The sequence below is a fragment of the Hydrogenophaga sp. UC242_53 genome (genome assembly GCF_042696965.1).
Taxonomy (GTDB): domain Bacteria; phylum Pseudomonadota; class Gammaproteobacteria; order Burkholderiales; family Burkholderiaceae_C; genus Hydrogenophaga.
Genome location: NZ_CP170552.1, coordinates 2,125,357 through 2,181,571, shown reverse-complemented (window position 1 = coordinate 2,181,571; position 56,215 = coordinate 2,125,357). Strand labels below are relative to the sequence as shown.

The 56,215-nt window shown below is 67.4% G+C and carries 48 protein-coding genes and 7 pseudogenes (2 of these 55 running past the window's edge); 34 read left to right on the top strand and 21 right to left on the bottom strand.

What is annotated here, in order from left to right:
• The 7 genes in view from ACFJI0_RS10935 to ACFJI0_RS10905 are tightly spaced (at most 25 nt apart) and all read left to right on the top strand, a layout consistent with a single transcriptional unit that may run on beyond the window.
• Positions 1-1,415, top strand: the 3' portion of a protein-coding gene (locus tag ACFJI0_RS10935; RefSeq protein ID WP_382324908.1) for an isovaleryl-CoA dehydrogenase. 235 nt of this gene lie to the left of the window's left edge; 1,415 of the gene's 1,650 nt are visible here — the last part of the coding sequence; its start codon lies off the left edge, out of view; the stop codon is at positions 1,413-1,415.
• 24 nt (positions 1,416-1,439) lie between these two features.
• Entirely contained in the window at positions 1,440-2,375 is a 936-nt protein-coding gene (locus tag ACFJI0_RS10930; RefSeq protein ID WP_382324906.1) for a glutathione S-transferase family protein, read from the top strand.
• The gene (locus ACFJI0_RS10925; protein WP_382324904.1) at positions 2,372-2,839 is read left to right on the top strand and encodes a GNAT family N-acetyltransferase; all 468 of its coding nucleotides are present in this window, start codon (positions 2,372-2,374) and stop codon (positions 2,837-2,839) included. The genes ACFJI0_RS10930 and ACFJI0_RS10925 overlap by 4 nt, the downstream gene beginning before the upstream one ends.
• Before the next feature lie 25 nt (positions 2,840-2,864).
• Positions 2,865-3,770: an SDR family oxidoreductase gene (locus ACFJI0_RS10920; RefSeq protein WP_382324902.1), complete on the top strand. Its 906-nt coding sequence runs from the start codon at positions 2,865-2,867 to the stop codon at positions 3,768-3,770.
• Positions 3,771-3,777: 7 nt separating this feature from the next.
• Positions 3,778-4,335: a methylated-DNA--[protein]-cysteine S-methyltransferase gene (locus ACFJI0_RS10915; RefSeq protein WP_382157822.1), complete on the top strand. Its 558-nt coding sequence runs from the start codon at positions 3,778-3,780 to the stop codon at positions 4,333-4,335.
• Positions 4,332-5,252 carry a helix-turn-helix domain-containing protein gene (locus ACFJI0_RS10910; protein WP_382324900.1) on the top strand — a complete coding sequence of 307 codons (921 nt, stop codon included), beginning with the start codon at positions 4,332-4,334 and terminating at the stop codon, positions 5,250-5,252. The genes ACFJI0_RS10915 and ACFJI0_RS10910 overlap by 4 nt, the downstream gene beginning before the upstream one ends.
• Entirely contained in the window at positions 5,231-5,590 is a 360-nt protein-coding gene (locus ACFJI0_RS10905) for a VOC family protein (protein ID WP_382324898.1), read from the top strand. Before ACFJI0_RS10910 ends, ACFJI0_RS10905 begins: the two co-directional genes overlap by 22 nt.
• Before the next feature lie 4 nt (positions 5,591-5,594).
• Here the strand turns inward: ACFJI0_RS10905 and ACFJI0_RS10900 are convergent.
• Positions 5,595-7,390: pseudogene (locus tag ACFJI0_RS10900) on the bottom strand (monovalent cation:proton antiporter-2 (CPA2) family protein).
• 125 nt (positions 7,391-7,515) lie between these two features.
• On the opposite strand from ACFJI0_RS10900, the pseudogene ACFJI0_RS10895 reads away from it, so the two are divergent.
• Positions 7,516-8,732 (top strand): annotated as a pseudogene (locus ACFJI0_RS10895) (multidrug effflux MFS transporter).
• A complete protein-coding gene (locus ACFJI0_RS10890) occupies positions 8,729-10,114 on the top strand; it encodes an MFS transporter (protein WP_382324896.1) in 1,386 nt (461 codons plus the stop codon). Before ACFJI0_RS10895 ends, ACFJI0_RS10890 begins: the two are co-directional and overlap by 4 nt.
• Here the strand turns inward: ACFJI0_RS10890 and ACFJI0_RS10885 are convergent.
• Positions 10,088-11,149, bottom strand: a complete 1,062-nt coding sequence (locus ACFJI0_RS10885) for a DUF72 domain-containing protein (protein ID WP_382324894.1) — start codon at positions 11,147-11,149, stop codon at positions 10,088-10,090. The two genes, ACFJI0_RS10890 and ACFJI0_RS10885, sit on opposite strands and share 27 nt — an antisense overlap.
• A gap of 97 nt (positions 11,150-11,246) precedes the next feature.
• On the opposite strand from ACFJI0_RS10885, the pseudogene ACFJI0_RS10880 reads away from it, so the two are divergent.
• The 5 genes and pseudogenes from ACFJI0_RS10880 to ACFJI0_RS10860 all read left to right on the top strand — a co-directional run bounded on the left by ACFJI0_RS10880 (position 11,247) and on the right by ACFJI0_RS10860 (position 17,614).
• Positions 11,247-13,620: pseudogene (locus ACFJI0_RS10880) on the top strand (Tex family protein).
• A gap of 126 nt (positions 13,621-13,746) precedes the next feature.
• Entirely contained in the window at positions 13,747-14,571 is an 825-nt protein-coding gene (locus tag ACFJI0_RS10875) for an HDOD domain-containing protein (RefSeq protein WP_382324892.1), read from the top strand.
• 86 nt (positions 14,572-14,657) lie between these two features.
• Positions 14,658-15,491: an HDOD domain-containing protein gene (locus ACFJI0_RS10870; RefSeq protein ID WP_382324890.1), complete on the top strand. Its 834-nt coding sequence runs from the start codon at positions 14,658-14,660 to the stop codon at positions 15,489-15,491.
• Positions 15,492-15,531: 40 nt separating this feature from the next.
• On the top strand, positions 15,532-16,626 hold the full coding sequence (locus tag ACFJI0_RS10865) for a patatin-like phospholipase family protein (protein ID WP_382324888.1): 1,095 nt from the start codon (positions 15,532-15,534) through the stop codon (positions 16,624-16,626).
• 19 nt (positions 16,627-16,645) lie between these two features.
• A complete protein-coding gene (locus ACFJI0_RS10860; RefSeq protein WP_382157845.1) occupies positions 16,646-17,614 on the top strand; it encodes a rhodanese-related sulfurtransferase in 969 nt (322 codons plus the stop codon).
• A gap of 2 nt (positions 17,615-17,616) precedes the next feature.
• Here ACFJI0_RS10860 and ACFJI0_RS10855 read toward each other — a convergent pair whose 3' ends face one another.
• From ACFJI0_RS10855 to ACFJI0_RS10825, 7 genes and pseudogenes are all read right to left on the bottom strand, one after another.
• Positions 17,617-18,870, bottom strand: coding sequence for a phenylacetate--CoA ligase family protein (locus ACFJI0_RS10855; RefSeq protein ID WP_382324886.1), 1,254 nt, complete (start codon positions 18,868-18,870; stop codon positions 17,617-17,619).
• A gap of 11 nt (positions 18,871-18,881) precedes the next feature.
• A complete protein-coding gene (locus ACFJI0_RS10850; RefSeq protein WP_382324884.1) occupies positions 18,882-19,733 on the bottom strand; it encodes an ABC transporter ATP-binding protein in 852 nt (283 codons plus the stop codon).
• A 22-nt stretch (positions 19,734-19,755) separates the two neighbouring features.
• A complete protein-coding gene (locus ACFJI0_RS10845; protein ID WP_382325610.1) occupies positions 19,756-21,033 on the bottom strand; it encodes an ABC transporter substrate-binding protein in 1,278 nt (425 codons plus the stop codon).
• 112 nt (positions 21,034-21,145) lie between these two features.
• Positions 21,146-22,211 (bottom strand): annotated as a pseudogene (locus ACFJI0_RS10840) (branched-chain amino acid ABC transporter permease).
• 35 nt (positions 22,212-22,246) lie between these two features.
• The gene (locus ACFJI0_RS10835; RefSeq protein ID WP_382157852.1) at positions 22,247-23,176 is read right to left on the bottom strand and encodes a branched-chain amino acid ABC transporter permease; all 930 of its coding nucleotides are present in this window, start codon (positions 23,174-23,176) and stop codon (positions 22,247-22,249) included.
• A 14-nt stretch (positions 23,177-23,190) separates the two neighbouring features.
• Positions 23,191-23,988: an ABC transporter ATP-binding protein gene (locus ACFJI0_RS10830; protein ID WP_382322018.1), complete on the bottom strand. Its 798-nt coding sequence runs from the start codon at positions 23,986-23,988 to the stop codon at positions 23,191-23,193.
• Positions 23,989-24,023: 35 nt separating this feature from the next.
• Positions 24,024-25,971 (bottom strand): annotated as a pseudogene (locus ACFJI0_RS10825) (AMP-dependent synthetase/ligase).
• 191 nt (positions 25,972-26,162) lie between these two features.
• On the opposite strand from ACFJI0_RS10825, the gene ACFJI0_RS10820 reads away from it, so the two are divergent.
• Positions 26,163-26,804 (top strand): Crp/Fnr family transcriptional regulator, encoded by a 642-nt coding sequence (locus ACFJI0_RS10820; RefSeq protein ID WP_382324882.1) that lies wholly within the window; start codon positions 26,163-26,165, stop codon positions 26,802-26,804.
• A 177-nt stretch (positions 26,805-26,981) separates the two neighbouring features.
• Entirely contained in the window at positions 26,982-27,689 is a 708-nt protein-coding gene (locus tag ACFJI0_RS10815) for a Crp/Fnr family transcriptional regulator (protein ID WP_382324880.1), read from the top strand.
• Here ACFJI0_RS10815 and ACFJI0_RS10810 read toward each other — a convergent pair.
• Positions 27,659-28,795 (bottom strand): iron-containing alcohol dehydrogenase, encoded by a 1,137-nt coding sequence (locus ACFJI0_RS10810; RefSeq protein WP_382324878.1) that lies wholly within the window; start codon positions 28,793-28,795, stop codon positions 27,659-27,661. The genes ACFJI0_RS10815 and ACFJI0_RS10810 overlap by 31 nt on opposite strands.
• A 103-nt stretch (positions 28,796-28,898) precedes the next feature.
• Here ACFJI0_RS10810 and ACFJI0_RS10805 point away from each other — a divergent pair, with 103 nt between their 5' ends.
• Both ACFJI0_RS10805 and ACFJI0_RS10800 read left to right on the top strand, forming a co-directional pair.
• Positions 28,899-29,882 (top strand): alpha/beta hydrolase, encoded by a 984-nt coding sequence (locus ACFJI0_RS10805; protein WP_382324876.1) that lies wholly within the window; start codon positions 28,899-28,901, stop codon positions 29,880-29,882.
• A gap of 1 nt (position 29,883) precedes the next feature.
• A pseudogene (locus ACFJI0_RS10800) lies at positions 29,884-30,748 on the top strand (YbgC/FadM family acyl-CoA thioesterase).
• Between the two features lie 13 nt (positions 30,749-30,761).
• Here the strand turns inward: ACFJI0_RS10800 and ACFJI0_RS10795 are convergent.
• Together ACFJI0_RS10795 and ACFJI0_RS10790 are read right to left on the bottom strand one after the other, a co-directional pair.
• The gene (locus ACFJI0_RS10795) at positions 30,762-31,619 is read right to left on the bottom strand and encodes an NRDE family protein (protein WP_382324874.1); all 858 of its coding nucleotides are present in this window, start codon (positions 31,617-31,619) and stop codon (positions 30,762-30,764) included.
• A 19-nt stretch (positions 31,620-31,638) separates the two neighbouring features.
• Positions 31,639-32,535: pseudogene (locus ACFJI0_RS10790) on the bottom strand (YgfZ/GcvT domain-containing protein); the annotation flags it as partial.
• 138 nt (positions 32,536-32,673) lie between these two features.
• On the opposite strand from ACFJI0_RS10790, the gene mltG reads away from it, so the two are divergent.
• The 12 genes from mltG to ACFJI0_RS10730 all read left to right on the top strand — a co-directional run bounded on the left by mltG (position 32,674) and on the right by ACFJI0_RS10730 (position 42,871).
• Positions 32,674-33,666, top strand: coding sequence for an endolytic transglycosylase MltG (gene mltG / locus ACFJI0_RS10785; protein WP_291119500.1), 993 nt, complete (start codon positions 32,674-32,676; stop codon positions 33,664-33,666).
• 31 nt (positions 33,667-33,697) lie between these two features.
• Positions 33,698-34,357, top strand: a complete 660-nt coding sequence (gene tmk, locus ACFJI0_RS10780) for a dTMP kinase (RefSeq protein WP_382324872.1) — start codon at positions 33,698-33,700, stop codon at positions 34,355-34,357.
• Complete coding sequence (locus tag ACFJI0_RS10775) at positions 34,354-35,379, top strand: DNA polymerase III subunit delta' (RefSeq protein ID WP_382324870.1); 1,026 nt, start codon at positions 34,354-34,356, stop codon at positions 35,377-35,379. The genes tmk and ACFJI0_RS10775 overlap by 4 nt, the downstream gene beginning before the upstream one ends.
• 55 nt (positions 35,380-35,434) lie before the next feature.
• Positions 35,435-35,806 (top strand): PilZ domain-containing protein, encoded by a 372-nt coding sequence (locus tag ACFJI0_RS10770; RefSeq protein ID WP_291119507.1) that lies wholly within the window; start codon positions 35,435-35,437, stop codon positions 35,804-35,806.
• Positions 35,807-35,882: 76 nt separating this feature from the next.
• Positions 35,883-36,704 carry a TatD family hydrolase gene (locus ACFJI0_RS10765; RefSeq protein ID WP_382324868.1) on the top strand — a complete coding sequence of 274 codons (822 nt, stop codon included), beginning with the start codon at positions 35,883-35,885 and terminating at the stop codon, positions 36,702-36,704.
• A 62-nt stretch (positions 36,705-36,766) separates the two neighbouring features.
• Positions 36,767-37,402 (top strand): ankyrin repeat domain-containing protein, encoded by a 636-nt coding sequence (locus tag ACFJI0_RS10760; protein WP_382324866.1) that lies wholly within the window; start codon positions 36,767-36,769, stop codon positions 37,400-37,402.
• Between the two features lie 121 nt (positions 37,403-37,523).
• On the top strand, positions 37,524-38,012 hold the full coding sequence (locus ACFJI0_RS10755) for a tripartite tricarboxylate transporter TctB family protein (protein WP_382157876.1): 489 nt from the start codon (positions 37,524-37,526) through the stop codon (positions 38,010-38,012).
• Positions 38,013-38,028: 16 nt separating this feature from the next.
• The gene (locus ACFJI0_RS10750; protein ID WP_297394260.1) at positions 38,029-39,540 is read left to right on the top strand and encodes a tripartite tricarboxylate transporter permease; all 1,512 of its coding nucleotides are present in this window, start codon (positions 38,029-38,031) and stop codon (positions 39,538-39,540) included.
• Positions 39,541-39,756: 216 nt separating this feature from the next.
• Positions 39,757-40,512 (top strand): molybdate ABC transporter substrate-binding protein, encoded by a 756-nt coding sequence (modA, locus tag ACFJI0_RS10745; protein WP_382324863.1) that lies wholly within the window; start codon positions 39,757-39,759, stop codon positions 40,510-40,512.
• A gap of 21 nt (positions 40,513-40,533) precedes the next feature.
• Positions 40,534-41,208, top strand: a complete 675-nt coding sequence (gene modB, locus ACFJI0_RS10740; protein WP_382324861.1) for a molybdate ABC transporter permease subunit — start codon at positions 40,534-40,536, stop codon at positions 41,206-41,208.
• Positions 41,209-41,287: 79 nt separating this feature from the next.
• The gene (locus tag ACFJI0_RS10735; RefSeq protein ID WP_382325608.1) at positions 41,288-41,983 is read left to right on the top strand and encodes an ABC transporter ATP-binding protein; all 696 of its coding nucleotides are present in this window, start codon (positions 41,288-41,290) and stop codon (positions 41,981-41,983) included.
• 63 nt (positions 41,984-42,046) lie between these two features.
• Complete coding sequence (locus ACFJI0_RS10730) at positions 42,047-42,871, top strand: TOBE domain-containing protein (RefSeq protein WP_382324859.1); 825 nt, start codon at positions 42,047-42,049, stop codon at positions 42,869-42,871.
• Between the two features lie 197 nt (positions 42,872-43,068).
• Here ACFJI0_RS10730 and ACFJI0_RS10725 read toward each other — a convergent pair whose 3' ends face one another.
• From ACFJI0_RS10725 to ACFJI0_RS10690, 8 genes are all read right to left on the bottom strand, one after another.
• Complete coding sequence (locus tag ACFJI0_RS10725; protein ID WP_382324856.1) at positions 43,069-43,374, bottom strand: hypothetical protein; 306 nt, start codon at positions 43,372-43,374, stop codon at positions 43,069-43,071.
• A 584-nt stretch (positions 43,375-43,958) separates the two neighbouring features.
• Positions 43,959-44,483, bottom strand: a complete 525-nt coding sequence (locus tag ACFJI0_RS10720; RefSeq protein WP_382324858.1) for a VC1465 family Xer recombination activation factor — start codon at positions 44,481-44,483, stop codon at positions 43,959-43,961.
• A 163-nt stretch (positions 44,484-44,646) separates the two neighbouring features.
• Entirely contained in the window at positions 44,647-44,952 is a 306-nt protein-coding gene (locus ACFJI0_RS10715; protein ID WP_382324856.1) for a hypothetical protein, read from the bottom strand.
• A 584-nt stretch (positions 44,953-45,536) separates the two neighbouring features.
• Entirely contained in the window at positions 45,537-46,061 is a 525-nt protein-coding gene (locus ACFJI0_RS10710) for a VC1465 family Xer recombination activation factor (protein ID WP_382324858.1), read from the bottom strand.
• Positions 46,062-46,224: 163 nt separating this feature from the next.
• Positions 46,225-46,530: a hypothetical protein gene (locus tag ACFJI0_RS10705; RefSeq protein WP_382324856.1), complete on the bottom strand. Its 306-nt coding sequence runs from the start codon at positions 46,528-46,530 to the stop codon at positions 46,225-46,227.
• Positions 46,531-47,114: 584 nt separating this feature from the next.
• The gene (locus ACFJI0_RS10700; protein WP_382324854.1) at positions 47,115-47,639 is read right to left on the bottom strand and encodes a VC1465 family Xer recombination activation factor; all 525 of its coding nucleotides are present in this window, start codon (positions 47,637-47,639) and stop codon (positions 47,115-47,117) included.
• A 155-nt stretch (positions 47,640-47,794) separates the two neighbouring features.
• Entirely contained in the window at positions 47,795-48,640 is an 846-nt protein-coding gene (locus ACFJI0_RS10695) for an alpha/beta fold hydrolase (protein WP_382324852.1), read from the bottom strand.
• A complete protein-coding gene (locus ACFJI0_RS10690; RefSeq protein ID WP_382324850.1) occupies positions 48,633-50,120 on the bottom strand; it encodes a phosphopantetheine-binding protein in 1,488 nt (495 codons plus the stop codon). Before ACFJI0_RS10690 ends, ACFJI0_RS10695 begins: the two co-directional genes overlap by 8 nt.
• Positions 50,121-50,423: 303 nt before the next feature.
• On the opposite strand from ACFJI0_RS10690, the gene ACFJI0_RS10685 reads away from it, so the two are divergent.
• Both ACFJI0_RS10685 and ACFJI0_RS10680 read left to right on the top strand, forming a co-directional pair.
• Positions 50,424-51,146 (top strand): alpha/beta fold hydrolase, encoded by a 723-nt coding sequence (locus tag ACFJI0_RS10685; RefSeq protein ID WP_382324848.1) that lies wholly within the window; start codon positions 50,424-50,426, stop codon positions 51,144-51,146.
• A gap of 19 nt (positions 51,147-51,165) precedes the next feature.
• Positions 51,166-52,209: a leucyl aminopeptidase gene (locus ACFJI0_RS10680; RefSeq protein ID WP_382324846.1), complete on the top strand. Its 1,044-nt coding sequence runs from the start codon at positions 51,166-51,168 to the stop codon at positions 52,207-52,209.
• Positions 52,210-52,230: 21 nt separating this feature from the next.
• On the opposite strand, the gene ACFJI0_RS10675 is transcribed toward ACFJI0_RS10680, so the two are convergent.
• Positions 52,231-52,989, bottom strand: coding sequence for an IclR family transcriptional regulator (locus ACFJI0_RS10675; protein WP_382157941.1), 759 nt, complete (start codon positions 52,987-52,989; stop codon positions 52,231-52,233).
• A gap of 141 nt (positions 52,990-53,130) precedes the next feature.
• Between ACFJI0_RS10675 and ACFJI0_RS10670 the strand changes: the two genes are divergently transcribed.
• Both ACFJI0_RS10670 and ACFJI0_RS10665 read left to right on the top strand, forming a co-directional pair.
• The gene (locus ACFJI0_RS10670; protein WP_382324844.1) at positions 53,131-54,102 is read left to right on the top strand and encodes a Bug family tripartite tricarboxylate transporter substrate binding protein; all 972 of its coding nucleotides are present in this window, start codon (positions 53,131-53,133) and stop codon (positions 54,100-54,102) included.
• A gap of 11 nt (positions 54,103-54,113) precedes the next feature.
• Positions 54,114-56,215, top strand: the 5' portion of a protein-coding gene (locus tag ACFJI0_RS10665) for a xanthine dehydrogenase family protein molybdopterin-binding subunit (protein ID WP_382324842.1). It continues 277 nt past the right edge of the window; the window shows 2,102 of its 2,379 coding nt (coding positions 1-2,102); it begins with the start codon at positions 54,114-54,116; the stop codon falls past the right edge of the window.

Below are 56,215 nucleotides of genomic sequence, written 5' to 3'. Positions count from 1 at the left end.
ACCAGGTGGAGTTCCACCCGAGCTACCACGCGCTGATGACGGCCGCGGTGGGCGCGGGCCTGCACGGCACCGCGTTCTCGGCCGAGCAGCAGGCCACCGGCCACGCCCACCAGCTGCGCGCCGCCGGTTTCATGCTCTTCACCGAGCTGGAACCCTCCATCCTGTGCCCCATCTCCATGAGCTACGCGGTGGCGCCCGCGCTCAAGGACAACCCGGCCATCTACCGGGACTGGGCGCCCGGCCTCACCAGCCGCGCCTACGACCCGGCGCTCACGGTCTGGCGCGACAAGCCCGGCCTGACCATGGGCATGGGCATGACGGAGAAGCAGGGTGGCTCCGACGTGCGCGCAAACACCACGCGCGCCGAGCCCGCCGGCAGCGACGCCTGGGGCCAGCGCTACAGCGTCACCGGCCACAAGTGGTTCTTCTCGGCACCGATGTGCGACGCCTTCCTGATCCTGGCGCAGACGGCCAGCGGGCTCTCGTGCCTGTTCCTGCCGCGCGTGCTGCCCGACGGCACGCTCAACCAGCTGTTCATCCAGCGCCTGAAGGACAAGCTGGGCAACAAGGCCAACGCGAGCTCCGAGGTGGAGTTCGTGGGCGCCAGCGCCTGGCTGGTGGGCGAGGAGGGGCGCGGCGTGCCGCAGATCCTGGCCATGGGCACCATGACGCGGCTGGACTGCGCGCTGGGCACCAGCGGCCTGATGCGCCAGGCGCTGTCCATCGCGCTGAACCACACCACGCAGCGCAAGGCCTTCGGCAAGGCGCTGATCGACCAGCCGCTGATGAAGAACGTGCTGGCCGACCTGGCGCTGGAGTCCGAGGCGTCCACCGCGCTGGCCCTGCGCCTGGCGCGCAGCTTCGACCGCGCGGCCGACCCGCACGAGCAGGTGATGACGCGCCTGCTCACCCCGGTGGCCAAGTTCTGGATCTGCAAGCGCGGCAGCCACTTCGCGCAGGAAGCCATGGAATGCCTGGGCGGCAACGGCTACGTGGAGGAGGGCGGCGAGGGCGTCATGGCGCGCATCTACCGCGAAATGCCGCTCAACTCGATCTGGGAGGGCGCGGGCAACATCATGGCGCTGGACCTGCTGCGCGCCTTGCGCAAGGCCGATGCCGCCGCCGCGCTGGCCCAGGAACTCGCGCCCGCGCGCGGCATGCACGCCGCGCTGGATCACCTGGCCGATCGCCTGCCGGCTCGCGTGGAAGAGATGCGCACCGAGATGGAAGCCCGCCGCCTGGCGCAGGACGTGGCCCTGGCCGTGCAGGCCGCGCTGCTGGCGCAGACCGCGCCTTCGGCCGTGTTCGGCGCCTTCTGCGAGTCGCGCCTGGCCGGGCAGTGGGGTTACAGCTTCGGGTCGCTGGGTGCGGGCACCGATTTCGATGCCATCATTGCCCGAGCCATGCCGCGCTGAACATTCCCACAAGGCCCCCCCGATATGTCCGACCTCATCCTTCACCACTACGCCACGTCGCCGTTTTCCGAGAAAGCGCGCCTGATGCTGGGCCACAAGGGCCTTGCCTGGCAGAGCGTGAACATCCCGCGCATCATGCCCAAGCCCGACGTGGTCGCGCTCACCGGCGGCTACCGCCGCACGCCCATCCTGCAGGTCGGCGCCGACATCTACTGCGACACCGCGCTGATCTGCGACGTGCTGGAGCACCGCCAGCCCCAGCCCGCGCTCTACCACGAGCACCACAAGGGCGTGGCGCGCGTGCTGGCTCAATGGGCCGACACCACGCTGTTCTGGGCCGCCATGGCCTACAGCCTCAGCCCGAAGGGCGCGGCCGCGCTGTTCGCCGGCCAGCCGCCCGAAGCGGCCCAGGCCTTCGCGGCCGACCGCGGCGCGATGCGCGGCGGCATGACCAGCCTGCGCCCGGGCGACGCCACCGCCGCCTACCGCAGCTACCTGCGCCGCCTCTCCACCATGGTCGAGGAACAGCCCTTCCTGCTGGGCGGCGCGCCCTGCGTGGCCGACTTCGCCGCCTACCACCCGCTGTGGTTCAGCCGCGTGGTCAACCCCGCGATGGCCGGCATCCTGGACGCCACGCCCCACGTGATCGAGTGGCTGGACCGCATGGCCGCCATCGGCCACGGCACGTCGCACAAGATGACGTCCACCGAGGCGATCGCCATCGCGGCCGCCGCCGAGCCCGCGCCGCTGACCGACGACGTGTTCCAGGACGAACACGGCATCGCCCTGGGCAGCCGCGTGACCGTGACCGCCGAGTCCTTCGGCCCCGAGCCCACCGAAGGCATCCTGCGCGCGGCCACGCGCACCCGCTACACGCTGGAACGCAACGACGAGCGCGCCGGGCGCCTGCACGTGCACTTCCCGCGCATCGGTTATGTGTTGAGGGAAGTGCGCGCTTGAGCTCCCCGACCCCGAACCTGACCTGGCGCTGCCTGCCTTTTGATGCCCTGCATGCCCGCAACCTGTATGCCCTGCTGCAACTGCGCACCGAGGTGTTCGTGATGGAACAGAACTGCGTGTTCCAGGACATGGACGGCGCCGACGCCCGATGTTTCCACCTGCTCGGTGAACGCACCGACGGCACGCTGGCGGCCTACGCCCGCCTGGTGCCGGCCGGCCTGAAATTCACCGAGGCCAGCATCGGCCGCGTGGTCACGCTGCCGGCCGCGCGCGGCGGTGGCCAGGGCCATGTGCTCATGCGCGAAGCGGTGCGGGCCTTGCACGGCCTGTGGGGCGTGCAGCCCATCCGCATCGGCGCGCAGGCCAGATTGGAGGCCTTCTACCGCCAGCACGGCTTCGAACCGGCCAGCGAGATCTACATCGAAGACGGCATCGACCACATCGAGATGGTTCGGGCCGCCTGAGTTCTTTCACACACAGGAGACATCCATGATTCAGGATTTCAAGGGCAAAACGGCGGTGCTCACCGGCGCCGGCTCGGGCTTCGGCCTCGAATGCGCGCGCATCGGCGCGAAGCTGGGCATGAATCTGGTGCTGGTGGACGTGCAGCAGGACGCGCTGGACAAGGCCACGGCCGAGATCGAGGCCACCGGCGTGCAGGTGCTCTCGCGCAAGGTCGACGTCTCCAGCCAGGAACAGATGGAAGCCCTGGCCAAGGCGGTCGAACAGCGCTTCGGCGCTCCGCACTTCGTCTTCAACAACGCGGGCGTGGGCTCGGCCGGCCTGGTGTGGGAAAACTCGGTGCGCGACTGGGAATGGGTGCTGGGCGTGAACCTCTGGGGCGTGATCCACGGCGTGCGCCTGTTCACCCCCATGATGCTGGCCGCCGCCAGGAAAGACCCGAACTGGCGCGGCCACATCGTCAACACCGCCAGCATGGCCGGCCTGCTCACGCCGCCCAACATGGGCATCTACAACGTGAGCAAACACGCCTTGGTGAGCCTGACCGAGACGCTCTACCAGGATCTGAAGCTGGTGAGCGATCAGCTCAGCACCAGCGTGCTGTGCCCGTACTTCGTGCCCACCGGCATCAACCAGAGCCACCGCAACCGCCCGGCCGAGATGGCCGACGAAAAAGCCACGCAAAGCCAGCTGATCGGTCAGGCCATGACCGACAAGGCCGTGGGCTCGGGCAAGGTCTCGGCCGCCGAGGTGGCCCAGCTGGTGTTCGACGCCATCAGCGCCGACCGCTTCTACATCTTCAGCCACCCGCGCGCGCTGGGCAATGTGCGCGCGCGCATGGAAGGCATCGTCAACCAGACCAACCCGGCCGACCCGTTCCTCGAACGGCCCGAGATCGGTGCGGGTTTGCGCGCGGCGCTGCGCGCGGTGTGAGACCGCGATGGACGGCGGCCACACGCTGTTCGACACCGCCATCGGTGCCATCGGCATCGCCTGGGGGCCGCACGGCGTGGTGGCGGTGCAGTTGCCCGAAGCGGACGCCACGCGCACCCGGGCGCGGCTGCTGAAGGGCCTGCCGCCGCTGCCGGAAGACGCGCACCCGCCCGCGCCGGTGCAGGCCGCCATCGACGGCGTCCAGGCCTTGCTGGCGGGCGCCTCGCGCAGCGATCTGCGCGAGATCGCGCTCGACATGAGCGGACTCACCCCGTTCCAGCGCGAGGTCTATGCCCTGGCCCGCGCGATACCGCCCGGCGAAACGCGCACCTATGGCGAACTGGCCGAGGCCTTGGGCGACGCCGGCCTGGCCCGGGCGGTGGGGCAGGCCATGGGCCACAACCCGTTCGCGCCCATCGTGCCTTGCCACCGCGTGCTCGCGGCGGGCGGGCGCTCGGGTGGTTTCTCGGGCGGCAGCGGCGTGCCGACCAAGCTGCGCATGCTGCAGATCGAGCGCGCCCGCATCGGCAACGAGCCCGGCCTGTTCGACGGAGAGCCGCCGTGATCACCGCCACCGAGCTGCAGGCCGGCCCGGTGCGCGTGGTGGACTACCGCTGCGGCACAGGCCCGGCCGAGCGGCCGTTCACGGAGGTGCACCAGGGCCATTCGGTGTCCTATGTGCGCAAGGGCACCTTCGGCTACCGGGTGGGCGGCGATGCCTACGAGCTGGTGGCCGGCTCGGTGCTGGTGGGCCACCCGGGCGACGAATTCATGTGCACGCACGACCACGCGGTCTGCGGCGACGAGTGCCTGGCCTTTCACCTCTCGCCCGGCTTCGTCGAACTGGTCGGTGGCGACCGCCGCACCTGGCGCACCGGCGGCCTGCCGCCCTTGCCCGGGCTCATGGTGCTGGGCGAGCTCGCGCAGGCCGTGGCCAGCGGCCAGGGCGACGCCGGCCTGGACGAGGTGGGCCTGTGGTTCGCGTCGCGCTTCGTGGACGTGGTGAGCGGCCGCGAGCTCAGGCCCGCGCCGGTGGCCGAACGCGACCGGCGCCGCGCGGTCGAGGCCGCGACGTGGATCGCGGCCCATTCGAACGAGGCCGTCGACCTGGACCGGGCGGCGGGCGAAGCGGCCCTGAGTCCGTTCCATTTCCTGCGGGTGTTCTCGCGGGTGCTGGGCGTCACGCCGCACCAGTACCTGGTGCGCTCGCGCCTGCGGCACGCGGCCCGGCTGCTCGCCGAGGACGATCGCCCGGTGACCGAGGTGGCGCTGGAGGTGGGCTTCGCCGACCTCAGCAACTTCGTGCGCAGCTTCCACCGCGCGGCCGGCCTGTCCCCGCGCGGCTTCCGGCGCGCCGCCCGCAACGGTCTTCCCCAAGACCGCAAGATTCTCCAAGACCGCCTGGCGACCCTGCTCGAAGATGAACGCCTCATCCACCCATCGAGCAGGAAACCTTCGCCATGTACGACCACCTCGGACTGAAAGTCAACGACCTCGCCAAGAGCACCCGCTTCTACGAAGCCGCGCTCGCGCCGCTCGGCCACGTGCTGGGCTCCCACGACGACAGTTATGCCGGCCTGGGGCCGAAAGACGCCCCCGCGCTGTGGCTCTACGCGGCGCCGGGCCACCAGGGCCCGGGCACGCACGTCGCGTTTCGCGCCTCCGACCACCGGGCGGTGGACGCCTTCTACAAAGCGGGCCTGAAGGCCGGCGCGCGCGACAACGGCGGCCCCGGCGCGCGGCCCGACTACAGCCCGACCTACTACGCGGCCTTCCTGATCGATCCCGACGGCAACAACGTCGAAGCCGTCTGCCCGTGAGGGTTCAGGCCGGGGCCTGCGCGTCCTGGCCCTCGGCCTGCTGTTTCTTCACCTGGTTGCCCAGCACCAGCTGGCGGCCGGCGAACAGGCCGCCGGCGGCTTCGAGGTCCATGCGCTCGGCGTCGCGCCGGCGCAGGTGCTCCATCACCTCGTCGGCTTCCTCCTCGGCGGCCCCGAGCGTGAGCACCGCCTGGCGGCCCATGGCCATGGCCGACTCGAAGGTCTCGCGCACGAGGTAGCCCACGTCGGCCTTGCGCAGCTCGAGCACGTGTTCGCGGTCGAACGCGCGCACCAGCAGCTCGGCGTGCGGGAACTCGGTCTTGGCCAGCTCGGCGATGCGAGTGGCGGCTTCCTTGTTGTCCAGGCAGACCAGGATGGCCTGCGCCGCGTGGGCGCCGGCCGCATGCAGCACGTCGGCGCGGCAACCGTCGCCGTAATAGACCTTGAAACCGTAGGCTTCGGCGTCGCGGATCATCTGCACGTTGTTGTCGATGATGGTGATGCTCGCGCCCCGGGCGATCACGCCCTGGCTGGCGATCTGGCCGAAACGGCCGAAGCCGATCACCAGCACGCTCGCGGCCCGGTCGGCCACGGTCTCGATGCCGTCCATGGACACGCCGGTGTCCTTGGCCGCGAAGCGCCGGTGCACCAGCACCACCAGCGGGGTGAGCGCCATGGACAGGACCACGATGGCGGTCATGTTGGCGTTGACCACCGGGTCGATCACCTTGGCGCCCAGCGCGGCGGCGAACAGCACGAAGGCGAACTCGCCGCCCTGCGCCATGAGCACGGCGCGGTCCAGCGCGTCGGCGTGCGAGCTGCGGGCGAAGCGCGCCACGCCGTAGATGCACAGGGCCTTGACCAGCATCATCGCCACCACGCCGGCCACGATGATGGGCCAGTTGCTCGCCACGGCCGCCAGGTCCAGCGACATGCCCACGCTCAGGAAGAACAGGCCCAGCAGCAGGCCGCGGAAGGGCTCGATGTCGGCCTCCAGCTGGTGGCGGAAGGTGGATTCGGACAGCAGCACGCCGGCCAGGAAGGCGCCCATCGGCCATGGACAGGCCACCGACCTGCATCAGCAGGGCCGCGCCCAGCACCACCAGTAGGGCGGCGGCGGTCATCACCTCGCGCGCCTTGGCGTTGGCCAGGATGCGGAAGAGGGGGTTGAGCAGCCACACGCCTGCGGCCACGAGCGCCACCAGCGAGCCCAGGCCCAGGCCGATCGCGCCCCAGCGCGACGAGTTGGCGGCCACCGGCCCGCCGATGTCGGGCGGCGCCAGGAAGGCCACCACCGCCAGCAGCGGCACGATCAGCAGGTCCTCGAACAGCAGGATGGCGACGATCTTCTGGCCGCGCGGCTGGGCCATGTCGCCGCGCTCGCCCAGCAGCTGCATCACCACGGCGGTGGAGGTCAGCACGAAGCCCATGGCGCTCACGAAGGACACGCCCAGCGGGAAACCGAAGGCCAGGCCGACGCCGGTGAGCAGAAAGCCGCACACCACCACCTGCAGGCTGCCCAGGCCGAAAGATGGCCTTGCGCAGGCTCCAGAGGTGCGAGGGCTGCATCTCCAGGCCGATCACGAAGAGGTACATCACCACCCCGAGCTCGGCCGTGTGCAGGATGGTGGCCGGGTCGCTGATCAGGCCCATGCCGAACGGCCCGATCGCCAGGCCCGCGGCCAGGTAACCCAGCACCGAGCCCAGGCCGATGCGCTTGAACAGGGGCACGGCGACCACCGCTGCGCCCAGCAGGGTCACGACTTTGAGCAGGTCGCCTGCGCTGCCTTCAACGGCCATGGTGGGGTTCTCCGGGGGAAAGTAGGGGGGTGGGATGCGAAATTGTGACGCACCTGGACCGCCCTTACACCAGAACGGTCCAACCGTGCCCCGGCAAAGCCTTCGCGCCCTGGCGACAATAGGGGATGTTCTTCACCCGTTATCTCAAGATGGCCCTGATTCTGGGCCTGCTCTCCGCCATCGGCCCCTTCGCCATCGACATGTACCTGCCCGCGCTGCCCGACATCGGGAGCAGCCTGGGCGCCGAGGTCGGTGCCGTGCAGTTCAGCCTGACCGCGTTTTTCCTGTCCCTGGGCGTGGGACAGCTGCTCTACGGCCCGGTGTCCGACATGGTGGGCCGCAAGCCGCCGCTGTACTTCGGCCTGGGCCTGTTCACCCTGGCCAGCATCGGCTGCGCGCTGCGCCACCGACATCCAGACCCTGGTGGCGCTGCGCTTCCTGCAGGGCCTGGGCGCGGCCGCCGGCATGGCGATCCCGCGCGCCGTGGTGCGCGACCTGCACACCGGCGCCGATGCCGCGCGCCTGATGTCGCTGCTGATGCTGGTGTTCAGCGTCTCGCCCATCCTGGCCCCGCTGGCGGGCAGCGGCGTGATCGCGCTGACCGGCTGGCGCGGCGTGTTCTGGGCCGTGGCCCTGGCTTCCGTGGCCGGGCTGGCCCTGGTCTACGGCACGCTGCAGGAGACCCGCACCGAAGCCGAGCGCGTGGAAAGCAGCCTGGGCAGCGCCCTGCGCGCCTACGCCTTGCTGCTGCGCGACTGGCACTACCTGGGCCTGGTGGGCATCGGCGCCACGGCCATGGCCGGGTTTTTCGTCTACCTGGCCGGCTCGCCCTTCGTGCTGATCAACCACTACGGCCTTACGCCCACGCAGTACAGCCTGGCGTTCTCGCTGAACGCCATCGCCTTCATCGGCGCCTCGCAGTTCACCGGCGTGCTCGGCCAGCGCTTCGGCCTGGTGCGGCTGGTGAAGGTGGCGGCCACCGCCTCGGGCCTGACCATGGCGCTGATGCTGGCCTACTACCTCGCGGGCGGCGACCAGCTCGTGGTGCTGATCATTCTGTATTTCATCGCCAGCGCCTTCATGGGCCTGGTCATTCCCACCACCTCGGTGCTCGCGCTGGAGAAACACGGCGCCATCGCTGGCACCGCCTCGGCGCTGCTGGGCACCCTGCAGATGCTGGGCGGCGCGGCCGCCATGGGCATCGTGAGCCTGTTCGCCACCGGCAAGCCCCTGCCCATGGTGGTGGGCATGGCCAACGGGCGCGCTGATCGGCGTGGCGTTGACCTGGATCACGCTCTCGGGCGACCCCACGAGGCACCTGGCCGCCGAGGCGCGCGGGTGACGGCGCAGGACGGTCTGCCGTCTCCCCAGCGCGGCAAGGCCGTGCTGGTGATCGTGCTCGGCATCGCCATGTCGGTGATGGACGGCAGCATCGTCAACCTCGCGTTGCCCGGCATCGCGCGCCAGCTCCAGGCCGAGGCCTCGCAGGCGATCTGGGTGGTCAATGCCTACCAGATCGCTTCGCTGGTGATGCTGCTGCCCCTGGCCGCGCTGGGCGACCGGCTGGGCTACCGCCGCGTCTACCTGGTGGGCATGCTGCTGTTCGTGCTGTCCTCGGTGGCCGCCATGCTGGCGGATTCGCTGGCCATGCTCACCGCCGCGCGGGCGCTGCAGGGGCTGGGCGCGGCCGGCATCATGAGCGTGAACACCGCGCTCGTGCGCCTGGTCTACCCGAGTTCGCGCCTGGGGCGCGGCATCGCGCTCAATTCGATGGTGGTCGCGACCTCCACCATGGCCGGCCCGGCGGTGGCGGCGGCCATCCTGTCGGTGGCGTCGTGGCCCTGGCTGTTCGCGCTGAACCTGCCGCTGGGCCTGCTCACGCTGTGGATGGGGCGGCGCGCGCTGCCCTACAACCCCACGCGCGCCGAGGCCGCGCCCCAGTTCTCGCTGATCGACGTGGCGCTCAACGTGCTCATGTTCACGCTGGTCTTCGTCGGCGCCGATTACCTGGGTGTGCGCAGTGGCGCGGCGCACAGCGCCCCGGTGCTGGGCTGGGCCTTGCTGGCCGCCGGGGTGGCGGTGGGGGTGGTCTACCTGCGCCGCCAGCGGCGGCTGACGGCGCCCCTGTTCCCGCTGGATTTGCTGCGCATTCCCGTGTTCGCGCTGTCCATGGGCTCGTCGCTCGGGGCCTTCTGCGCGCAGATGCTGGCCTTCCTCAGCCTGCCGTTCCTGCTGCTGGAAGTGCAGGGCCGCTCGCACATGGACGCCGGCCTGATCATGACGGCCTGGCCGCTGGCCACCGTGGTCGTGGCGCCGATCGCCGGCCGCCTGATCGGCCGCTACCCTGCGGGCTGGCTGGGCGGCATCGGCATGGTGGTGTTCGCCACCGGCCTGCTGCTGGTGGGCCTGCGGCCCGAGCACGCCACCAGCTTCGAGATGGGCTGGCGCCTGGCCTTGTGCGGCGCGGGTTTCGCGCTGTTCCAGTCGCCCAACAACCACACCATCGTGACCACCGCGCCGGTGCACCGCAGCGGCGCGGCCAGCGGCATGCTGGGCACGGCGCGGCTCACGGGACAGACGCTGGGCGCGGTGATCCTGGCGGCGATCTTCGCGGTCTGGAACCAGCACGACGGCCGGGCCGAGACGATCGCGCTGTGTCTGGCGGCGGGTTGCGCGCTGTTGGCAGGGCTGAGCAGCTCACTTCGGGTGAGGGCCACCCGCTAAGCCCTCGGCCAGGGCCCGCACCGACAGCGGCGCGCAGCCCTCGGCCTTGTTGCTGATGGTGACAAAGACGTTCTGGCCGGCGCCCGCGATGCCCGCCATGGTGCGCACCAGCAGCTCGCGCGTGTCCTGGTCCACGTCGTGGATGCGGTCGTAGGGGCTGTACTCGCGCTGGGCGTCTTCGTAACCGTAGGCGCCGTGCAGCGGGTTGAGGTTCCAGCGGCAGACCATGGGGCCGGGCCAGAGCGCCCGCAGCAGGGGCAACTGGTCGCGCAGGCGCGGCATCTTGGCGTGCAGGCACAGGCACCAGGTGGCACCGGCCTCGCGCAGCACGGCGGCCAGCTCGTGCACGAAGGGTTCGTCCAGCCACTGCGGGTCGCGCACCTCCACGGCCAGCACGCCGTCGGGCGCGGTGGGCGCCAGCGGCGGCTGGGCCAGCAGGAGCTTGCGCAGGCGTTGCAGCACCAGCGGCAGGTTGTGCAGCAGGTGCCGGGGCAGCGGGCTGAGCTGGAACACCAGCGCGCCGACCTTGTGGCCCAGGCCCGCGAGCGCGGGCGCCACGAAGTCCTGCGTCGCCAGCGCCGGGTCGAGGAACGCCGGGTTGGGCTGCACGCCCCGGCCGTCCTCGCCGCGCACCAGCGCGTCGGTGACGTGGCTGGGCGCTTTCACCACGAAGCGGAAGTCGTCCGGCACCTGGGCGGCGTAGCGCGCGTACTGGTCCTGCGTGAGCGGGCGGTAGAAGCTGCGGTCCACGCTGACCGAGCGCATCAGCGGGTGCTGGCGATAGGCGCGCAGGCCTTCTTTCGACAACAGGGCGTCGGGGTATTCGGTGTCCCACACCAGGCCGGCCCAACCGGGGTAGGTCCAGGACGAGCTGCCCAGCCGCACGCGAGCGGGCAGGGCGGCGGCCAGCGCCTGCAGCACCGGATCGGGCGGCGCGGGATTCACCCGGGCCAGGCTTTTGCGCGCGGCCGGGGCGGGTGAGGGCGCCGGGGGCGCGGGGGGAGGAGGCGGGTCGCCGAAGAGGTCGTCTTGCATGGTGGAAACGGGTCAGGCGCCTACCACAAACAGCGCCCATGGTAGCCCCAACGGCTGTGGCAAACTCGCGCGCTTCTCGTTTTCACATCGACGGTGCATGCAGCAGATCATCCGGCAGATCGCCACAGAAATCAGGGTTGAAGAACGACAAGTGCTCGCAGCGGTCGAGCTGCTGGATGGGGGAGCCACGGTGCCCTTCGTCGCGCGCTACCGCAAGGAAGCCACGGGCGGCCTGGACGACATCCAGCTGCGCGAGCTGTCCTACCGCCTGGACTACCTGCGCGAACTCGAAGACCGCCGTGCCTCGGTGCTCAAGAGCATCGACGAACAGGGCAAGCTCACCGACGCGCTGCGCGCCGCCATCGCCGCCGCGCCGACCAAACAGGAACTCGAAGACCTCTACCTGCCGTTCAAGCAGAAGCGCCGCACCAAGGGCCAGATCGCGCGGGAATTCGGCATCGAACCGCTGGCCGACAAGCTGTTCGCCGACCCCACGCTGGACCCGGCGGCCGAAGCCGCCGCGTTCACCCGCCCGCCAGAAGTGCTGGACGACGGCAAGCCCGGCGCCGATTTCTCCACCGTGCCGGCCGTGCTCGACGGTGTGCGCGACATCCTGAGCGAGCGCTGGGCCGAAGACGCCACCTTGCTGCAGAACCTGCGCGAATGGCTCTGGACCGAAGGCCTGCTCAAGAGCACGCTGGTGAACGGCAAGGACGAGAACGCGCCCGAGGTGGCGAAGTTCCGCGACTATTTCGACTACGACGAGCCGATCGCCCGCGTGCCGTCGCACCGGGCGCTGGCCGTGTTCCGCGGCCGCGCGCTGGAGATCCTGGACGCCAAGCTGGTGCTGCCCGAGCCCGAGGTGGTGCCCGCCACCACCGGCAAGGCCGCGCCCGTGGTCTCGCTGGCCGAAGGCCGCATCGCCCTGCACCTGGGCTGGAGCCACAAGGGCCGCGCCGCCGACGACCTGCTGCGCAAGTGCGTGGCCTGGACCTGGCGCGTCAAGCTCTCGCTCTCCAGCGAGCGCGACCTGTTCGCCCGCCTGCGCGAGAGCGCCGAGGCGGTGGCGATCAAGGTCTTCGCCGACAACCTGCGCGACCTGCTGCTGGCCGCGCCGGCCGGCCCCAAGGTGGTGATGGGCCTGGACCCGGGCATCCGCACCGGCGTGAAGGTGGCGGTGGTCGATGCCACCGGCAAACTCGTCGACACCGCCACGGTGTACCCGCACGAACCCCGGCGCGACTGGGACGGCGCTCTGCACACCCTGGCGCTGCTGGGCCGCAAGCACGGCGTGAACCTGGTCGCCATCGGCAACGGCACCGCCAGCCGCGAGACCGACAAGCTCGCCGCCGACCTCATCAAGCTGCTGGAGAAGGCCAACCTGACCGGTGTGCAGAAGGTCGTGGTCAGCGAGGCGGGCGCTTCGGTCTATTCCGCGAGCGAATTCGCCTCGCAGGAAATGCCCGACGTGGACGTGAGCCTGCGCGGCGCGGCCAGCATCGCGCGCCGCCTGCAGGACCCGCTGGCCGAGCTGGTGAAGATCGACCCCAAGAGCATCGGCGTGGGCCAGTACCAGCACGACGTGAACCAGAGCGAGCTCGCGCGCACCCTCGACGCCGTGGTGGAAGACTGCGTGAACGGCGTGGGCGTGGACCTGAACACCGCCAGCGTGCCGCTGCTCTCGCGCGTCTCCGGCCTTTCGGGCAGCGTGCGCCAAGGCCGTGGTGCGCTGGCGCGAGACGCATGGCGCGTTCAAGAGCCGCCAGCAGCTGATGGACGTGGCCGGCCTGGGCGCCAAGACCTTCGAGCAGAGCGCGGGCTTCCTGCGCATCCGCGGCGGCGAGAACCCGCTGGACATGACCGGCGTGCACCCCGAAACCTACGCCGTGGTCGAGCAGATCATGGAGAAGACCGGCAAGCCCGTGGGCGAGCTGATGGGCCGCGCCGACATGCTCAAGACCCTGCGGCCCGAACTGTTCGCCAACGAGCGCTTCGGTGTCATCACGGTCAAGGACATCCTGGGCGAGCTGGAAAAGCCCGGCCGCGACCCGCGCCCGGACTTCCAGGTGGCGCGTTTCAACGAAGGCGTGGACGACATCAGCGACCTGCGCGAGGGCATGGTCCTCGAAGGCACGGTGAGCAACGTGGCCCAGTTCGGCGCTTTCGTGGACCTCGGCGTGCACCAGGACGGCCTGGTGCATGTGAGCCAGCTGTCGCACAAGTTCGTGAACGACGCGCGCGAGATCGTCAAGACCGGCGACATCGTCAAGGTCAAGGTGATGGAAGTGGACGTGGCGCGCAAGCGCATCGGCCTGTCCATGAAGCTCGACGCCGCGCCGGCCCGGCGCGATGGGCCGCGCGACAACCGCTTCGAAGCCTCGCGCGGACACGGCCGCTCCAGCGGCCCGGCCTCGCCACCGGCGCCATCGGCCATGGCCTCGGCCTTCGCCAAGCTGAAAAAAGGCGCCTGAGCCTGCGCCGGGGCCCGGCCGGGCAGGGGCGACAGACTTGAGGCCCACCGGCCTCAAGTCTTCGGTTGAATCGCCGATAAGGAGGGAAATCGGAAATCCTTCTGCACGCACGGCCTTCACCACCCCATGGAACTCGAAGCCCTCCTGAACTACCCGCGCGCCTTGCCCGCGATGTCGCGCACCGTCTCGGACCTGCTGGCCGAGATGAACAAGGAAGACCCCAGCCCCAAACGCGTCGCCAGCCTGGTGGCGCACGATCCCGCGCTCACCACCCGCGTGCTGCGCCTGTCGAACTCGGCCTTTTTCCGCGTCAGCCGCCAGATCGGCAGCGCCGAAGAGGCGGTGGCCCTGCTGGGCATGACCCATGTGCGCTCGCTGGTGATGGCCGCGGCGCTGGGCTCAAGCTTCAAGAACGTGCCGGGCGTGGACATGGTCCAGTTCTGGCGCTACAGCCTGCGGGTGGCCGATATCTCGCGCTCGCTCTCCAGCCTGCTGCGCCAGAACGAGGGCAATGCCTTCACCGCCGGCCTGGTGCACGCCATCGGCGACCTGATCATGCACATCGCCATGCCCGACGTGATCGGGCCCATCGACATGGGCACGCCGCCGCTGGACCTGCGCCGCGCCGAGGTGGAGCGCTCGGTGCTGGGCTACACCTACGCCGAGGTCGGCGCCGGCATGGCCGAAAAGTGGCAGTTCCCCACCACCATCGTCTCCGCCCTCAAGCACCAGACCGCGCCGTTCGACGGCGAGGTGTACGACACGCTCGGCGGCGTGCTGCACCTGGCCTCCTGGCGCGCCCGTGCCGAGGAAATCCAGCTCGACGAAGCCGGCCTCGTGCGCCGCCTTCCCCGACATGATCGGCCTCACGCTGGGCCTGGACCTGGACAGCGTGCTGGGCAAGGATCCCACGGAATGGTCATTCAGCCAGGCCCTCAGCGCATTCATTGACTGAAAAGTTCTAAAGTGCGTCGCCTTTGCGACGATGACAAAGGGACAACTTTCTTGCAGTCACGTCTCAGCAAAGGCAGGTCATCATGCAACTCGAAAAGCTCCTCAAGCAACCGAATGCACTTCCGTCTGCGCCCAAGGTCGTGCGCAAGCTGATCGAGACCTTCGACAAGGAAGATGTCGACGCCATGCTGGCGGCCTCGTTGATCGAAGACGATCCGGTGCTGACCGCCAAGCTGCTCAAGACCGCCAATTCCGCCTTCTTCGGGTTGCACCGCTCGGTGTGCAATGCGCGCGACGCGATCAATGTGCTGGGCCTCATCAAGGTGCGCGCGCTGGTGATTGCCGCCTCGCTGGGCGAAGGCTTCCACACCGTGGGTGGGGTCAACCTCAATCAGTTCTGGCGCTACAGCCTCAACACGGCCAACCTCTCGCGCTACATCGCGCTGCCGATCAAGATGGACGAGAACACCGCGTTCACGGCCGGCCTGATCCATGGCATCGGCGAACTCGTCATGCACGTGGGCATGCCCGAGGCCATGATCGACCTCGACCGCAGCGTACCCATGCTCGATCTCAAGCGCGCCAAGGCCGAGCGCGGCCTGTTCGGCTACAGCTACGCCGAAGTGGGCGCGGCGCTGGCGCGCGACTGGCATTTCCCCAAGCGCATGATCAACGCGATCCTCCACCAGACCGCGCCGTTCGACAACGATGTGTACGAGCCCATTGCCGGCGTGATCCACATCGGCTCCTGGCGCGCTCGCGCCGAAGAGCAGCAGATGCGCTCGGAGCTGCTGATCAACACCTACCCGGATCCCGTGGGGCTGGTGCTCGGCATCGATCCCGACACCGTGGTGGCCGAAGAGATTCCGTCGATTTCGCGCCATTCGGAAGTCACCGAGGCGTCCGAACCGAACTGATCTTTTTGAACCTCCGGGGCTGCGCGACAATCGCAGCCCTATGTCCGCGCTCCGTCTCTACGCCGGCCCCACGGCCCGGCGGCATATCGAACAACATGGCCTGCGTCCCCACGACGTCGGCATCATCCCCGCGGCGGCGGGCGGCCCCAAGGGCCTGATCCTCGGCCCCCTCGATCGTTTCCTGTTCGGCGAGTGGCTGCCGCGCAGCGATCAGGCCGTGCACCTGGTCGGTGCGTCCATCGGCGCCTGGCGCATCGCCACGGCCTGCCTGGACAACCCCGTGGAAGCCTTCGAACGGCTGGAGCGGGACTACATCGCCCAGCACTACGACCTGCCCGCCGGGCAAAAGCGCCCCACGGCCAGCCAGATCAGCCAGCGCTTCGGTGAAAACCTTCAGCTGTTCTACGGCGGACGGGTGGAGGAAGCCCTTCACAACCCCCGCTACCGCCTGCACATCGTCACCTCGCGGGGGCGCCTGCTGCTGCGGCACGAAGGCCACCTGCGCACGCCGCTGGGTTACCTCGGCGCCTTCACCGCCAATGCGCTGCACCGCAAGGCGTTGGGCGCCTGGCTGGAGCGGGTGGTGTTCTCGTCCGTGCCGTCCGGCTCGGGCGGGGTGAGCCCGCTGCCTTTCGCCACGCTCGACTACCGCACGCGGCAGGTACCGATGTTCGCCGACAACTTCATGGACGCGTTGCAGGCGAGCTGCTCGATTCCCTTCATGCTGCGCCCGGTGCGCAACATCGCGGGCGCGCCACCGGGCACCTACTGGGACGGCGGTCTCACCGACTACCACCTGCACCTGCAGTACCAGCCGCCGACGGCATCGCCCATCGTGCTGTACCCCCACTTCCAGAAAGCCGTGGTGCCCGGCTGGCTCGACAAGGCCTGGAAGGGCCGGCACCGCAGCAGCCCGGCGCTGGACACCATGCTGGTGATCGCGCCCGATCCGGAGTGGGTCAAGCAGTTGCCCAACAGCAAGCTGCCCGACCGGGACGACTTCAGCCGCTACGGGCAGGACCTGCCGGCGCGCATGAAGGCCTGGAACGGCGCCACCAGCGCCGCGCGCCAGCTGGCCGACGAGTTCGCCCGGTGGCTGGAGAAGCCCGACCTCTCGCGCGTCGAGCCGCTGTAGGGCGCGGGATAATCCCCCCATGCCCGCCTTTCTCACCGCCGCCCTGTACCAGTTCGTCGATCTGCCGGACCACGCCGACCTGCGCGAACCCCTTCTGGCCTGCTGCGAGGCCCACGGCGTCAAGGGCACGTTGCTGCTGGCGCGCGAAGGCATCAACGGCACCATCGCGGGGCCGGAAGAGGGGGTGCTGGCGGTGCTTGCCCACCTGCGCGCCGACCCGCGCCTGGCTCAGTTGCCGCACAAGACCTCCTGGAGCGATCATCCGCCGTTCCACCGCATGAAGGTGCGGTTGAAGAAAGAGATCGTCACCCTGCGGGTGCCCGGGCTGGACCCGAACCAGACCGTGGGCCAGTACGTGAAACCGCAGGACTGGAACGCCTTGCTGGCCGATCCGGACGTGGTGCTGATCGACACGCGCAATGATTACGAAGTGGCCATCGGCACCTTCCAGGGCGCGATCAACCCGAACATCAAGACCTTCACCGAACTGCCGGCCTGGCTGGATGCCCAGCCGGCCTTGCAGGGTGAGGGCAGGAAACCCAAAGTGGCGATGTTCTGCACCGGCGGGATCCGCTGCGAGAAGTCGACCGCCCTCATGAAGATGCGAGGCTTCGACGAGGTCTATCACCTGGAAGGCGGCATCCTCAAGTACCTGGAAGAGGTGCCGCCCGAGCAAAGCACCTGGCAGGGCGACTGCTTCGTGTTCGACGAGCGCGTGAGCGTGGGCCACGGCCTGGCGCCCGGCCCGCACGAGCTCTGCCGTTCGTGCCGCTGGCCACTGAGCCCCGAGGAAAAGGCCTCACCCCACTACGTCAAGGGCGTGAGCTGTGCCCATTGCCACGACCAGCGCAGCCCGGAAGAGAAAGCCCGCCTCGCGGAGCGCCAGCGCCAGGTGGAGCTGGCCGAAGCGCGCGGCGAGGTGCACGTGGGGGCGCGCATGGACGGGCAAGGCGGCGGTGCGGAGGGCCAGCCCGAGCCGCATGCCTGACCCTAGCGGTGGCGCCTCAGGTCTTCGATGGTCTTGCCGTCCTCGGGAAGCGCTCCGGGCACCAGCAGCGCCACCTCGGCCCGCAGCTTGGTGACTTCGCGGATCGCCTCCTGGATGCGCTGCTCGAGTTCTTCGGAAGGTCTCGACACCTCGACCTGGAAGAGCATGTGGTCCGTGCCCATTTCGCCGCTGACGACCAGCTTGGCACGCCGTATCTCTGAAAAGCGCTCGGAGATCGATGCCACCTGGGTCGGGTGCACGAACATGCCGCGCACCTTGGTGGTCTGATCCGCGCGGCCCAGCCAGCCCTCGATGCGCAGATTGGTCCTGCCGGTGGGGCATTGGCCGGGCAGGAAGGCCGACAGGTCGCCCGTGGCAAAGCGGATCAACGGGTAGGTGGGGTTGAAGGTGGTGACGACCACCTCGCCGATTTCACCCACGGCCACCGGCTCGCCGGTGCCGGGCCGCACGATTTCCAGAACCAGGTTTTCGTCCAGCACCATGCCCTCCAGCGCCTGGGTCTCGTAGGCGATCAGGCCCAGATCGGCCGTGGCGTAGGCCTGGAAGGCCGAAATGCCCTGTTCCTGGAACCAGCCCCGCAGGCTCTGCGAGCAGGCCTCGCCACTGAAAAGGGCGCGCTTGAGCGAAGACAGGGGCACGCCCATGTCGGCGGCCCGCTCCAGAACGATCTTCAGGAAGCTCGGGGTGCCCACGTACGCCTGCGGCCCCAGATCGGCCATGGTCTGCACCTGCAGCTCTGTCTGCCCGGTGCCGGCGGGCAGCACGGTGCAGCCCAGGCTGATGGCGCTGGACTCCATGATGGCGCCAGCGGGCGTGAGGTGGTAGCTGAAGGCGTTGTGGATCAGGTCGCCGCGCCGGAAACCGGCGGCGTGCATGGCGCGCGCGACGCGCCAACTGCCCCGGCCTTCGCCCTCGGGTTCGTAGATCGGTCCCGGGCTGGCGAAGACCCGGGACATGCCGGGCCCGTAGCCGATGCTGCAGAAGCCACCAAAAGGGCCCCCATGCAGCGCGCGCCCTTGGCGTTGCAGCGCGATCAGTTCGTGCTTTCGGGTGACGGGCAATTGCGCCAGCGCTTCGCGCGTGTTGATGGCCGCGGGGTCGACATCCTTGAGGATGTCGGCATAGGCGGTGGTGTGCCGTCTGGCGTGCTCGACCTGCCGCGCCAAGGCCTTCATCAGATAGGCCTCCCGCTCGGCCTGCGAGCGGGTCTCCAAGTGATCGAAATGCTCGCTCATGGTGGTATCTCCTACGCCAGCCAGCGCTTGCGCCGCTTGTAGCTCTTGATGTCCTTGAAGGACTTGCGCTCGCCCCCGCCCATGCCGAGGTAGAACTCCTTGACGTCCTCGTTGTTGCGCAGCTCGCTGGCCACGCCGTCCATCACGATGCGCCCGCTCTCCATGATGTAGCCGTAGTCGGCGTACTTCAGCGCCATGTTGGTGTTCTGCTCGGCCAGCAGGAAGGTGACCTTCTCCTTCTGGTTGAGGTCCTTGACGATCTCGAAGACCTCTTCGACGATCTGCGGGGCCAGGCCCATGGAGGGTTCGTCGAGCAGCATCACGCTGGGGTTGGTCATGAGGGCGCGGCCGATTGCGCACATCTGCTGCTCGCCGCCCGAGGTGTAGGCGGCCTGGCTGGTGCGCCGGGTCTTCAGGCGCGGGAAGTAGGTGTAGACCTTCTCCAGGTTGGCCGCGACCTCGGCCTTGCTCTTGCGGGTGTAGGAGCCGGTCATGAGGTTCTCCTCGATGGTGAGGTGGGCGAAGCAGTGGCGCCCCTCCATGACCTGGACCACGCCGCGCTGCACGAGGTCGGCGGGCGAGAGGTTCTCGATGCGCTCGCCGCGCAGCTCGATGCTGCCCTTGGTGACCTCGCCGCGCTCGCCCTTGAGCAGGTTGGAGATGGCGCGCAGCGTGGTGGTCTTGCCCGCGCCGTTGCCGCCCAGGATGGCTGCGATCTGGCCCTGGGGCACCTGCAGCGAGACGCCCTTGAGCACCAGGATGACGTGGTTGTAGATGACCTCGATGCCGTTGACGTTGAGCACCACCGCATCGACGGATGCGGTGGCCTGAGGCCCGGCGCGGGTGGAGTCGGAAGGGCGCATGTCTTGGTCGCTGAAGCGGTGTTCAGTTGCAACTGCGGGGCGTGATGTTCTTGTCCTTGGCGTACTTGGCGGCGTGCTCCTTCACCAAGGGGTCCAGATTGGCCTTGCGAGCTTCGTACCAGTCGGATTTCACGGCCCACTTGGCGCCATCCCATTGGGCGATGCGTCCCCAGGCGGCGCCCATGTGGTTGCTGCAAGAGGTCTTGACGGGCCGCATGATCTCGCCGAAGCCGAGCGTCTTGAGCCTGGCCTCGGTGAGATCCAGGTTTTCAAAGCCCCAGCGCACCTGCTCGGGTGTCATGGTCTTGCCCTTGCCGAACTTCTCCTGGGCGGCGCGGATGGCCTCGACCTGAAGCATCGCGATCATCATGCCGCGCGTGTGCGCCATGACGCCCACCTCACCATCGTCCTTCGCGGTGCCCATGCCCTTGTCGTAGACGAGTTTCTTGAGCTCATCGTGGACCTTGTCCCGTGCCGCGCTGTTGTGGATGGTGACGGCGTTGTAGCCCTTGGCGCCTTCGCCGATGTCCTTGACATCGTGGTCGGAGCCGGCCCACCAGACGCCATACAACTTGTCGCGTGGGAACCCGCTGGCCTGGGCCTCGCGGATGCCGGCCGGCGTCATGACCCCCGCGCTCCAGAACAGAACGTAATCGGGACGCTGCTGGCGGATCTGCAGCCAGGCGGACTTCTGTTCGACGCCGGGCGGCGTGACGGGGAAGAGGGAGAGGTCGAAGCCGTCCTGGGCGGCCAGCTTCTGCAGCAGCGGGATCGGCTCCTTGCCATAGGGCGAGTCGTGGTAGACCAGGGCGATCTTCTTGCCTTTGAGGTTGCCTTTTTCCTTGCGGGCGATGTCCTGCAGGATGATGTCGGTGGCCGTCCAGTAGGTGCCCAGCAGAGGGAAGTTCCACTCGAACACCGTGCCGTCCACCGATTGCGAGAGCCCGTAGCCCATGGTCTGGATGGCGACTTTGTCGGTGAGGGCCTTGTCCGTGACGGCGAAGGTGATGCCGGTGGACTGAGGGTCGAAGCCGGAAGCGCCGGAGCCCTTGGCCTTCAGGCGGTCGTAGCATTCCACGCCTTTGGCCGCGTCGTAGGCGGTTTCGCACTCCTCGAACACGAGTTTCACGCCGTTGACACCCCCATCGCGGGCGTTGATCAGCTTGAGGTAGTCCTGCTTGCCGTCGGCCCATGGGATGCCGAGCGGCGCGAACTGGCCGGTGCGGTAGACGAGCAATGGGATGAATTGTTCGGACGCCTGTGCGCTTGCCGCGAGCGGCAAGAAGGACGTCAGACTCATGGCCGCCAGGGCGGCGACGCGGGCGAACGAAGAAGGGGTGTGGGTCTTCATGGCTGGTCTCCTGAAAGGTTCAAGGGGTTGGGGAACGGAAGAAGGCGAGGGCGTTGCGCGGTCAATGAGGAAAGGGCCACAGCCGCAGCTTCTGGCGCGCGGTCGACCACAGGCGGGCCAGCCCATGGGGTTCGGCGATGAGGAAAACGACAATCAGCGCGCCAAAAATCATGTGTTCCAGGAAGGCGGCGGTGCCGGTGGAAATCGGCAATCCCAGCCAATGGGGCACATGGTTGAGGACCAGCGGCAGCAGGACGATGAAGGCCGCGCCCATGGGGGCGCCGACGATGGAGCCCAGGCCGCCGATGATCACCATGAAGAGCAGCTGGAACGACTTGTCGATGCCGAAAGCCGCGGGTTCCCAGGCCCCCAGATGGACGAATCCCCAGAGCGCGCCGGCCACACCGACGATGAAGCTGCTGACCGCGAACGCGCTGAGCTTGGCGCTCACCGGCCGGATGCCGATGACGGCGGCGGCCACGTCCATGTCGCGGATCGCCATCCACTCGCGGCCCTTGGCGCTGCGCACCAGGTTCTTGGCCATCAGGCCGAGCACCACCAGCAACGTGAGGCAGAGCAGGTACTTGCGGGCGGGCGTGTCCAGCGCCATGCCGAGAAAATCGAGGGACCGGATGCTCACCAGTCCCGATGTCGAGTGGTTGGTGACCCAGGCCGCGCGGTTGACGAACCAGTCCACGAAGAACTGGGCCGCCAGCGTGGCCACGGCCAGGTACAGGCCACGGATGCGAAGGCTGGGGATGCCGAACACGATGCCCAGGGCCATGGCGCACAGCCCACCGCCGATCAGCGCGAGCAACAGGGGCAGGCCTTCGATGCGGACCTGGAGGTTGTACGCCGCATAGGCCCCCACCGCCATGAAGGCCCCCGTGCCCAGCGAGATCTGGCCGCAGTAACCGACCAGGATGTTCACGCCCAAGGCCGCGAGCGAGAGGATCAGGAAGGGTATGAGCACGGCGCGGAAGGCGTAGTCGCTGGCCAGCAGGGGGATCGCCAGCAAAAGCGAGCACGGCGAGCAGACCGATGGCGAGCCGGTCCTGTGCCACCGTGAAGATCTGCTGATCGGCGCGGTAGGAGGTCTTGAACTGACCGTTCTCCCGGTAAAACATGGTGCGTGTCCTTGTGCGTGTGTCGGGGGAAGGGGTCAGACGCGATCGATGATCTTGTCGCCGAAGAGGCCCTGGGGGCGGACCAGCAGGAAGAGCAGCGCCAGCACGTAGGCGAACCAGTTCTCGATCCCGCCACCCACCATGGGGCCGATGTAGATCTCCGAGAGCTTCTCGCCCACACCGATGATCAAACCGCCCACGATGGCGCCGGGCACGGAGGTGAGGCCGCCCAGGATCACCACCGGCAAGGCCTTGAGCGCCACCAGCGAGATGGAGTACTGCACACCGAGCTTGGAGCCCCAGATGATCCCGGCCACCAGCGCCACGAGGCCGCCCACCGACCAGACGATGACCCAGATGCGGTTGAGCGGGATGCCGATGGACTGCGCGGCCTGATGGTCGTCGGCCACGGCGCGCAGGGCCCGGCCGGTGCCCGTCTTCTGGAAGAACAGGGTGAGCAAGGCCACCAGCATGGCGGCAATGGCGGCGGCATACAGGTCTTCCAGGCTCAGCAACAGCCCGCCCTGGAAGGTGCTCTCGAGCACGATGATCGGATCCTTGGGCATGCCGACATCGATCTTGTAGGTGCTGCTGCCGAACACCAGCTGGGCCAGGCCATCCAGGAAGTAGCTGATGCCGAGCGTGGCCATCAGCAAGGTGATGCCGTCCTGGTTGACGAGATGGCGCAAGACGCCCATCTCGATGAGTTGCGCCACGACCACCATCAGCAGCACGACGGTGGCCAAGGCCAACAGATTGCCCAGCCACTTGCTCTCGATGCCCAGCCACAGGGGGATCCACTCGGAGAAGCGGGCCATGGCCAGGGCGGCGAAGAGCACCATGGCGCCCTGGGCGAAGTTGAAGACGCCCGAGGCCTTGAAGATCAGCACGAAGCCCAGCGCGACCAGGGAATACAGCATGCCCACCATCAGGCCGCCGAAGAGAGTCTCAAGAAAAAATGCCATGGTGTCGTTCTCGTTCAGTGACTCGTGCCGAGGTAGGCGCTGATGACCTCCTCGTTGCGGCGGACCTCTTCGGGGGTGCCGTCGCCGATCTTCTTGCCGTAGTCCAGCACCACCACGCGGTCGGAGATGTCCATCACCACGCCCATGTCGTGCTCGATCAGCACGATGGTGGTGCCGAACTCGTCGTTCACGTCCAGGATGAAGCGGCTCATGTCCTGCTTCTCCTCCAGGTTCATGCCCGCCATCGGCTCGTCCAGCAGCAGCACCTGCGGCTCCATGGCCAGCGCTCGGCCCAGGTCCACGCGCTTCTGCAGCCCGTAGGGCAGCTGCCCCACCGGCGTCTTGCGGTAGGCCTGGATCTCCAGGAAGTCGATGATGTGTTCGACGAACTCGCGGTGCGCTTCTTCTTCCTTCTGAGCGCCGCCGATGCCGAAGGGGTTGCGGAAGGCCTGCGCGAGCAGCCCGCTCCTGATGCGCAGGTTGCGCCCGGTCATGAGGTTGTCGATCACGCTCATGCCCTTGAAGAGCGCCAGGTTCTGGAAGGTGCGCGCGATGCCCATCTCGGCCACCTGGCGGCTGTTCATGTGCCTGAAGGTGCGGCCGCGAAAGCTGATCGAGCCCTCCTGGGGCTGGTACACCCCGTTGATGCAGTTGAGCATGGAGCTCTTGCCCGCGCCGTTGGGCCCGATGATGGCGCGCACCTCGTGCTCGCGCACGTCAAAGCTGATGTCGGTCAGCGCCTTGACGCCGCCAAAGCGCAGGCTGATGTTCTGGACGTTGAGGACGACGTCGCCGATCTTCTTCTGTGTCATGGTCGGGTGTGGGGTGTTCGGGCTCGGGCGGCGGCTCAGGCTGCGGCCTTGACGGGGGTGAAGGTCTTGGCGTCGCTCAGCTTGAGCGTGGCGCTGACCGAGCCGGTGCGCCCGTCCTCGAACTTCACCTGCGTCTGGATGTACTGCTCGGCCTTGCCGCCGTACAGTGCCTCGACCAGCACGCCGTACTTCTCGGCGATGAAGCCGCGGCGCACCTTGTTGGTGCGGGTGAGCTCGCCGTCGTCGGCGTCCAGCTCCTTGTGCAGCACCAGGAAGCGGCTGATCTGGCTGCCCGCGAGCAGCTCGTCGCGGCTGAGGTCGGCGTTGACCTTCTCCACGCACTCGCGGATGAGTTCGTACACCTCGGGCTTCTGCGCCAGGTCGGTGTAGCCGGCGTAGGGCAGGTTGCGCCGCTCGGCCCAGTTGCCCACCGCCTCGAAGTCGATGTTGACCATCACGCAGACCCGCTCGCGCTGATCGCCGTAGGCCACGGCCTCCTTGATGTGGGAGAAGAACTTGAGCTTGTTCTCCACGTACTTGGGCGCGAACATGGCGCCGTCGTGCGCGCCGCCCTTCAGCCGCCCCACGTCCTTGACGCGGTCGATGATCTTCAGGTGCCCCGAGGCGTCGATGAAGCCCGCGTCGCTGGTGTGGTACCAGCCGTCGGACGTCAGGACCTCGGCCGTGGCCTGCGGGTTCTTGTAGTAGCCCTTGAGCAGGCCGGGGGACTTGACCAGGATCTCGCCGGTCTCGGAGAGCCTGATCTCCACCCCTTCGCAGGGCACGCCCACGGTGTCGGCGCGGGCCTCGTGGTCGGGCTGCAGGCAGACGAACACGGCCGTCTCGGTGGAGCCGTAGAGCTGCTTCATGTTGATGCCGATGGAGCGGTAGAAGCTGAAGAGGTCGGGCCCGATGGCTTCGCCCGCGGTGTAGGCCACGCGCACGCGGCTCATGCCCAGGTTGTTGCGCAGCGGGCCGTAGACCAGCCAGTCGCCCAGGCGGTACTTGATCGAGTCGATCAGGCCGATCGGTTTGCCGTCCATGCGGTCCGGGCCCACGCGGCGGGCCAGCGCCATGAAGCGGTGGAACATGCCGCGCTTGATCGCGCCGGCGTCTTCCATGCGGATCATCACGCTGGTGAGCAGGCCTTCGAAGATGCGTGGCGGCGCGAAGTAATAGGTCGGGCCGACTTCCTTGAGGTCGATCGTGACCGTGGAGGCCGACTCCGGGCAGTTCACCACGTAGCCACAGGCCAGCCACTGCGCGTAGCTGAAGATGTTCTGGCCGATCCAGGCGGGAGGCAGGTAGGCAAGAACTTCCTCGTGGTCGGTCAGGCTGTCGAAGAGGGCGCCCGCCCGCGCCCGGTTGAGCAGCGTGTGGTGCGTGTGCACCACGCCCTTGGGGTTGCCGGTGGTGCCGCTGGTGAAGAACATGGCGGCCACGTCGTGGGCATGGGTCTTGCCGATTTCGGTGCGGAAGAACTGGGTGTGGCTGTGGGCAAAGGCCCGGCCGATCTTGATGAGCGAGACCAGCGGCACGAGGCCAGGGTGCTCGTAGTTGCGCAGGCCGCGCGGGTCGTCGTAGTAGATGTGGCTGAGCTGCGGGCAGCGCTCGCGGATCTCCAGCATCTTGTCGACCTGCTCCTGGTCTTCCACCACGCAGAAGCGCACCTCGGCGTTGTTGATCGGGAAGACGCATTCGGTTGCGCACCGCGTCCTGGTACAGCGGCACCGGGATGGCACCCAGCGACTGCGCGGCCAGCATGGTGGCGTAGAGGAAAGGGCGGTTGCCACTGACCAGCGCCAGGTGTTCACCCCGCCGCAGGCCCGCGCAATACAGGCCGCAGGCGATGTGCTCCACGAGTCGGGCCAGTTCGGCCCAGGTCGTGGTCTGCCAGATGCCGTATTCCTTCTCGCGCATGGCCGGCGCATCGCCGCGCTCAAGCGCATGGTGCAGCAGCATCAGCGGAAAGGTGTTTCCCATCGATCGGTTCCTTCAAGGGGTCGTTTTGAGCTGGGCCGATGCTAGGGAGGGTCTCTCGCCCAGTTTGTCCGTGACACACCATTCCTAGGGAAGTCACCTAATGCCTCGCGCGAATTACCATTGCCCGGATGTGTGCAGAAGCAGAAAACGAACGGCCGGCCACGGGGCGCGAGCTCGACCGCATTCCCTGGGTGGCCGTGCTCTCGGGCGAGGACCGTGCGTGGGTGGTGCCCCGTTTGCGGGTGCGCGAATGGGAGGCCGGTCGCTTCGTGGTGCGGGCGGGCGATCCATCCACCCACTGGAGGGGCGTGCTTGAAGGCATGCTGCGGGTGGAGCACCCGCATGGCGACGAGGATCACCTCATGTTCAGCGGCATCCCAGCGGGCGGCTGGTTCGGCGAAGGCACTTTGCTCAAAGGCCACGCGTTCATGTTCAGCGTGCAGGCCCTGCGCAAAAGCGTGGTGGCCAGCCTGGCCGCGGCCGACTTCCACCTGCTGGCGCGGCGTTCGATTGCCTTCAACCGCCATGCCATGGGGCAACTCAATGAGCGCCTGGCGCAATTCATCGCGGCCCGGGAAATCGAACGCATGGTCGACGACGAGCAGCGCCTGGCCTGCAGCCTGCTCTGGCTCCGCAACCCGGTGCTGTTTCCCTCCGCAGGCAACGTGCTGTCGATCACGCAGCAGGACCTCTCCAACCTGATCGGCATCTCACGCCAGCGTGTCAACCGGGCGCTTGCGCGGCTGGAAAGCCGAGGGGTGCTCCGGGCGGAGTACCGCACGCTGCGCGTCCTGGACGCGCAAAAGCTCGTTGACCTGACCGTGGAGCACTGAGCCCGAGCCGTCGCGCCGACATCCACCTAGGGAAGACCCGAGAATTGTGATGGGACGGACAAAAAACCACCCGAGGCTGACCTACCGTGGAGGGCTTCTTCACCTTTCGATGTCCACCCACTCGACATGCCCGCCCCCGTTTCTCCGCCCCGACGCCGGTCCGCCTCTCCCGAAGAATTGGCCCAGATCCACTGGCTGCAGCGGCTCGCACCGGAAGACCGGCGCTGGGTGAGCGCGGAGATCCAGGTTCTGCAACTGCGCGCGCAGGAGCATCTGTGCCAGTTCGGCAGCCTGCCCACGCACTGGTACGGCACGATGAAGGGCCTGCTCAAGCTGGGCAACGACCGGCGCGACGGCCTGGCCATCACCTACGCCGGCCTGCCCACCAGCGGGTGGTTTGGCGAGGGTACGGTGATCAAGCTGGAGCCTTACCGGTACACGGTATCGGCCATTCGCGCCAGCACGGTGGGCTGCCTGCCGGTGGCGGCGTTTCATCGCTTGCTGGAAGGGTCGCTGGAGTTCAACCAGTACCTCATGGCGCAGATCAACGAGCGCCTGGGCCAGTTCATGGCGGCGCGCGTGACCGACCGCCTGCGCAATCCCGAAATCCGGGTGGCGCGCAGCCTGCTCGCGCTGTTCAACCCGGTGCTGTATCCGGCGGTCGATCCGTTCTTCCAGATCACGCAGCAGGAGCTGTCGTACCTGATCGGCATCCCGCGCCAGCGCATCAACGCGGCCCTGCAGCAACTGGTGGCGAAAGGCGCGGTCGAGCTGGACTATGGCGGGGTGCGGGTGATCGATGCACAGCGCCTGGGCGAGATCGCCGCGCAGCGGGACTCGGTGCCGCGCGGGCCTCAGAGCGAATCGGCGAGCATGGCGCGGTAGTCGTTCGCGCTGGCCAGGCGCGGGTTGGTCTTGTGGCAGTGGTCGGCCAGCGCGCCTTCGATCACGCGGTCGAACAGGTCGGGCGTGACGCCCATGGCCGCCAGGCCACTGGGCAGGCCCAGGCGAGCGCTCATGTCCTTGACGGCCTCGGGCACGTCGCTGCCGCTGGCGAGGCCCATGGCGTGGGCCATGCGTTGCAGGCGGTGGTCCTTCTTCATCGACTCGGCTTCGGCGTTGAAACGGATGACGGCGGGCAGGAACACCGCATTGAGCGTGCCGTGGTGCAGGCGCGGGTTCACGCCGCCCAGGCTGTGGCTGAGCGAATGCACACAGCCCAGCCCCTTCTGGAACGCCATCGCGCCCTGCATGGACGCGCTCATCATGTTCAGGCGGGCCTCGCGGTCCTGGCCCTCCTTGGTGGCGCGCTCGATGTGCGCCCAGCCGCGCTGCAGGCCGTCGAGGCCGATGCCATCGGCCGGCGGGTTGAAGGCGGGTGCCATGAAGGTTTCCATGCAGTGGGCGATGGCGTCCATGCCGGTGGCGGCGGTGAGCATGGGCGGCAGGCCCAGCGTGAGTTCGGGGTCGAGCAGGGCGGTCCTGGGCACCAGGTGCCAGCTGTGGAAACCGAGCTTGCGGCCGTCGTCCACGATCACGATGGCGCCGCGCGCCACTTCGCTGCCGGTGCCGGCGGTGGTGGGCACGGCGATCAGCGGCGGCACGCGGTCGGTGATCTTCGGTGAGCCGCCTTCGATGGTGGCGTAGGTCTTGAGCGGGCCTTCGTGCGTGGAGGCGATGGCCACGCCCTTGGCGCAGTCGATGGCGCTGCCGCCGCCGAGCGCGATCAGGCCGTCGCAGCCCACCTGGCGGTACACCTCGACGGCGGCGCGCACGGCCGCTTCGGTCGGGTTGGATGGCGTCTGATCGAACACCGCCGGCTGCAGGCCGGGCAGGGCGGCCAGGGCCTTGTCGAGCAGGCCCGCGGCCTTCACGCCCGCGTCGGTGACGATGAGCGGGCGGGTGATGCCGACGCGCTCGCACTCCGCTTTCAATTGCGCGAGGGCGCCGAAATCGATCAGGATGTTGGTGACGTAAAGAATCTGGGCCATGTGGGTCTCCGTGGTGCGAGGAAAACTATACGGTTGACCCGGGGCCTTGCCTATGGCGCTGGGCCTGCACGGGTCGCGCAAAAGACAGCCACAATCGCATGCCATGTCGAACGCACCCGATCCCCGCGACCTGCTGACGCCCATGATGCGTGGTGTGCTCGACCGCATCGCCCGCGCCGGGCACCCGCCGTTGCACGCGCTGCCGCCGGAACAGGCCAAGGCGGCCTACGAGGCCGGTGCCGGCGTGCTGGAGGTGCCCTCACACCCCATGGCCCGCGTGGAAGACCTGCGCATCCCCGCGCGCGATGGCGCCGACCTGCCGGCGCGCCTCTTCGCGCCCGAGTCAGGGAGCCCGCTGCCGGTGCTGCTGTACTTTCACGGCGGAGGCTTCACGGTGGGCAGTGTCGCCACCCACGGGCCGCTGTGTCGACAGCTCGCCCATCTCGCGGGCTGTGCCGTGCTCTCGGTGGACTACCGGCTCGCGCCCGAGGCGAAATTTCCGACCGCGGTGCACGATGCCTGGGACAGCCTGGCCTGGCTGCGTGAACACGCCAGCGCACTCGGGCTGGATGGCACCCGCATCGCGGTGGGCGGCGACAGCGCGGGCGGCACGCTGGCGGCGGTGACGGCGATCGCCGCGCGCGACGCGGGCTGGCCGCTGGCCTTGCAATGCCTGTTCTACCCCGGTTGTGCGGGCCACCAGGACACGGCCAGCCACAAGACCTTCGCCCAAGGCTTCCTGCTCGAGGAAGCGGACATCCGCTATTTCTTCGGTCACTACCTGCGCGACGCGGCCGACCGGGACGACTGGCGCTTTGCCCCGCTGGACGGGGTCGACGAAAGCGGCCACCCGCGCGATCTCGACGACGTGGCGCCGGCCTGGATCGGCCTGGCCGAATGCGACGCCCTCACCGACGAGGGCGTGATGTACGCCGACCGCCTGCGCCATGCCGGCGTGGCGGTGGACCTGGAGATCTACGCCGGCGTGGTCCACGGCTTCATCAACTTCGGTCGTGCCATTCCCCAGGCCAGGACCGCCCACCAACACGCGGCCCTGGCGCTGCGCAACGCTTTTGGAGCCGCTTGAGATGAGCTTGACCCGATCCGACTTCCGCTTCTTCCACCGCCTGCGCGTGCGCTGGGCCGAGGTGGACATGCAGAAAATCGTGTTCAACGCGCACTACCTGATGTACTTCGACACCGCCATCACCGATTACTGGCGCGCCCTGGCCCTGCCGTACCACGAGACGATGGAGCAGCTCGAAGGCGATCTGTACGTGGTGAAAGCCACCGTGGAGTTCCATGCCTCGGCGCGGGTGGACGACCAGATCGACGTGGCGATGAAGTGCAGCCGCATCGGCACCTCCTCGCTCAGCTTCACCGGCGCGATCTTTCGCGGTGACGAGCACCTGATCAGCGGCGAGCTGATCTACGTGTTCGCCGACCCCGCCACGCAGAAGTCCCGCCCGGTGCCGCCCGCGCTGCGCGAGGCCCTCAACGGCTATGAGGCCGGCGAACCGATGAGCTCGGTGCGCGTGGGACCCTGGAGCGAACTCGGCCCCGACGCGCAGCGCCTGCGCACGGCGGTGTTCGTGGAGGAGCAGCGCATCCCCAAGGAACTCGAATGGGACGAAGCCGATGCGGTTGCATTGCACGCCGTGGCCTACAACCGCCTGGGCCGCGCGGTGCGCAGCGGGGCGCATGCTGCCGCACGAACCGGGCGTGGCGCGCGTCGGCCGCATGGCGGTAGAGCGTTCGTTGCGGGGCGGGCGGTTGGGGCGGGACGTGCTGCACGCATTGATGGGCGCGGCCCGCGAGCGCGGCGACACCGAAGTGATGCTGCACGCCCAGCGCAGCGCCGAGGGCTTCTACACCCGGCTGGGCTTCTACCGCCGGGGTGAGGCCTTCGAAGAGGCCGGCATCTCGCACCAGGAAATGGTCGCGAAACTCTGATCCGGGCGGGCCTTCACCACACCAGCGTTTCGCGCCGGTGGGGCACGGCCTCGAACGGGCCGCCCAGTGCCGCGTGGTCGTGCGTCCACTCGTCCATGCGCACCTCCCAGCCCTGGTCGGCACCGGGCCGCGCGCTCACCACCAGGCTGCTGCGGGTGCCGTAGGCGCGGTCGGGCATGTGCACGAAGGGGCTGGAGAGCGCGCGCTCCATGTCGTCGGGCACACCGGTGTGCGGCAGTTCGCGCACTTCGGCCTGCGCGCGGTCGGTGAGCGTGCGCGCCAGCGGCTGCAGCCAGTCGTCCGAGGCGGAGCGCTGGTGCAGGCCCACCAGCGCGTCGGCCACGGCCCGCTTGAGGCGCTGGGTCTTGGGCCAGGGCGTGTCCAGGCTGGCGTTGGAGAGGCCATAGACACCCGCCTCCAGCGCCTTGCGGTACAGCCCGGGCGAGCGCGCTTCGTGCGGTGCATCGGGATGGCGGTTGCTCAGCCAGGTCCAACGGTGGCGGTGGAAATCGCCCACCACCAGATTGAAGCCGCCGTAGGCGCCAGGATCGATCGTGGTGGCGAGTTGGTCCACGTCGTGGTCGTCGCCCTGGCCCTGCAGCCAGCGCGTGACCAGCTCACCCCGGCTGCACGGGCCCGGGCCGGCCTGCGTCTGCCGCACATTGGTGAGCATGGCGACCCGGCCACGAGGGCTCAAACCGAGCCAGGTGCCGCCGTCGCGCAGGTCGCGCCCGGCCACGATCTCGGTGCCGTCGGCCAGGGTCCAGCGGTGCAGGGCTTCGGTCGGCCGGTCCAGGAACTCGTCGCGGTTGGCCGCGATGAGCAGGGGACAGCCCGGGTCGGCGTGCAGGGCAAAGGCGATCAGACACATGTCGCACCCGCCGCGTTGCTCAGATGTCGTCCAGCAAGGGGTAGGGCAGGGGCAGCAGTTGCAGCGCCGGGCCCTGCGCGCCGCCGATGTGCAGGCTGCCTTGCGCGGCCGCGCTGGTCTGCAGCGAGACGATGGCATCGAAACCACCCGAAGGATGGGCCGCCGCCTGCACCACGGTGCCGCAGGGTTGTTCGGCGTCGCCGTCATGGAACACATCCTGGCCGGCCGCCATGGGTGTCTGGCCATGCACCAGATAGGCGCGGCGCTTGAGCGTGCCGCGGAACTGGCTGCGGGCCACCACCTCCTGGCCGGGGTAGCAGCCCTTCTTGAAGTTCACGCCGCCGACCGATTCGTAGTTCAGCATCTGCGGCACAAAGGCCTCGAACACCGGCTGGCTCAAGGTGCGCACGCCGCTGCGAACGTCCAGCCATTGCCACAGCGGCTCGGCCATGGCGCCCCCCGCCGGCGCCTCGGTTTGCACGGGCGCAACCCACAGGGCTCTCGCCAGGCCCTCGGCCGGGTACAGGCGCACCACGCTGGCCTCACCATCGCGCCACTGGCTCCACAAGGTGGGCGGCAGGGCCGGCGGCACGGCGCTGCCCACCAGGCCGAAGAGGGCGTAGGCCTCGCTGGCGTCACTGAGTCTGGCCTTGGCGCGCAGCACGAACATGGACAGGCGCTTGAGCGTGGTGGCCAGCAGGTCGCGGCTGCAGACCAGCAGGATCTCGTCGGGGCCGCGCTTGAAGCCCACGAAGCTGGCCTGCATGCGGCCCTTGGCCGAGCAGAACGCGGCCAGGCGGGCCTCGGACTGGCCGAGCACGGCGAAATCCTGCGTGAGCTGACCCTGCAGGAACTTCGCGGCGTCTTCGCCTTCCACCCGGATCACACCCAGGTGCGGCAGCGGGGCAACGCCGCTTGCTGGCCAGGCCGTCGGGGATGCTGGAGGGGATCGTCGAGGTGCTCATGGCGTCGATTATCATGGCCGGCCCGGTTCCCCGCCGCCCCTCCACGCCTTGTCCCTGCCGAGCCCAAGCCTGTGATCCGTCTCCTGAAAATGTTGCTGGTTGTGTCCCTGCTGCTGGGCATGCTGCTGGCCGCGGGCGGCATGTGGTGGCTGCAGCAACCGCTGCCCCTGGCGGCAAGCACCTCGGCACAGAACCCGCTGCTCGTCACGATCGAGCCCGGGGCCTCGGCCCAGTCGGTGGCCGACACCCTGCAGGCCTCCGGCGTGAACACACCCTCGCAGTTGCTGTATGCGTGGTTCCGCTTTTCCGGCCAGGCCCGCGACATCAAGGCCGGCACCTACGAAATCGCACCCGGCACCACGCCTCGGGCGCTGCTGTCCAAGCTGGTGCGCGGCGAACAGGCGCTGCGCAGCATCACCCTGCTGGAAGGCTGGAACATCCGCCAGGTGCTGCAGGCCGTGCGCACCTCGCCCGACCTCACGCAGGACATCGAGGGCATGAGCCAGAACGACATCATGGCGCTCATCGGTTACCCGGGCCGGCATCCCGAAGGGCGCTTCTTCCCGGACACCTACCGCGTGGTCACGCGCGCGCCGGCCTCCAGCGTGCTGCGCCAGGCCGCGCAGGCCATGGAGCAGCGCCTGACCCAGGTGTGGGAGCAGCGCGACCCGGCATCGCCGCTGCGCACGCCCGATGAAGCGCTCATCCTGGCCAGCATCGTCGAAAAGGAAACCGGCCTCGAGAGCGACCGCCGGCGCGTCGCGGGGGTGTTCTCCAACCGCCTGCGCATCGGCATGCGGCTGCAGACCGATCCGGCGGTGATCTACGGCCTGGGCGAACGTTTTGACGGCAACCTGCGCCGGGTCGACCTGCAGACCGACACCGCCTACAACACCTACACCCGCGCCGGCCTGCCGCCCACGCCCATCGCCATTCCGGGCATGGCCTCGCTGCTGGCGGCGGTGCGTCCCCAGCCCACCAACGCCATCTATTTCGTCTCGCGCGGCGACGGCTCCAGCCAGTTCAGCGCCACCCTCGAAGAGCACAATGCCGCGGTCCAGCGCTACATCCTGCGCCGCTGATCCCGTGCAGGCGCCCACCCCACTTCCGCACATGCATCCGGCCGGACTCTTCATCACCTTCGAAGGCATCGACGGCGCGGGCAAGTCCACCCACATCGCCTCGCTGGCCGACGCCTTCCGGGCGGCGGGCCGCAGCGTCTCGCTCACCCGCGAGCCCGGTGGCACCCCGCTGGCGGAAAAGCTCCGCGAACTGGTGCTGAACGACGCCATGGACCCGCTGAGCGAGGCCCTGTTGATGTTCGCGGCGCGCCGCGATCACCTGCAACAGGTCATCGAACCCGCCCTGGCGCGGGGTGAGGTGGTGCTGTGCGACCGGTTCACCGACGCCACCTTCGCCTACCAAGGCAGCGGCCGTGGGTTCGACCTCGAGGTCCTGCGGCAGCTGGAGCGCTGGGTTCAGGCGCAGCCTGGCACGGACGCGCTGCGCCACCCCGACCTCACGGTGTGGTTCGACCTGCCGCCCGCCGTGGCCGCGCAGCGCCTGGCCTCCGCCCGCGTGCCCGACCGTTTCGAGTCGCAACCGCAGGCGTTCTTCGAGCGGGTGGCGACGGGCTACGCCCAGCGCATGGAAGGCGCGCCCGAGCGCTTTGCCCGCATCGCGTCCGACCAGCCCAAGGCCGAGGTCTGGCAGCAGGTGCGCCAGGCGTTCGAACAGCGTGGCTGGCTTCAACCCACCGAGGCCCGCGCATGAGCCCGCTCGCACCCTGGCTGCAGAAACAGCTGCGCGGCCTGCTGGCCCAGCGCGGCCACGCCCTGCTGCTGTCCGGCCCGTCGGGCCTGGGCCAGTACGACCTCGCGCTGGCACTGGCCCGCGCCTGGCTGTGCGAGCAGCCGACCCCCGATGGGGCCTGCGGTGTCTGTGGCAGCTGCCATGCGATCGACGTGCGCACCCATGCCGACCTGTGCGCGCTTATGCCTGAGACCCTGAGCCTGGAACTCGGCTGGCCGCTGGACGAGGGCGCGCAGAAAGAAATCGACGACAAGAAGCGCAAGGCCAGCAAGCTCATCCGCGTGGAGGCGGCGCGCGAGGCGGTGGGCTTCACGCAGTTCACGCGCTCGCGCGGCCGCACCAAGGTGATCCTGGTGCACCCGGCCGAGCGCATGAACATCGAGTCGGCCAACACCTTGCTCAAGACGCTGGAAGAACCGGTGGGGGAAGTGCGCTTCGTGCTCTCCACCGAAGCCGCGCACCAGCTGCTGCCCACCATCCGCAGCCGCTGCCAGACCCACAGCATGGTGTGGCCCGAGGAGGCCGAGGCGCTGGACTGGCTGGTGCAACAGGCCACCGACGGCAACAAGGCGGTGGACCGCGCGCAGGCCGCCGTGTGGCTGCAGGCCGCCGGTGGCCGGCCCGACGATGCCCTGGCCTGGGCGGCCACCGGTTTGCAGGGCGCGACCTGGGCGCAACTGCCCCAGGCGTTGGCCCGAGGCGATTGGGGCACCCTCAATGGCTGGCCGCCGGCCCAGCAACTCGCCGTGCTGCAGAAGCTGTGCCACGACCTCATGGCCCGGGCCGCGGGCGCGCCCGCGCGCTTTTTCCAGACCGATCAACTGCCCCCCGCACCCCGCTGGGGCGCGCTGGCGCAGTGGTCGCGCGAGCTCATGAGCGCCGCGCGCTCGGTCGAGCACCCCTACAACGCCGGCCTGATGCAGGAAGCCTGGGCGGCGCGCACCCGGCAGGTGCTGGCCGGCGGGGCGGGGCGCAAGGGCTGACACACGGCCTTAAAACCACCCGCGCGGCAGGGTATTGCCGCTAAACTCGCCAACCATGAGCACCTCCCCCCCTCCATCGGCCGCGGCGGCGCGGCCGAGCGTGATCCAGCTCTCCATCAAGGAAAAGGCGGCGCTGTACGCCGCTTACATCCCCTTGTTCGCCGATGGCGGCATCTTCATCCCTTCTTCGCGCGAATACCGGCTGGGCGATGACGTGTACGTGCTGCTCAGCCTGCCCGACGACCCGCAGCGTTACCCGGTCGCGGGCAAGGTGGCCTGGGTCACTCCCGCCAAGGCCCAGGGGGCCCGCACGCAGGGCGTGGGCATCCGGTTCCCGGCCGACGAGAAGTCGCGCCAGCTCAAATTGAAGATCGAGGAGATCCTGGGCTCCAGCCTCGGTTCCGACCGCGCCACCCAGACACTCTGACACCCCGATTCCCGGTCAGCCGATGCGGCGCACAATGCGGTGCCCATCGGCTTTTTCGTGCCGGCACCTTTTCCGTATGTTCACCGACTCCCACTGCCACCTCAGCTTTCCCGAGCTCCGGGCCCAACTGCCCGGCATCCTCGACGCCATGTCGCAAGCCCAGGTCGACCGGGCCCTGTGCATCTGCACCACGCTGGAAGAATTCGAAGACGTCTACAGCCTCGCCCGCGACCACGACCACCTCTGGTCCACCGTGGGCGTGCATCCCGACAGCGACGAAGTGCAGGAGCCCACGCTCGAGGACCTGCTGGAACGCGCGGCCCGCCCGCGGGTGGTGGGCATCGGTGAAACCGGGCTGGACTACTACCGCCTGGGCGACCGCACGGTGGCCGACATGGAGTGGCAGCGCGAGCGGTTTCGCGTCCACATCCGCGCCGCCCGCCAGACCGCGCTGCCCTTGGTGATCCACACCCGCAGCGCGTCCGACGACACAGTGGCGATCCTGCGCGAGGAGGGCGGTTTCGCCTCCGACACCGCCGCCGGGCTGGCGCCGGCAAAGGGGGTCTTTCACTGCTTCACCGAAAGCATGTCGGTGGCCCGTGCCGCGCTCGACCTTGGCTTCTTCATTTCTTTCTCCGGCATCCTGACGTTTCGCACCGCGGCCGATCTGCGCGAGGTGGCCGCCTATGTGCCGCTGGACCGCACCCTCATCGAGACCGACAGCCCCTACCTCGCACCCGTGCCCTACCGCGGCAAGACGAACACGCCGGCTTACGTGCCCTGGGTCGCCAAGCAGGTCGCCGAGCTCAAGGGACTCAGCGTGGAGGCCGTGGCCGAAGCCACCAGCCGCAATTTCGAGCAGCTGTTTGACCAGGTGACCGCCACGCCATTGGCATAAAAATCCTCATCCAATACATGAGAAATATTAAAAAACACCTTGTTTTTAAATGGATCGCTGGCTTGATCCTGGCATGCACGGGTTCGGCCTGGGCCAACTCGTTCGACGACTTCTTCATCGCCATCGCGAAAGACGACGTCGCGACCGTGCGGCAGCTCGGGCAGCGGGGTTTCGACCTGAACACCCGCAACGCCGCGGGCGAACACGCCTTGTACCTTGCGATTCGCGGCGACGCGCCGCAGGTGACCGACTTTCTGCTGAGCCAGAACAAGGTGGACGTGGAAGCTCGCACCAGCAAGGACGAGAGCCCCCTGATGATCGCGGCGATCAAGGGCCAGCTGGATCTGGCGAAACGGCTGATCGCGCGCAAGGCCGAGGTCAACAAGCCGGGCTGGACGCCCTTGCACTACGCCGCCAGCCACGGCGGCGACAACAGCGCGGCCATGGTGCGCCTGCTGCTCGAACACCACGCCTACATCGACGCCGAGTCGCCCAACAAGACCACGCCCCTCATGATGGCCGCCCAATACGGCAGCGCGGGCGTGGTCAAGCTGTTGCTGGAGGAGGGCGCCGACCCCCTGCTCAGGAACGAACGGGGACTGACCGCGATTGATTTCGCGCGGCAGGCGAATCGGCAGGCTTCCGCCGATATCATTGCGGCCTTTGTGCGCGCCCAGCAGCCCAAAGGCAAGTGGTGAAGCCAGGCCTGCGACCCGCAGGCCTCTGGTCGAACTGGCCTGGAGTAGGTGTAACCCACATGCGCCAAATGGCGCGGCCGCATCAAAATCGCCCCCGACACCCACAAATTGAGGAGACGCCGTGAAATTGGCAAGCCAAAAGGACTTTTTCTCTGGACTCATGTTCACCATCGTTGGCATCACGTTTGCCATCGGAGCGACCAACTTCACGGTTGGCAGCGCGGCGCGCATGGGCCCAGGCTACTTCCCACTGTTGCTAGGCATCGTCCTGGCGGGGCTGGGAGTGATCGTGACGCTGCAGTCATTCAAGAGCAAGGCCATCGATGGTGACCCCATCGGCAGCATTGCCTGGCGCCCCCTGGGCTTCATCATCGGCGCCAACCTGGCTTTCGGCATCCTGCTCGTCGGCCTGCCAAGCGTGGGCCTTCCCGCCTTCGGCCTGATCGTCGCGATCTACGCACTGGTCCTCATCGCCGGCTACGCGCGCCCCAACTCCAGCCTCAAGGAGTCGGTGATCCTCGCGACCATCCTTGCCGTTGGCAGCTACGGCGCCTTTGTCTACGCATTGAATCTGCAGTTCCCGGTGTGGCCTGCGTTCCTGACCGCCTGATCCGGAGACTCTTTTCATGGAACTTTTTGACCATCTGGCGCTGGGCTTCGGCGTCGCCTTCACTTTCCAGAACATCCTCTACGCCCTGGTGGGTTGCCTGCTGGGCACCCTGATCGGCGTGCTGCCCGGCATCGGCCCGGTCGCCACCATCGCCATGCTGCTGCCCGCCACCTACGGCCTGCCGCCCGTGGCCGCACTGATCATGCTGGCCGGTATCTACTACGGCGCGCAGTACGGCGGCTCCACCACGGCCATTCTGGTCAACCTGCCGGGCGAGTCGTCTTCGGTGGTGACCGTGATCGACGGCCACCAGATGGCGAAGAAGGGCCGGGCAGGCCCCGCGCTGGCCGCCGCTGGTCTGGGTTCGTTCTTCGCGGGTTGCGTCGGCACCTTGGTGCTGGCCGCGTTCGCGCCGCCGCTGACCGAGGTGGCCCTGAGCTTCGGCCCCGCCGAGTACTTCTCGCTCATGATCGTGGGTCTGATCGGCGCCGTGGTGCTGGCTTCGGGTTCGCTCGTCAAGGCGCTGGCCATGATCGTGCTGGGCCTGCTGCTGGGCTTGGTGGGCACCGACGTGAACTCGGGCGTGGCCCGCTTCAGCTTCGACGTGCCTGAACTCACCGACGGCATCAGCTTCGTCGTGATCGCCATGGGCGTGTTCGGCTACGGCGAAATCATCCACAACCTGTCCCACCCCGAAGGCGAGCGCCAGGTGTTCACCGACAAGGTGCACGGCCTGATGCCCACCAAGGAAGACTTCAAGCACATGCTGCCGGCCGTTTTGCGTGGCACGGCCCTGGGTTCCGCGCTGGGCATCCTGCCTGGCGGTGGTGCGCTGCTGTCGGCTTTCGCCGCCTACACGATCGAGAAGAAGGTCAAGCTCAAGCCCGGTGAGATCCCGTTCGGCAAGGGCAACATCCGTGGCGTGGCCGGCCCCGAGTCCGCCAACAACGCCGGCGCGCAGACCTCGTTCATCCCGCTGCTCACGCTGGGCATTCCGCCCAACGCCGTGATGGCGCTGATGGTCGGTGCCATGACCATTCACAACATCCAGCCGGGCCCGCAGGTCATGACCAGCAACCCGGAACTGTTCTGGGGTCTGATCGCTTCCATGTGGATCGGCAACGCCATGCTGATCATCTTGAACCTGCCGCTGATCGGCATGTGGATCAAGCTGCTGGCCGTGCCTTACCGCTGGCTGTTCCCGGCCATCGTGCTGTTCTGCGCGATCGGTGTGTACTCGACCAACAACAACAGCTTCGACATCTGGATGGTGGCGCTGTTCGGCGTGATCGGCTACATCTTCATCAAGCTCGGTTGCGAGCCGGCGCCCTTGCTGCTCGGCTTCATCCTGGGCCCGATGATGGAGGAGTACCTGCGCCGCGCCCTGCTGATCTCGCGTGGCGACTGGTCGGTCTTCGTGACCCGCCCGATCTCCGCCTCCTTGCTGGCCGTGGCCGTGGCCTTGCTGCTCATCGTGCTGCTGCCATCGATCAAGAAAAAACGCGAAGAAGCCTTCGTCGAGGACTGAAGCGCCGGGCGCATCGCGCGCCCAATCTCTTCACCAAGCCCGGGCCGCTGCAAAGTGGCCCGGGCTTTTTTTCGCCTTGATCTTCGTTCGAAAGGTAGATGTTGATACTTCGATAGGCTCGTCATATTTCCTTTGAAAATCAAACTCATGCAGAAAAATATGCGCATCGCTGTATATACTTTGATATTGCGATCCACCACCTTCCATGAGATGCCCATGAAAACCTTCGCCACCCGCTCTCTGGCCTTCGCTCTGGCCGCCGGCTTTGCCTTCGCCTCGCACGCGGCCGACGTCACGGTCTCGGCCGCGGCCAGCCTGACTAACGCCTTCCGCGAAATCGCGCCCCTGTTCGAATCGGCGAATCCGGGCACCAAGGTGCAACTCAACTTCGCCGCTTCGGGCGCCTTGCTGCAGCAAATCGCCAAGGGCGCGCCGGCCGATGTCTTTGCCAGCGCCGACCAGGAAACCATGGACCAGGCCCAAACCCAGGGTCTGGTGAAGGAAGCCCAGCGCCGCAACTTCGTGTCCAACGCCCTGGTGGTCATCGTGCCCAGCGCCAGCGCCAACGTGCCGAAATCGACCAACGATCTCACCCAGCCGGCCTATGCCCGCATCGCCATCGGCCTTCCCGCCAGCGTGCCGGTGGGCCGCTACACCAAGAGCGTGCTGGAAGGCGCCAACCTCTGGGGCGCGATCGAGCCCAAGATGATCGGCGCCACCAACGTGCGCCAGGCCCTGGACTACGTGGCGCGAGGGGAGGTCGATGCCGGCTTCGTCTATTCGACGGACGCCGCCATCATGTTGGACAAGGTGAAGGTCGCGCTCACGGTGCCGACCCCCAAGCCGATCCTGTACCCCGTGGCACCACTGCCCGCCGGCCCCAATGCCGCGCAGGGTGAGAAGTTCGTCGACTTCCTGTTCACCCCGCCGGCCCAGGCCATCCTCAGCAAGTACGGCTTCGGCAAGCCCTGATTTCGAGAACCGGAACGCCCCGTGGCCGAAGCCTGGATACCCCTCGCACTCACCCTCAAGGTGGCGGGCTGGGCCACCGCCATCAACCTGCTGCTCGGTGTCGGTGTCGGCTACGCGCTGGCGCGCTGGCGCTTCCCCGGCCGTGAGGTGGTGGACGCCGCGCTGACGCTGCCCATGGTGATGCCACCGACGGTGCTGGGCTACTACCTGCTGGTGGTCATCGGCACCCACGGCGTGCTGGGTACCTGGCTGCTCGAACACTTCGGCCTGCGTCTCATCTTCACGGTGCCGGCCGCCATCATCGCGGCCACCATCGTGTCTTTCCCCCTGGTGTTCAAGGCCGCGCGCGCGGCTTTCGAAACGGTGGACCCGCAACTGGAGGATGCGGCCCGCACCCTCGGCATCAACGAGTGGGCGGTGTTCTTCCGGGTGTCGTTGCCTCTGGCGTGGCGCGGCATTCTCGCGGGCCTGCTGCTGTCGTTCGCCCGGGCGCTGGGTGAGTTCGGCGCCACGCTGATGGTGGCCGGCAGCATCGCGGGCAAGACGCAGACCCTGTCCATCGCCGTCTACGAAGCGGTGCAGGCCGGCCAGGATCACACCGCGAACTTCCTCGTGGCGGTGACCTCGATCACCTGCATGGTGGTGCTGCTGAGCGCGGGCCGCCTGGTGCCGGGCCGCGTGGCCGCGCGGGCTTGAGATGTACCGGGACAACACGCTTCCTCTGGCCATGGCATCCTCTCGCATGGATGGCGATACCGATGCAAAGGCTCCGGCCATGGTCTGGGATGTGAGGCTGCGCAAGCTCCTGCGGCAAGGAGGCTCGCAGTTCGAGCTCGATGTGAGCTTCCAGACCTCGGCCCAGCGCGTGGTGATTTTTGGCCCATCGGGGGCCGGCAAAACCCAGACGCTGCGCATGATCGCGGGCCTTGGAACACCGGACGAGGCGAGGGTGGTGGTGGCTGGGCAGGTGCTCTGCGACACCGCCCGGGGCATGGTCGCCACGCCACAGGAACGGCATCTCGCCTACGTGTTCCAGGAATACGCACTCTTTCCCCACCTGACCGTCGTCCAGAACGTGGCCTTCGCCTTGCGCCGGGGTTGGAAGAACCCGAACAAGGCCATCGCGGACGAAAGCGTGCAGCGCTGGATTTCGACGTTCCACCTGGAATCGGTGGCGGGTCACTATCCCCACCAGATTTCCGGCGGGCAGCGACAGCGCACCGCGCTGGCCCGGGCCTTGGTCACCAACCCGCGCGCCTTGCTGCTGGACGAACCGTTCGCGGCCCTGGACAAGGGACTTCGGCGGCGCCTGAGAGACGAACTCAAGGCGCTGCAGATGCAGATCCAGCTGCCGATGCTGCTGATCACCCACGACGACGACGACGTGAACTGCCTGGCGGAGCAGGTGATCTGCATCGACGGGGGCAAAGTCGTCGAGAGCCCCGGAACGCCACCGGAACTGCGCGAGTAGCCGCGCCTGTGACTGCTATGCTCAAAATCTGGTCAAGACGGCGGACAACAAGCGGGAACGGGCATGGTGACAAGAAGGCGCAAAGGCGGCGATCGGCTGGATGTCCGCGGATCGATCTGGATCTCGGTCGGTGGAGACAGCCTGGGTGGGCATGGGCGGGTGGCCTTGCTGCGCGCCGTCGACCAGCACGGCTCCATCACACAGGCCGCCAAGGCCTTCGGCATGAGCTACAAGGCCGCCTGGGATGCCATCAACAAGATGAACGCGCTGTCTCGAACGCCCCTGATCGAGCGCGCCGTCGGGGGCAGAGGAGGTGGGTCCACTCACTTGACCGAGCATGGCCGGAAGTTGATCGAGCGCTATGAACAGGTAGACGCCATTCACCAACGTTTTGTCGAACTTCTGGACCAGGGCTCGATGGACCTGGATCAGGAATTCTCCCTTTTGAAGGTACTGAACATGAAGACCAGCGCGCGCAACCAATGGATGGGAAAAGTCACGGCCGTGCGCTCGGGCGCGGTCAACGATGAGGTCGAAGTGACCTTGCCTGGTGGACAGCGGCTCGCGGCCATCATCACCCGGGAAAGCACACAAGCCCTGGGACTCAAGACCGAGCAGGCGGTGATCGCGCTGGTGAAAGCATCGTCTGTGCTGCTGGCCACCGACCTGCAAGGCGCCAAGATTTCGGCGCGCAACCGCATCGAAGGCAAGTTGCACGCGCTGACGCCGGGCGCGGTGAACGCGGAAGTCACTCTCAAGACCGAGGATGGCCTGGAGGTCGTGGCGATCGTCACGCAAGGCGCTGTCGCCGAACTTGCGCTGACACCAGGCGCCTCCGCAACGGCGCTGGTGAAAGCGTCGGATGTGATTCTGGCTGTCGCGAGCTGAGCTCGGGGCGGGACCGTTTTCAGCCCGAGACAGAGTCCTCGGGGGACCTGAGACGCTGGGTTTCAGATATCCTTTACACATTCTACGATGTATATCGCGAGCTAATTGATTTGGTCATGATAGCGAATTTCCTGCAATCGGGAGGCAAATAAATACCGCTTATCAAGCCGCGAGGGACTTAATTGGCGGTAACTGAGTTACGTCCGCGACTGGTCGGATTGGCGATCAAGCACCCTTGTCGCCATGGGGGCCACGGCCCCCATACCCCCTTTTGCTGCGAACGAATCGAGATCGCGCAGATAGGGCAGCGCAGTGACGTGGACCTCGCTCATGTACGCGTGAGCCTCAAGCTCAACCCTGTCAACAAGACGCCCCACAGTCAGGAGCCATGCCTGCTCTTCCTCAACATCGAGGGTTCGGCACAACTTGATCAACTGCACCAATTCACGCAGGGACTCTTCAAATTGGTTACCCGCTTTGGTAATAACATCGGCCATAGCCATTTCGTAACTCCATTTCAGTTCGGTTTGGTCAGAGACGCCCGGGCCTGCCTGCCTGGGCGTTCTCGCTTGTGAACGCCTACGAGAGGGCTTTGGTAGACCTCCCGCCGAAGACCTGCTGCAGCGCCTCATAGGCGCCGGGCGCAAATGCAGGCACAGGCACCGGCCATGCTGGGCCGTACACGAACCCCGCATCTTCCTGGTCAGCACGGCCGCGATTGGCACGCGAGCGCGCGACGTAAGCGCGGTTTCGAGCTCGGCGCTGTTGCTCTGTCATGGGCTCACGAATGGCCATCACTGACCACCTTTCAAGACAGTGCCCAGGCGGCGCGGCCGCCTAGGCGAGTAGCCGGCCCTGGCATAGCCAGAGACCGGCCCGCGCGCGCCGGGCTTGAGCCGCACAGGCGTCGGAATCCACCAGGTGCTGTCCTGGGCAGGGTGAGCGCCCTCAATACGGCCATCGCGCAGGAGCTTTGACGCACGCTGCCTGGAGACCCCGAGGAGGGCGCCCACCGAGGTCACCGAGAGCCGGGCCTGAGACCCCATGGAACTCAGGATTTCGGGTGCAACAGTTCTTGCAACAGTTATTAGCTTGGCCATTTGCCCCCCTGATCGGCCCGGAACCCGCGCCGTTGCTTGCTTCGGCACCAGCGACACGCCTGTTTTGCAGTGTCATCCATGAGACTAAAGTGACGTGTTACTAGCACGTCACGCCCTCCGGGCCGGTCGGAGCCTCGGTCGCGGCAAGCCGCTGCCCGGTCTCCGTCCGGCCCTGCGGCAGCACGGAGGGCCGTATTCGCCTCATAGAGCGTTTTGAACGACCGGGCTTGCCGCACCAGCAGACCCCACCAAACGAAGTCCTGTGGGCGCAATTCATGGCCTTCAGGGGTGTACAACCGGCCAGCGCTCAGGTGCCAGCCGTTCCAGGCGTCGCCGGGCAGCTCGTAGTGCAGCTGGACGCGCAGCAGCTTGTAGGCCGCGAACGGGATACGCACACGGCCAGAGATCCACTGGTGAACCGTGCGCGTGCTGACCTGCAGAAAGTGCGCAGCGTCGGCCACAGAAAACCCGAGCTGGCTGTACATGGCCTTGAAGCGGAGGGCTTGTTCCATGCGGGCTTCAGGGCTGCAGGGCCGTTTCCTAGGTGGTGGGTTGATCTTCCACGATGTATATCGCGAGCTAATTGATTTGGTCATGATAGCGAATTTCCTGCAATCGGGAGGCAAATAAATACCGCTTATCAAGCCGCGAGGGACTTAATTGGCGGTAACTGAGTTACGTCCGCGACTGGTCGGATTGGCGATCAAGCACCCTTGTCGCCATGGGGGCCACGGCCCCCATACCCCCTTTTGCTGCGAACGAATCGAGATCGCGCAGATAGGGCAGCGCAGTGACGTGGACCTCGCTCATGTACGCGTGAGCCTCAAGCTCAACCCTGTCAACAAGACGCCCCACAGTCAGGAGCCATGCCTGCTCTTCCTCAACATCGAGGGTTCGGCACAACTTGATCAACTGCACCAATTCACGCAGGGACTCTTCAAATTGGTTACCCGCTTTGGTAATAACATCGGCCATAGCCATTTCGTAACTCCATTTCAGTTCGGTTTGGTCAGAGACGCCCGGGCCTGCCTGCCTGGGCGTTCTCGCTTGTGAACGCCTACGAGAGGGCTTTGGTAGACCTCCCGCCGAAGACCTGCTGCAGCGCCTCATAGGCGCCGGGCGCAAATGCAGGCACAGGCACCGGCCATGCTGGGCCGTACACGAACCCCGCATCTTCCTGGTCAGCACGGCCGCGATTGGCACGCGAGCGCGCGACGTAAGCGCGGTTTCGAGCTCGGCGCTGTTGCTCTGTCATGGGCTCACGAATGGCCATCACTGACCACCTTTCAAGACAGTGCCCAGGCGGCGCGGCCGCCTAGGCGAGTAGCCGGCCCTGGCATAGCCAGAGACCGGCCCGCGCGCGCCGGGCTTGAGCCGCACAGGCGTCGGAATCCACCAGGTGCTGTCCTGGGCAGGGTGAGCGCCCTCAATACGGCCATCGCGCAGGAGCTTTGACGCACGCTGCCTGGAGACCCCGAGGAGGGCGCCCACCGAGGTCACCGAGAGCCGGGCCTGAGACCCCATGGAACTCAGGATTTCGGGTGCAACAGTTCTTGCAACAGTTATTAGCTTGGCCATTTGCCCCCCTGATCGGCCCGGAACCCGCGCCGTTGCTTGCTTCGGCACCAGCGACACGCCTGTTTTGCAGTGTCATCCATGAGACTAAAGTGACGTGTTACTAGCACGTCACGCCCTCCGGGCCGGTCGGAGCCTCGGTCGCGGCAAGCCGCTGCCCGGTCTCCGTCCGGCCCTGCGGCAGCACGGAGGGCCGTATTCGCCTCATAGAGCGTTTTGAACGACCGGGCTTGCCGCACCAGCAGACCCCACCAAACGAAGTCCTGTGGGCGCAATTCATGGCCTTCAGGGGTGTACAACCGGCCAGCGCTCAGGTGCCAGCCGTTCCAGGCGTCGCCGGGCAGCTCGTAGTGCAGCTGGACGCGCAGCAGCTTGTAGGCCGCGAACGGGATACGCACACGGCCAGAGATCCACTGGTGAACCGTGCGCGTGCTGACCTGCAGAAAGTGCGCAGCGTCGGCCACAGAAAACCCGAGCTGGCTGTACATGGCCTTGAAGCGGAGGGCTTGTTCCATGCGGGCTTCAGGGCTGCAGGGCCGTTTCCTAGGTGGTGGGTTGATCTTCCACGATGTATATCGCGAGCTAATTGATTTGGTCATGATAGCGAATTTCCTGCAATCGGGAGGCAAATAAATACCGCTTATCAAGCCGCGAGGGACTTAATTGGCGGTAACTGAGTTACGTCCGCGACTGGTCGGATTGGCGATCAAGCACCCTTGTCGCCATGGGGGCCACGGCCCCCATACCCCCTTTTGCTGCGAACGAATCGAGATCGCGCAGATAGGGCAGCGCAGTGACGTGGACCTCGCTCATGTACGCGTGAGCCTCAAGCTCAACCCTGTCAACAAGACGCCCCACAGTCAGGAGCCATGCCTGCTCTTCCTCAACATCGAGGGTTCGGCACAACTTGATCAACTGCACCAATTCACGCAGGGACTCTTCAAATTGGTTACCCGCTTTGGTAATAACATCGGCCATAGCCATTTCGTAACTCCATTTCAGTTCGGTTTGGTCAGAGACGCCCGGGCCTGCCTGCCTGGGCGTTCTCGCTTGTGAACGCCTACGAGAGGGCTTTGGTAGACCTCCCGCCGAAGACCTGCTGCAGCGCCTCATAGGCGCCGGGCGCAAATGCAGGCACAGGCACCGGCCATGCTGGGCCGTACACGAACCCCGCATCTTCCTGGTCAGCACGGCCGCGATTGGCACGCGAGCGCGCGACGTAAGCGCGGTTTCGAGCTCGGCGCTGTTGCTCTGTCATGGGCTCACGAATGGCCATCACTGACCACCTTTCAAGACAGTGCCCAGGCGGCGCGGCCGCCTAGGCGAGTAGCCGGCCCTGGCATAGCCAGAGACCGGCCCGCGCGCGCCGGGCTTGAGCCGCACAGGCGTCGGAATCCACCAGGTGCTGTCCTGGGCAGGGTGAGCGCCCTCAATACGGCCATCGCGCAGGAGCTTTGACGCACGCTGCCTGGAGACCCCGAGGAGGGCGCCCACCGAGGTCACCGAGAGCCGGGCCTGAGACCCCATGGAACTCAGGATTTCGGGTGCAACAGTTCTTGCAACAGTTATTAGCTTGGCCATTCGCCCCCCTGATCGGCCCGGAACCCGCGCCGTTGCTTGCTTCGGCACCAGCGACACGCCTGTTTTGCAGTGTCATCCATGAGACTAAAGTGACGTGTTACTAGCACGTCACGCCCTCCGGGCCGGTCGGAGCCTCGGTCGCGGCAAGCCGCTGCCCGGTCTCCGTCCGGCCCTGCGGCAGCACGGAGGGCCGTATTCGCCTCATAGAGCGTTTTGAACGACCGGGCTTGCCGCACCAGCAGACCCCACCAAACGAAGTCCTGTGGGCGCAATTCATGGCCTTCAGGGGTGTACAACCGGCCAGCGCTCAGGTGCCAGCCGTTCCAGGCGTCGCCGGGCAGCTCGTAGTGCAGCTGGACGCGCAGCAGCTTGTAGGCCGCGAACGGGATACGCACACGGCCAGAGATCCACTGGTGAACCGTGCGCGTGCTGACCTGCAGAAAGTGCGCAGCGTCGGCCACAGAAAACCCGAGCTGGCTGTACATGGCCTTGAAGCGGAGGGCTTGTTCCATGCGGGCTTCAGGGCTGCAGGGCCGTTTCCTAGGTGGTGGGTTGATCTTCCACGATGTATATTATGTCAAATTAAAAAGATCGAGACAGCCCTCTTGGCCTACACCCCGAAAGACGCAGTGCCGTCGAGCACGGCCTGACGCACGGCTGCAGCGTCTCAGTCAGCATCAAGGCCACGGAGCCAATCGGCCAGGCTGTGGATCAAATGCTGCTGAGCCGCCAGTGTCGTGGCGGTGTGATCGGCCTGCGGCAGGTACTCGCACCGCACGCGTTCGACGAAGTCGAACTCGCTGAAGGCGTCGCGCCATTGCGCCGGGTAGTTGAAGTGCCAGCGCATGCTGCCGGAGTAAACGACACACACAGCCACACCGCGATCGACAAGCGCCTGGACGTCGAGGGCGAAGACTTCACGCGGCGGAGGGTCTCGGCCAAAGTCCCACAACTCCTGCGTCATCGATTGGTCGGCCACGTTTCTGAAGGCCCGCGCGGCGCGCCTGACGAGCTTTCGCGTCCACGATCGGAGGGCGCGCAGCGGCGCCTCGCGCAGCTGGCCGGTGTAGCGATTCCACCTTGTCCTGGCCGTGGGATAGGCGTAACCGTCGAGCATCCAGAGGGCCGCCACCCGGTGGTCCGCCAGGGCCGCCGCCAGGCCGTTGTAGGCACCGGAGCAAATGCCCGCAATGGCGAATTTCTCGACCTTGCAAAGGCGCTGGAAATGGTCCATGGTCGCCTGAAGGTCCGTTACGGCCTGTTGTTCATAAGGCAGGGCTTCGTCCGGCGTGCCGCTGTCGCCCTGACCCGAGAGGTCCATGCGCAAAGTGGCCCAGCCCTCCCTGGCGAGCGCTCGGGCAAGCTTGGCGTTGAAGCGGTGCGGGCCCATGCGGTGAATGATGCCGACATTGAGCAGCACGACGCCCATGCGCGCAGGCCGTTCGCCAGGGGGCAGCGTCAGCGTGGCGCTCAGGTGCCGCCGGGAACCGTAGCTGAAGGAGACTTCATTCAAATGGGCCTCCCCTGAGCAGCGCGGCAAGAAGGTTCAGCGCGTCGGCGGGAACCAGCGCGGTGTTGAAGGCCTCCTCCGAGGTCCAGTCGAAGTTGAGGCTTAACGCCTGGCGCTGCACGTCGACCCCCCTGCCCTGCAGGACGGCGGCCCACCCGCCGGCGCCAGCGGTTTGCCGCCCCGGCGCGACCACCACGACGCGGCGGGCCCGCGCACGCTCGTAGTCGGCGGGCTCCACGGCGCGCAACTGCTCCAACAGGCGCCGACTCACGCCAAAGCCCAGGATCTCTTCATCGCCCGCGAGCGCGCCGCCGTCTGGCAGGTTGGCGACCGTCGACGCATGCACAGCCTGCAGGTGCTCGACATAGCGCGCTCCGGAGATGACCGGCTCCCAGAGCACGAGTTGCCGCGGTGCCTGCGGCGCCAGCGCCGAGGCCCGCACCGCCAGGGCGCTGGCCAGGCGCGGTGCAACCCAGTCCACTTCGTGCACGTCAGCTCGCTGGCGCAGCATTGCGTCGGCGGCCACCACATCCTGGACCCATCGATCGAGATCGGCTTCGTGGTCCTCGCCCAGCGATTCCCCACTGGCGTGGTAGTCGAACCGAAGGCAGGCCACGCCGGCGCGCGCCAGGCGATCGGCCAGCACGCAGAAAAAACGATGAATGCGCACCGCTTCCTGGCCAAAGGGATTGCAGAAGAGCACGGCGCGAGGGCGCGCACCGCGCACGCCACTGGGATGGAAGACGCCATAAAGGGACGACGCAGGGTGACCAAAGCGCAGGGTGGTCATGCCCTCCCCGTTCTCGGCGTGCGACCCGGCCTGCACTTCGGCCGCAGGGGAAGCGTCGGGCGCGGCAGCGGCCGATTCGATCGCGATACCAGCGGCGATCTGGCTGAGCGATTCAAAGATCAGGCGGCTGATCGCGATCTTCTCGCCGGTGATGTGCTGCATCCCCTGGACGGCGCGCAGGGCGAGCAGCGAGTGGCCGCCGAGGTTGAAGAAGTTGTCGTTGCGCCCGACCCGCTCGATGTTCAGCAGGCGCGCCCAGACGGCGGCGATCGCCAGCTCGGTGGCGTTCGCTGGCACGGCAAAGCCCACATGGGTCGCGCGCGGGTCTTCCAGCTCGAGGCGTTGGCCGCGCACCACGACCGGGCGGTCCACCATGGCGCGTTGCACCGCGTCGACGCGCGCGGCCTCGGTGGCCGCGGGCGGGCTGCCTTCGTTGGCGGTGACGACCGGGGCCGCGGACGCGAGGGTAGGCACGACCATGGGGGCCACGCTGCCCGACAGCAGTGCCAACTGCTGCGCCATCAACTGAATCTGCTGCTGGATCAGCTGGTGAACCGGGCTGCCGCCCTGGACCGCAGGCACGAGCACCTGCGCCATGCGCATGGCCTCACTGGCGATCTCCGCGACCGGCTGGCCGGCCGCGTCGCGGAAGACCCGCTGGAGTTCGGCTTCGAAGAGGGGGGCGCGGATCATGAGGATGGTGGACAGCTCGGGAGTTGGTCGCAAGGGTGAGGGCAGCACTGCGCTCGGCGCATCGGGTGAACGGGGCAAACGGGGTGCCCGGCAGGCACCGTGAGCACGAAGCCAGAGCGGGATGCCTGTTGTCGCGCTCGATGGTTCTGTTTGACAAAACGATATTCTTTCAAGCAGAATTGAATGCCATCCCATTCACGCATCGGAAAGCCCATCAGCCCCGCAAGCGGCGGACACGTCAGAGCCAACGGCATCCGCCAGCACTACCTGCACTTTCCGGGTGAAGGGCGGCCGGTCGTCATCGTGCCCGGCATCGTGAGCCCCGCCGTGCTCTGGACACACGTGGCTGAGCGGCTGGCGCCGCGTTTCGACTGCCACGTGCTGGACGTGCGAGGTCGCGGCCTGTCCGAGTCCGGCGCGCATCTGGACTATGGCGTGGGTGCGTGCGCACAGGATTTGATTGCTTTCGTGGAAGCGCTCGGCCTGACGCCAGAACCCATCGTCATAGGCCACTCGATGGGCGCGCGCATCGCTTTGCGGGCCGCCGCACTGGCCGCCGGGCGGCTGCATTCCCTGGTCCTTCTGGACCCCCCCACCAGCGGCCCTGGCCGCCGCCCCTACCCCGTGCCGCTGGCGCGCACGCTGGCGCTGCTCCGTGCGGCGCAGCGCGGTGAAGCGGCCGCGGCATTGCGCGCGAGCACGGCGACGCCCTGGCCCGAAGCGCTGCAGCAACTGCGTGCCGAGTGGCTGTCCACCTGCGACGAGCGCGCGGTCTTCGTCGCCAGCGAGGATTTCCATGGCCAGGACATGTTCGCCGACCTCGCCCGAACCGACCTGCCCATCTCGCTGATCTGCGCGGGCGAAGGCGGTGTGGTCGCCGATGCCGATGTGGACGACATGCGCAGCCGGCGCCCCGACCTTCACGCCGTGCGCCTCGAGGGCGTCGGTCACCAGATGCAGGCCGAGAGCCCGGAGGCTTTCTGCCACCTGCTGAGTGAAACCCTGGAACGCCACGATCGATCGTGATCACAAGGAGAGAACATTGATGTTGGATGTCGAAATGCTGGAGCTGTTCACGCGCGAGCTCACACTTTGCGCGGTCAAACCCGGTGAAACCGTCGTGGTGCTGACGGCGGAGGACGAATGGAAGGACCACGCCCAGGCCTTCATGGCGGCGGCGGAAACCTTGGGTGCCAGCACCTTCAACCTCAACGTTCGGCGGGGGCAGCGCAACGCGGTCGGGGTTCAAGGCCGTCACCCCCTGGTGGGCAACGCCCTTGCGATGCAAACGCTGAAGTCGGCCAGCATGGTGATCGACATGGTGGGTCTGCTGTTCTCGCGCGAGCAAGCCGAGATCCAGGCCGCGGGCGTGCGCATTCTGCGTGTGATGGAGCCGTTTCACGTGCTCAAACAGATGTTTCCCACGGAAGACCTGGCGCGCCGCGTGGAGCACGCCAAGGGCCTGCTGGAAAAAGCCACGCGCATGCGCATCACGTCGGATGCGGGGACCGATGTCACGTACCACCTGGGGCAATACCCCGTGATTTCGGAGTACGGCTATACCCACGAGCCTGGCCGCTGGGACCATTTCCCTTCGGGCTTTGCATTCACGCAGGGCAACGACGGCGCGGTGGACGGCCGCGTGGTGCTGCAGCCGGGCGACATCCTGTGCGCGTTCAAGCAGTATGTGCAGTCCCCGGTCACGCTGGAGATTCGCCAGGGGATGGTGGTGGACATCCAGGGCGACGGCATGGACGCGCAATTGATCAAGAGCTACATCGACAGCTTCCACGATTCCCGTGCCTATGCCGTCTCCCACATCGGCTGGGGATTGAACGAGAAGGCGCGCTGGTACCAGTTCTCCGTGACTCGCCAGTTGCCGCTGGAGCATGTGATGAACGCGCTGTCCTTCTACGGCAACGTGCTGTTCTCGCTGGGCCCGAATCTCGAACTCGGTGGCACCAACGACACCGCCTGCCACCTCGATCTTCCACTGCGCCGCTGCAGCCTGTGGCTGGACGACGTTCAGATCCTGAGCGAAGGTGACGTCATCCATCCTGCGATGCGCGTCGACAGCGGCGGGGCCTGACGGGGCCCCGCGCGGACAGGCTCAAGGGGCCGGCCGGGAGATCATGTTGATCGACTCGGCCCGGTCCAGCAGGGTCGAGTCGCCGCCCAGGCGGCGCGTCAGCTCCGATGCCGCCTTGAGCAGGGCCTGCGACATGCCGGGCACGAGGTCGATGGAAAAGCGCATGGCCGGTCCGGAGATGGCCAAGGCGCCGCGCAGGCTGCCCTGGGGCCCGAAGACCGGCGCGGCAATGGCCGCGATGTCGGGCTCGCGCTCACCCACGGTCGCGATCAAGGGCTGAGACGGGAACTGGGACGGATCCACCAGCGCGCGGTCGAAGCCGGCCAGCACACGGCCCGCGGCCCCTTTGTCCAGCGGCAGCAAATCACCGGTGTGCACGTGGTCGCGAACGGAGCGCGAAGAATCCACGCGGAACAGGCACACGCGCAGCGATCCTTCGCGGGTGAAGAACGATGCACCCTCGCCGGTTTCCTGAGCGAGCCGGCGCAGGATGGGCGGCACATGGTCGTCCAGGCGAAGCGCCGCCTGGTACAGACCACCCCAGTGCAGCAGCATGGAGCCGAGCTGGTAGCTGCCGTCGTCCAGTCGCACGATGCAGTGCTCCTGCACCAGCGTGGCGATCAGCCTCAGGATCGTGCTCTTGTACATCCCCGTGCGCCGCGCGAGTTCGTTCAGCGGCAGCGAAGCGTCGCCCGGTTGAAAGGCATTGAGGATGGCGAATGCGCGCTCGACAGCAGCGACACCACCCGGCTTCGGATCACTCTCTGGGTCTTTGGTCATGGACGAGCAAGGGGATTGGCAAACATTCTGCTTGACATTATGCCGTGCTGCTGTACAAAATGAGGTTCTCTTCAGCAGAACGATGTTCCCTCAAACAGAATATCGAAGACTTCTTGGCCTCAACCTTTCAGGAGTTTCCGCATGTCCCCATGGAAAAAAATCGCGCTGGCCCTCTGTGGTGCCGGCCTCGCCCTCGCCGCCACGGGCGTTCAAGCCCAGGCATACCCCAACAAGCTCATCACGATCGTGGCACCCTACCCGCCCGGCGGCGCCACCGACCTGTATGCGCGTTCGGTGGCGAACGGCCTGGCCGAGTGGGGCCAGCCCACGGTGGTCGACAACAAGGCGGGGGCGTCCGGGATGATCGGCGCGGACCATGTGTCTCGTCAGCCGGCCGACGGCCACACGCTGCTGATCGGCGCGTCGTCGATGTTCTCCGTGCTCCCCCAGCTGAACGAGCGGATGAAAGAGGTCTCGCAACGTGTTGAGCCGATTTCGCTGCTGGGCCTGAACCCCTCGTATGTCGTGGTGCCCACCACGCTGCCGGTGGACACCATCCAGGATCTGATCGCCTATCTCAAGGCCAACCCCGGCAAGTTCGGCTACGGCTCGGCCGGCAAAGGCACCTCGCAGCACGTGTTCATGGAGCTGTTCAAGCAGCGCGCCGGTGTCGACACGTTCAGCGTTCACTACAAGGGCAGCGGCCCGATGGTGGTGGACTTGATCAGTGGCCGCACCGTGATGGCCATCGAACAAGGTCCGGCGGTGCTTCGCGACATCAAGTCCGGCAAGCTCAAGGCGCTGGCGGTGACCACCGCCAGGCGCGCCCAGGCCTTGCCCAACGTGCCCACCCTGGCCGAAACGGTGCTCCCCGGCTTCGAGGCGGTGACGTGGTTTGCCCTCTACGGTCCCTCCGGCATGCCCAAGAGCGTGGTCGCCAAGCTGGTGCCGCAAATCGCGAAGACCATGGCTTCGGCCGAAGTCAAGGAGCGCTTGCACGCCGTCGGCGTCGAACCCGCCTCCAGCTCGCCGGAGGAACTGAGCAAGCGCCAGTCGAGCGAGACGACGATGTGGAAAGAGGTGATCACGCGCGCCGACATCACGCTGGATTGATTCACGCCGCCATGCACGCCCCTCTCCCTCTCACGCTTCACGAAGAACCCCGCGCCGACTACCTGCAGAAGGTCACCGGCACGGCGGTCTACGCCAGTGACGTGGAAGTGCCCGGCATGCTGCACGGGAAAATCCTGCGCAGCACCGTGCCCCACGCGCGCATCCGCCGCATCGACGTCAGCGCTGCCTTGGCGATGCCCGGCGTGGTGGCGGTGCTCACCGGCGACGACCTGAAGGACCTGCCCGGCACCGAGATCCGTTGGGGTCTGTCGCTGCGCGATCGGCCCGTGATCGCGCTGGACAAGGTCCGCTATGTGGGCGATCCGGTGGCCGCCGTGGCGGCGGTGGACGAAGGCACGGCGGAGGAAGCGCTCGACGCCATCACCGTCGACTACGACACCCTGCCCTATGCCACCACCGCGCAGGAGGCGATGGCCGAAGGTGCGGCGCTGGTGCATGACGACATGGACCGGCTCAAGGACTATTACTTCCGCGGCGAAGCAGCGCCCGTGGAGGGCACCAACATCTTCCAGCAATGGCAGTACGCCTGCGGGGATGTCGACCAGGCCTTTTCGAGCGCGGCGAGGGTTTTTGAAGACACCTTCACCTTCCCCATGGTGTTCCATTACGCGATGGAACCCCATGTGTGCGTGGCGCACTGGAAACCCGGATCGCTGGAGATCTGGAGCGGGGGCCAGACGCCCACCGCCATTCAGCGCGTGTGTTCCGAGATTCTCGGCGTGCCGCTGGCCTGCGTGCGCGTGCACTCGCCCTATGTCGGCGGCGGCTTTGGCGGCAAGGCCTCCGTGAAGATCGACCCCTTGGTGGCCGCCTTGTCGTGGAAGGCGCGCGCGCCGGTGCGCGTGTGCCTCACCATCGCCGAGTCCATGCTGACCTGCCGTCGACTCGACGCCGAGATTTCGCTCAAGACCGCGGTCGATGGCACGGGCCGCATCGTGGCCAAGTCGATCCGCGCCGTTCTCAATGGCGGGGCCTACGCCGACACGGGCCCGGCCATTGCCATCAAGGCGGCCATCCGCGCCATCGGGCCGTACCACATCCCGAACCTGCGGCTCGAGGCCGTCGGGGTGTACACCAACACCGTGCCCGGCGCGGCGTTCCGATCCATCGGCGGGCCACAGGCGGTGTGGGCCACGGAGTCGCAGATGGACATCATGGCCTCGGCGCTCGGTCGCGATCCGGTCGAATTCCGCCTGGCCAACATGGCCGACAAGGGCCAGACGATCAAGCCCGACCTGCGCCCGCTGGATGTCGACATGCGCAACTCGCTGCGCAAAGCCGTGGCCGCGCTCGAGAGCCTGCCGGAGCCCACGGACGCGCGCCGCCGCGGCCGAGGCGTGGCGGTGGGAGTGAGCGATCCCGGCATCGTCCCGGTCGGCGGCGCCATCGTGCGCTTGCGTGCCGACGGCTCGATCAACGTGTCGGCCAACACCGTGGAGATCGGCCAGGGCAGTCGAGGCGTGCTGCGCATCATCGCGCACAAGGCACTCGGGCAGCCGCTGCGCAGGATCGCCGTGGCCGAGCCGGACACGCTTCAGGCGCCCTACGACTGGGGCACCGGCGCCAGCCGTTCGACGGTCATCATCGGCCTGGCCGTGCAGATGGCCTGCGAAGACATCGTGCGCCAGGTGCAGGAAACGGCCGCCCAGGTGCTGGGCGGATCGCCGCAGGCGTACCAGCTGGGCGAGAGTTGCGTTGAAGGGCCGGGCGGGCCGCTGTCCATCCTCGACCTGCTGCGCCGCTTCAACGGCATGGCCGCTGGCGAGTTTCTGGGCGTGGGCCGCGTGAACTCGAACACCCACAACGGCGATTTCAAGCTCGCGCCCCTGTTCTGGGAAACCGGCGCGGGCGCCTGCGAGATCGAGGTCGACGAAGGCACCGGCGCCATCCGAGTGATGCGCGTGGGTGGCGCGGCCGATCTGGGGCATGTGATCAACCGGAAGGCGGCCGAAGGCCAGGATGAAGGCGCCATGGTCATGGGCCTGGGACACACGCTGTCCGAAGAGTACGTCTACGAGGACGGCCAGGTCGTCAACGGCACCCTGTTCGACTACAAGGTCCCGACGATGGAAGACGCGCCGCGGCACGTGGC

Excerpts from the sequence above, each read along its gene's own strand:
- ACFJI0_RS10795 (WP_382324874.1), bottom strand. The coding sequence starts at position 31,619 with ATGTGTCTGATCGCCTTTGCCCTGCACGCCGACCCGGGCTGTCCCCTG.
- ACFJI0_RS10680 (WP_382324846.1), top strand. The coding sequence starts at position 51,166 with ATGTTGGATGTCGAAATGCTGGAGCTGTTCACGCGCGAGCTCACACTT.
- ACFJI0_RS10865 (WP_382324888.1), top strand. The coding sequence starts at position 15,532 with ATGTCCGCGCTCCGTCTCTACGCCGGCCCCACGGCCCGGCGGCATATC.
- ACFJI0_RS10870 (WP_382324890.1), top strand. The coding sequence starts at position 14,658 with ATGCAACTCGAAAAGCTCCTCAAGCAACCGAATGCACTTCCGTCTGCG.
- ACFJI0_RS10775 (WP_382324870.1), top strand. The coding sequence starts at position 34,354 with ATGAGCCCGCTCGCACCCTGGCTGCAGAAACAGCTGCGCGGCCTGCTG.
- ACFJI0_RS10915 (WP_382157822.1), top strand. The coding sequence starts at position 3,778 with ATGGACGGCGGCCACACGCTGTTCGACACCGCCATCGGTGCCATCGGC.
- ACFJI0_RS10805 (WP_382324876.1), top strand. The coding sequence starts at position 28,899 with ATGTCGAACGCACCCGATCCCCGCGACCTGCTGACGCCCATGATGCGT.
- mltG (WP_291119500.1), top strand. The coding sequence starts at position 32,674 with ATGTTGCTGGTTGTGTCCCTGCTGCTGGGCATGCTGCTGGCCGCGGGC.
- ACFJI0_RS10670 (WP_382324844.1), top strand. The coding sequence starts at position 53,131 with ATGTCCCCATGGAAAAAAATCGCGCTGGCCCTCTGTGGTGCCGGCCTC.
- ACFJI0_RS10725 (WP_382324856.1), bottom strand. The coding sequence starts at position 43,374 with ATGGCTATGGCCGATGTTATTACCAAAGCGGGTAACCAATTTGAAGAG.
- ACFJI0_RS10730 (WP_382324859.1), top strand. The coding sequence starts at position 42,047 with ATGGTGACAAGAAGGCGCAAAGGCGGCGATCGGCTGGATGTCCGCGGA.
- ACFJI0_RS10765 (WP_382324868.1), top strand. The coding sequence starts at position 35,883 with ATGTTCACCGACTCCCACTGCCACCTCAGCTTTCCCGAGCTCCGGGCC.
- ACFJI0_RS10715 (WP_382324856.1), bottom strand. The coding sequence starts at position 44,952 with ATGGCTATGGCCGATGTTATTACCAAAGCGGGTAACCAATTTGAAGAG.
- ACFJI0_RS10905 (WP_382324898.1), top strand. The coding sequence starts at position 5,231 with ATGTACGACCACCTCGGACTGAAAGTCAACGACCTCGCCAAGAGCACC.
- modA (WP_382324863.1), top strand. The coding sequence starts at position 39,757 with ATGAAAACCTTCGCCACCCGCTCTCTGGCCTTCGCTCTGGCCGCCGGC.
- ACFJI0_RS10750 (WP_297394260.1), top strand. The coding sequence starts at position 38,029 with ATGGAACTTTTTGACCATCTGGCGCTGGGCTTCGGCGTCGCCTTCACT.
- ACFJI0_RS10860 (WP_382157845.1), top strand. The coding sequence starts at position 16,646 with ATGCCCGCCTTTCTCACCGCCGCCCTGTACCAGTTCGTCGATCTGCCG.
- ACFJI0_RS10855 (WP_382324886.1), bottom strand. The coding sequence starts at position 18,870 with ATGAGCGAGCATTTCGATCACTTGGAGACCCGCTCGCAGGCCGAGCGG.
- ACFJI0_RS10830 (WP_382322018.1), bottom strand. The coding sequence starts at position 23,988 with ATGACACAGAAGAAGATCGGCGACGTCGTCCTCAACGTCCAGAACATC.
- ACFJI0_RS10710 (WP_382324858.1), bottom strand. The coding sequence starts at position 46,061 with ATGGAACAAGCCCTCCGCTTCAAGGCCATGTACAGCCAGCTCGGGTTT.
- ACFJI0_RS10845 (WP_382325610.1), bottom strand. The coding sequence starts at position 21,033 with ATGAGTCTGACGTCCTTCTTGCCGCTCGCGGCAAGCGCACAGGCGTCC.
- ACFJI0_RS10675 (WP_382157941.1), bottom strand. The coding sequence starts at position 52,989 with ATGACCAAAGACCCAGAGAGTGATCCGAAGCCGGGTGGTGTCGCTGCT.
- ACFJI0_RS10700 (WP_382324854.1), bottom strand. The coding sequence starts at position 47,639 with ATGGAACAAGCCCTCCGCTTCAAGGCCATGTACAGCCAGCTCGGGTTT.
- ACFJI0_RS10835 (WP_382157852.1), bottom strand. The coding sequence starts at position 23,176 with ATGGCATTTTTTCTTGAGACTCTCTTCGGCGGCCTGATGGTGGGCATG.
- ACFJI0_RS10690 (WP_382324850.1), bottom strand. The coding sequence starts at position 50,120 with ATGATCCGCGCCCCCCTCTTCGAAGCCGAACTCCAGCGGGTCTTCCGC.
- ACFJI0_RS10735 (WP_382325608.1), top strand. The coding sequence starts at position 41,288 with ATGGTCTGGGATGTGAGGCTGCGCAAGCTCCTGCGGCAAGGAGGCTCG.
- ACFJI0_RS10920 (WP_382324902.1), top strand. The coding sequence starts at position 2,865 with ATGATTCAGGATTTCAAGGGCAAAACGGCGGTGCTCACCGGCGCCGGC.
- ACFJI0_RS10850 (WP_382324884.1), bottom strand. The coding sequence starts at position 19,733 with ATGCGCCCTTCCGACTCCACCCGCGCCGGGCCTCAGGCCACCGCATCC.
- ACFJI0_RS10885 (WP_382324894.1), bottom strand. The coding sequence starts at position 11,149 with ATGCAAGACGACCTCTTCGGCGACCCGCCTCCTCCCCCCGCGCCCCCG.
- ACFJI0_RS10705 (WP_382324856.1), bottom strand. The coding sequence starts at position 46,530 with ATGGCTATGGCCGATGTTATTACCAAAGCGGGTAACCAATTTGAAGAG.
- ACFJI0_RS10770 (WP_291119507.1), top strand. The coding sequence starts at position 35,435 with ATGAGCACCTCCCCCCCTCCATCGGCCGCGGCGGCGCGGCCGAGCGTG.
- ACFJI0_RS10930 (WP_382324906.1), top strand. The coding sequence starts at position 1,440 with ATGTCCGACCTCATCCTTCACCACTACGCCACGTCGCCGTTTTCCGAG.
- ACFJI0_RS10875 (WP_382324892.1), top strand. The coding sequence starts at position 13,747 with ATGGAACTCGAAGCCCTCCTGAACTACCCGCGCGCCTTGCCCGCGATG.
- tmk (WP_382324872.1), top strand. The coding sequence starts at position 33,698 with ATGCATCCGGCCGGACTCTTCATCACCTTCGAAGGCATCGACGGCGCG.
- ACFJI0_RS10810 (WP_382324878.1), bottom strand. The coding sequence starts at position 28,795 with ATGGCCCAGATTCTTTACGTCACCAACATCCTGATCGATTTCGGCGCC.
- ACFJI0_RS10720 (WP_382324858.1), bottom strand. The coding sequence starts at position 44,483 with ATGGAACAAGCCCTCCGCTTCAAGGCCATGTACAGCCAGCTCGGGTTT.